This window comes from Enterococcus sp. AZ095a, from assembly GCF_050546735.1.
Lineage (GTDB): Bacteria > Bacillota > Bacilli > Lactobacillales > Enterococcaceae > Enterococcus_D > Enterococcus_D entomosocium.
This window is the reverse complement of sequence record NZ_CP172953.1, coordinates 173,015-230,685: the sequence shown is the minus strand read 5'-3', so window position 1 is coordinate 230,685 and position 57,671 is coordinate 173,015. Positions and strand designations below refer to the sequence as shown.

General features: G+C 43.6%; 57 protein-coding genes (1 of these 57 cut by a window edge). 11 read left to right on the top strand and 46 right to left on the bottom strand.

Going from position 1 to position 57,671, the window contains the following annotated elements; genetic code table 11:
- The first annotated feature begins 362 nt into the window (after positions 1-362).
- Positions 363-1,310, top strand: a complete 948-nt coding sequence (locus IGJ26_RS01085; protein ID WP_430599801.1) for an HNH endonuclease — start codon at positions 363-365, stop codon at positions 1,308-1,310.
- Between the two features lie 170 nt (positions 1,311-1,480).
- On the opposite strand, the gene IGJ26_RS01080 is transcribed toward IGJ26_RS01085, so the two are convergent.
- From IGJ26_RS01080 to IGJ26_RS00965, 24 genes are all read right to left on the bottom strand, one after another.
- Positions 1,481-1,969, bottom strand: a complete 489-nt coding sequence (locus IGJ26_RS01080) for a GNAT family N-acetyltransferase (protein ID WP_194199351.1) — start codon at positions 1,967-1,969, stop codon at positions 1,481-1,483.
- 267 nt (positions 1,970-2,236) lie between these two features.
- Positions 2,237-3,232 carry a tagatose-bisphosphate aldolase gene (gene lacD, locus IGJ26_RS01075; protein ID WP_429960330.1) on the bottom strand — a complete coding sequence of 332 codons (996 nt, stop codon included), beginning with the start codon at positions 3,230-3,232 and terminating at the stop codon, positions 2,237-2,239.
- 185 nt (positions 3,233-3,417) lie between these two features.
- Entirely contained in the window at positions 3,418-4,587 is a 1,170-nt protein-coding gene (locus IGJ26_RS01070; protein ID WP_429960329.1) for an SIS domain-containing protein, read from the bottom strand.
- A 179-nt stretch (positions 4,588-4,766) separates the two neighbouring features.
- On the bottom strand, positions 4,767-5,501 hold the full coding sequence (locus tag IGJ26_RS01065; RefSeq protein WP_005226773.1) for a GntR family transcriptional regulator: 735 nt from the start codon (positions 5,499-5,501) through the stop codon (positions 4,767-4,769).
- 214 nt (positions 5,502-5,715) lie between these two features.
- Positions 5,716-6,744 (bottom strand): PTS system mannose/fructose/sorbose family transporter subunit IID, encoded by a 1,029-nt coding sequence (locus IGJ26_RS01060; protein WP_429960328.1) that lies wholly within the window; start codon positions 6,742-6,744, stop codon positions 5,716-5,718.
- Positions 6,734-7,540: a PTS mannose/fructose/sorbose/N-acetylgalactosamine transporter subunit IIC gene (locus IGJ26_RS01055; protein WP_005232623.1), complete on the bottom strand. Its 807-nt coding sequence runs from the start codon at positions 7,538-7,540 to the stop codon at positions 6,734-6,736. The genes IGJ26_RS01060 and IGJ26_RS01055 overlap by 11 nt, the downstream gene beginning before the upstream one ends.
- 26 nt (positions 7,541-7,566) lie before the next feature.
- Positions 7,567-8,049 carry a PTS N-acetylgalactosamine transporter subunit IIB gene (gene agaV, locus IGJ26_RS01050; RefSeq protein WP_005232625.1) on the bottom strand — a complete coding sequence of 161 codons (483 nt, stop codon included), beginning with the start codon at positions 8,047-8,049 and terminating at the stop codon, positions 7,567-7,569.
- A 19-nt stretch (positions 8,050-8,068) separates the two neighbouring features.
- Positions 8,069-8,344, bottom strand: coding sequence for a preprotein translocase subunit YajC (gene yajC / locus IGJ26_RS01045; protein WP_008376459.1), 276 nt, complete (start codon positions 8,342-8,344; stop codon positions 8,069-8,071).
- Between the two features lie 2 nt (positions 8,345-8,346).
- Complete coding sequence (locus tag IGJ26_RS01040) at positions 8,347-8,778, bottom strand: PTS sugar transporter subunit IIA (RefSeq protein ID WP_429960327.1); 432 nt, start codon at positions 8,776-8,778, stop codon at positions 8,347-8,349.
- 456 nt (positions 8,779-9,234) lie between these two features.
- Positions 9,235-9,987 (bottom strand): DeoR/GlpR family DNA-binding transcription regulator, encoded by a 753-nt coding sequence (locus IGJ26_RS01035; protein WP_005226765.1) that lies wholly within the window; start codon positions 9,985-9,987, stop codon positions 9,235-9,237.
- A 159-nt stretch (positions 9,988-10,146) separates the two neighbouring features.
- Positions 10,147-10,587, bottom strand: coding sequence for a ribose 5-phosphate isomerase B (rpiB, locus tag IGJ26_RS01030; protein WP_430599800.1), 441 nt, complete (start codon positions 10,585-10,587; stop codon positions 10,147-10,149).
- A complete protein-coding gene (locus tag IGJ26_RS01025) occupies positions 10,584-11,246 on the bottom strand; it encodes a ribulose-phosphate 3-epimerase (RefSeq protein WP_429960326.1) in 663 nt (220 codons plus the stop codon). Before IGJ26_RS01025 ends, rpiB begins: the two co-directional genes overlap by 4 nt.
- Positions 11,247-11,273: 27 nt before the next feature.
- On the bottom strand, positions 11,274-11,738 hold the full coding sequence (locus tag IGJ26_RS01020; RefSeq protein WP_422705479.1) for a PTS sugar transporter subunit IIA: 465 nt from the start codon (positions 11,736-11,738) through the stop codon (positions 11,274-11,276).
- A 14-nt stretch (positions 11,739-11,752) separates the two neighbouring features.
- A complete protein-coding gene (locus IGJ26_RS01015; RefSeq protein ID WP_429960325.1) occupies positions 11,753-13,126 on the bottom strand; it encodes a PTS transporter subunit EIIC in 1,374 nt (457 codons plus the stop codon).
- A gap of 14 nt (positions 13,127-13,140) precedes the next feature.
- The gene (locus IGJ26_RS01010; protein WP_061053596.1) at positions 13,141-14,085 is read right to left on the bottom strand and encodes a sugar phosphate isomerase/epimerase family protein; all 945 of its coding nucleotides are present in this window, start codon (positions 14,083-14,085) and stop codon (positions 13,141-13,143) included.
- A gap of 421 nt (positions 14,086-14,506) precedes the next feature.
- Positions 14,507-15,103 carry an alpha/beta hydrolase gene (locus IGJ26_RS01005; RefSeq protein WP_086298975.1) on the bottom strand — a complete coding sequence of 199 codons (597 nt, stop codon included), beginning with the start codon at positions 15,101-15,103 and terminating at the stop codon, positions 14,507-14,509.
- Between the two features lie 13 nt (positions 15,104-15,116).
- Positions 15,117-15,725, bottom strand: coding sequence for a flavin reductase family protein (locus IGJ26_RS01000; protein ID WP_086298974.1), 609 nt, complete (start codon positions 15,723-15,725; stop codon positions 15,117-15,119).
- A gap of 17 nt (positions 15,726-15,742) precedes the next feature.
- On the bottom strand, positions 15,743-16,636 hold the full coding sequence (locus tag IGJ26_RS00995; RefSeq protein ID WP_429960324.1) for a VOC family protein: 894 nt from the start codon (positions 16,634-16,636) through the stop codon (positions 15,743-15,745).
- 13 nt (positions 16,637-16,649) lie between these two features.
- Positions 16,650-17,612: a ring-cleaving dioxygenase gene (locus IGJ26_RS00990; protein ID WP_061053593.1), complete on the bottom strand. Its 963-nt coding sequence runs from the start codon at positions 17,610-17,612 to the stop codon at positions 16,650-16,652.
- Positions 17,613-17,622: 10 nt separating this feature from the next.
- Complete coding sequence (locus IGJ26_RS00985) at positions 17,623-18,051, bottom strand: MarR family winged helix-turn-helix transcriptional regulator (RefSeq protein ID WP_005232643.1); 429 nt, start codon at positions 18,049-18,051, stop codon at positions 17,623-17,625.
- 299 nt (positions 18,052-18,350) lie between these two features.
- Positions 18,351-19,415 (bottom strand): bifunctional transcriptional activator/DNA repair enzyme AdaA, encoded by a 1,065-nt coding sequence (locus IGJ26_RS00980; RefSeq protein ID WP_194199359.1) that lies wholly within the window; start codon positions 19,413-19,415, stop codon positions 18,351-18,353.
- A 296-nt stretch (positions 19,416-19,711) separates the two neighbouring features.
- Positions 19,712-20,224: a glycosyl-4,4'-diaponeurosporenoate acyltransferase gene (locus tag IGJ26_RS00975; RefSeq protein ID WP_429960323.1), complete on the bottom strand. Its 513-nt coding sequence runs from the start codon at positions 20,222-20,224 to the stop codon at positions 19,712-19,714.
- Between the two features lie 12 nt (positions 20,225-20,236).
- Positions 20,237-21,343 carry a glycosyltransferase gene (locus IGJ26_RS00970; protein WP_429960322.1) on the bottom strand — a complete coding sequence of 369 codons (1,107 nt, stop codon included), beginning with the start codon at positions 21,341-21,343 and terminating at the stop codon, positions 20,237-20,239.
- An 11-nt stretch (positions 21,344-21,354) separates the two neighbouring features.
- A complete protein-coding gene (locus IGJ26_RS00965) occupies positions 21,355-22,842 on the bottom strand; it encodes a phytoene desaturase family protein (RefSeq protein ID WP_194199362.1) in 1,488 nt (495 codons plus the stop codon).
- A gap of 553 nt (positions 22,843-23,395) precedes the next feature.
- Here IGJ26_RS00965 and IGJ26_RS00960 point away from each other — a divergent pair.
- Positions 23,396-23,773 (top strand): DUF7006 family protein, encoded by a 378-nt coding sequence (locus IGJ26_RS00960; RefSeq protein WP_005232663.1) that lies wholly within the window; start codon positions 23,396-23,398, stop codon positions 23,771-23,773.
- Positions 23,774-24,005: 232 nt separating this feature from the next.
- Here the strand turns inward: IGJ26_RS00960 and IGJ26_RS00955 are convergent, their stop codons facing one another.
- The 3 genes from IGJ26_RS00955 to IGJ26_RS00945 all read right to left on the bottom strand — a co-directional run bounded on the left by IGJ26_RS00955 (position 24,006) and on the right by IGJ26_RS00945 (position 28,218).
- Positions 24,006-25,499 carry a helix-turn-helix domain-containing protein gene (locus IGJ26_RS00955; RefSeq protein WP_223347152.1) on the bottom strand — a complete coding sequence of 498 codons (1,494 nt, stop codon included), beginning with the start codon at positions 25,497-25,499 and terminating at the stop codon, positions 24,006-24,008.
- A 289-nt stretch (positions 25,500-25,788) separates the two neighbouring features.
- Complete coding sequence (locus IGJ26_RS00950) at positions 25,789-26,193, bottom strand: hypothetical protein (RefSeq protein WP_061053586.1); 405 nt, start codon at positions 26,191-26,193, stop codon at positions 25,789-25,791.
- 495 nt (positions 26,194-26,688) lie between these two features.
- Complete coding sequence (locus IGJ26_RS00945; RefSeq protein ID WP_016619569.1) at positions 26,689-28,218, bottom strand: peptidoglycan DD-metalloendopeptidase family protein; 1,530 nt, start codon at positions 28,216-28,218, stop codon at positions 26,689-26,691.
- Positions 28,219-28,809: 591 nt separating this feature from the next.
- On the opposite strand from IGJ26_RS00945, the gene IGJ26_RS00940 reads away from it, so the two are divergent.
- The gene (locus IGJ26_RS00940; protein WP_077453056.1) at positions 28,810-30,303 is read left to right on the top strand and encodes a helix-turn-helix domain-containing protein; all 1,494 of its coding nucleotides are present in this window, start codon (positions 28,810-28,812) and stop codon (positions 30,301-30,303) included.
- Positions 30,304-30,486: 183 nt separating this feature from the next.
- Here the strand turns inward: IGJ26_RS00940 and IGJ26_RS00935 are convergent, their stop codons facing one another.
- The 5 genes from IGJ26_RS00935 to IGJ26_RS00915 form a co-directional block, all read right to left on the bottom strand.
- The gene (locus IGJ26_RS00935) at positions 30,487-30,750 is read right to left on the bottom strand and encodes a hypothetical protein (RefSeq protein ID WP_077453058.1); all 264 of its coding nucleotides are present in this window, start codon (positions 30,748-30,750) and stop codon (positions 30,487-30,489) included.
- A 16-nt stretch (positions 30,751-30,766) separates the two neighbouring features.
- Positions 30,767-32,197 (bottom strand): catalase, encoded by a 1,431-nt coding sequence (locus IGJ26_RS00930; RefSeq protein ID WP_430599798.1) that lies wholly within the window; start codon positions 32,195-32,197, stop codon positions 30,767-30,769.
- A gap of 302 nt (positions 32,198-32,499) precedes the next feature.
- Positions 32,500-33,216 (bottom strand): acetolactate decarboxylase, encoded by a 717-nt coding sequence (gene budA / locus IGJ26_RS00925; protein WP_005232672.1) that lies wholly within the window; start codon positions 33,214-33,216, stop codon positions 32,500-32,502.
- An 18-nt stretch (positions 33,217-33,234) separates the two neighbouring features.
- The gene (alsS, locus tag IGJ26_RS00920) at positions 33,235-34,887 is read right to left on the bottom strand and encodes an acetolactate synthase AlsS (protein WP_005232673.1); all 1,653 of its coding nucleotides are present in this window, start codon (positions 34,885-34,887) and stop codon (positions 33,235-33,237) included.
- A 253-nt stretch (positions 34,888-35,140) separates the two neighbouring features.
- Complete coding sequence (locus IGJ26_RS00915) at positions 35,141-36,100, bottom strand: alpha/beta hydrolase (protein WP_430599797.1); 960 nt, start codon at positions 36,098-36,100, stop codon at positions 35,141-35,143.
- Between the two features lie 218 nt (positions 36,101-36,318).
- On the opposite strand from IGJ26_RS00915, the gene IGJ26_RS00910 reads away from it, so the two are divergent.
- Complete coding sequence (locus tag IGJ26_RS00910) at positions 36,319-37,248, top strand: methyl-accepting chemotaxis protein (RefSeq protein WP_430599796.1); 930 nt, start codon at positions 36,319-36,321, stop codon at positions 37,246-37,248.
- Between the two features lie 89 nt (positions 37,249-37,337).
- Here IGJ26_RS00910 and IGJ26_RS00905 read toward each other — a convergent pair whose 3' ends face one another.
- From IGJ26_RS00905 to IGJ26_RS00895, 3 genes are read right to left on the bottom strand one after another with little or no spacing between them, the layout of a single operon-like run.
- On the bottom strand, positions 37,338-38,090 hold the full coding sequence (locus IGJ26_RS00905) for a hypothetical protein (protein WP_430599795.1): 753 nt from the start codon (positions 38,088-38,090) through the stop codon (positions 37,338-37,340).
- Between the two features lie 4 nt (positions 38,091-38,094).
- Positions 38,095-39,480, bottom strand: a complete 1,386-nt coding sequence (locus IGJ26_RS00900) for a hypothetical protein (protein WP_430599794.1) — start codon at positions 39,478-39,480, stop codon at positions 38,095-38,097.
- A 49-nt stretch (positions 39,481-39,529) separates the two neighbouring features.
- On the bottom strand, positions 39,530-40,834 hold the full coding sequence (locus IGJ26_RS00895; protein WP_430599793.1) for a hypothetical protein: 1,305 nt from the start codon (positions 40,832-40,834) through the stop codon (positions 39,530-39,532).
- 426 nt (positions 40,835-41,260) lie between these two features.
- On the opposite strand from IGJ26_RS00895, the gene IGJ26_RS00890 reads away from it, so the two are divergent.
- Complete coding sequence (locus IGJ26_RS00890; protein WP_430599792.1) at positions 41,261-42,397, top strand: serine protease; 1,137 nt, start codon at positions 41,261-41,263, stop codon at positions 42,395-42,397.
- Positions 42,398-42,503: 106 nt separating this feature from the next.
- On the opposite strand, the gene IGJ26_RS00885 is transcribed toward IGJ26_RS00890, so the two are convergent.
- The 4 genes from IGJ26_RS00885 to IGJ26_RS00870 all read right to left on the bottom strand — a co-directional run bounded on the left by IGJ26_RS00885 (position 42,504) and on the right by IGJ26_RS00870 (position 45,794).
- Positions 42,504-43,004 carry a hypothetical protein gene (locus IGJ26_RS00885; protein ID WP_420680824.1) on the bottom strand — a complete coding sequence of 167 codons (501 nt, stop codon included), beginning with the start codon at positions 43,002-43,004 and terminating at the stop codon, positions 42,504-42,506.
- Between the two features lie 243 nt (positions 43,005-43,247).
- Complete coding sequence (locus IGJ26_RS00880) at positions 43,248-43,676, bottom strand: DUF1761 domain-containing protein (RefSeq protein ID WP_008376507.1); 429 nt, start codon at positions 43,674-43,676, stop codon at positions 43,248-43,250.
- 106 nt (positions 43,677-43,782) lie between these two features.
- Positions 43,783-45,129 carry an amino acid permease gene (locus IGJ26_RS00875; protein WP_008376509.1) on the bottom strand — a complete coding sequence of 449 codons (1,347 nt, stop codon included), beginning with the start codon at positions 45,127-45,129 and terminating at the stop codon, positions 43,783-43,785.
- Between the two features lie 296 nt (positions 45,130-45,425).
- Positions 45,426-45,794 carry a YxeA family protein gene (locus IGJ26_RS00870; protein ID WP_016611572.1) on the bottom strand — a complete coding sequence of 123 codons (369 nt, stop codon included), beginning with the start codon at positions 45,792-45,794 and terminating at the stop codon, positions 45,426-45,428.
- Between the two features lie 321 nt (positions 45,795-46,115).
- Between IGJ26_RS00870 and IGJ26_RS00865 the strand changes: the two genes are divergently transcribed.
- The 6 genes from IGJ26_RS00865 to IGJ26_RS00840 all read left to right on the top strand — a co-directional run bounded on the left by IGJ26_RS00865 (position 46,116) and on the right by IGJ26_RS00840 (position 52,135).
- On the top strand, positions 46,116-46,667 hold the full coding sequence (locus IGJ26_RS00865; RefSeq protein ID WP_005232691.1) for a GNAT family N-acetyltransferase: 552 nt from the start codon (positions 46,116-46,118) through the stop codon (positions 46,665-46,667).
- 75 nt (positions 46,668-46,742) lie between these two features.
- Positions 46,743-47,669 carry an ROK family protein gene (locus tag IGJ26_RS00860; protein ID WP_005232693.1) on the top strand — a complete coding sequence of 309 codons (927 nt, stop codon included), beginning with the start codon at positions 46,743-46,745 and terminating at the stop codon, positions 47,667-47,669.
- Between the two features lie 57 nt (positions 47,670-47,726).
- Positions 47,727-48,485: a MurR/RpiR family transcriptional regulator gene (locus tag IGJ26_RS00855; RefSeq protein ID WP_005232695.1), complete on the top strand. Its 759-nt coding sequence runs from the start codon at positions 47,727-47,729 to the stop codon at positions 48,483-48,485.
- Between the two features lie 159 nt (positions 48,486-48,644).
- Positions 48,645-49,955, top strand: a complete 1,311-nt coding sequence (locus IGJ26_RS00850) for a PTS sugar transporter subunit IIC (RefSeq protein WP_008376519.1) — start codon at positions 48,645-48,647, stop codon at positions 49,953-49,955.
- Positions 49,956-49,987: 32 nt separating this feature from the next.
- Positions 49,988-51,427: a 6-phospho-beta-glucosidase gene (locus IGJ26_RS00845; protein WP_429960320.1), complete on the top strand. Its 1,440-nt coding sequence runs from the start codon at positions 49,988-49,990 to the stop codon at positions 51,425-51,427.
- 204 nt (positions 51,428-51,631) lie between these two features.
- Entirely contained in the window at positions 51,632-52,135 is a 504-nt protein-coding gene (locus IGJ26_RS00840; RefSeq protein WP_061053577.1) for a GNAT family N-acetyltransferase, read from the top strand.
- 43 nt (positions 52,136-52,178) lie between these two features.
- Here IGJ26_RS00840 and araD read toward each other — a convergent pair whose 3' ends face one another.
- The 7 genes in view from araD to ulaG are tightly spaced (at most 60 nt apart) and all read right to left on the bottom strand, a layout consistent with a single transcriptional unit that may run on beyond the window.
- The gene (gene araD, locus IGJ26_RS00835; protein WP_016619555.1) at positions 52,179-52,865 is read right to left on the bottom strand and encodes an L-ribulose-5-phosphate 4-epimerase AraD; all 687 of its coding nucleotides are present in this window, start codon (positions 52,863-52,865) and stop codon (positions 52,179-52,181) included.
- A complete protein-coding gene (locus IGJ26_RS00830) occupies positions 52,837-53,736 on the bottom strand; it encodes an L-ribulose-5-phosphate 3-epimerase (RefSeq protein ID WP_016619554.1) in 900 nt (299 codons plus the stop codon). The genes araD and IGJ26_RS00830 overlap by 29 nt, the downstream gene beginning before the upstream one ends.
- 6 nt (positions 53,737-53,742) lie before the next feature.
- Complete coding sequence (locus IGJ26_RS00825) at positions 53,743-54,381, bottom strand: 3-keto-L-gulonate-6-phosphate decarboxylase UlaD (protein WP_008376529.1); 639 nt, start codon at positions 54,379-54,381, stop codon at positions 53,743-53,745.
- A gap of 60 nt (positions 54,382-54,441) precedes the next feature.
- Complete coding sequence (locus IGJ26_RS00820; protein ID WP_008376531.1) at positions 54,442-54,735, bottom strand: PTS sugar transporter subunit IIB; 294 nt, start codon at positions 54,733-54,735, stop codon at positions 54,442-54,444.
- A gap of 23 nt (positions 54,736-54,758) precedes the next feature.
- Positions 54,759-56,225, bottom strand: coding sequence for a PTS ascorbate transporter subunit IIC (locus IGJ26_RS00815; RefSeq protein WP_008376533.1), 1,467 nt, complete (start codon positions 56,223-56,225; stop codon positions 54,759-54,761).
- Positions 56,226-56,699, bottom strand: coding sequence for a PTS sugar transporter subunit IIA (locus tag IGJ26_RS00810; RefSeq protein ID WP_008376535.1), 474 nt, complete (start codon positions 56,697-56,699; stop codon positions 56,226-56,228).
- Between the two features lie 47 nt (positions 56,700-56,746).
- Positions 56,747-57,671 carry the 3' portion of an L-ascorbate 6-phosphate lactonase gene (gene ulaG, locus IGJ26_RS00805; protein ID WP_005232716.1) on the bottom strand. 140 nt of this gene lie beyond the right edge of the window, so only the last 925 of its 1,065 coding nucleotides appear in the window; its start codon lies off the right edge, out of view — the gene reads right to left on this strand; its stop codon occupies positions 56,747-56,749.

Here is a 57,671-nt window from a genome sequence, read left to right as displayed (position 1 = left end):
GAAAAGCTTTTGAGGGATTTTTGACTTAACCTGTTAACAAAAAAAGAGGAATTGAAGCTATGGGAAAGTGATTGGAGAAATGGCGAAAGTTAACTTAGATAAAATGAGGAATTTATTATAAATCAACATTGATTTCGTGACTTTTTTTCATAAAAAATTTCCCTGAAATTATACTATAGATATCCATCACATGATAAACATTTCTTACATTTTTTCAGTTCGAATATTTCTAAGTATTGATAATATACTAAAGACAAAAAACTTTGATTCAAATAGACATGACGAAAGAAGAATGATTGTCTATAATAAAATAGAATTCGTTATTTGAATAAATACCCATAGTAGCAGAAAGGAGTGCGCAGATGGCCGTATATATTGAATTGTCTAATCCCATCCATGGAGGAGAAGGTTGGGAGCTAGGAGAGGTTTTATGGAGTCCCGTTGCTTCATCATGGAACACAATTATGAGGAAACCCAAAGAGGGGGATATGATTTTACATTCTATCAAAGACAAAAAACGAAATATCAATCATAGATTATGGGGATGTTCTCAAGTTGCTGGTTCCTATAAAATCTTATCAAGTCCGCCACCGATCCCAGCTAATTGGGATGGATATGAGGAATACTATCAGATCCCCTTAAAGCACTACACAGAATTTCAAGACAAAGTTTTTTTACAGGAAGTTATCGATCAGAACAAAGACGCATTAAAAGCGATAACGCCTCAAAAATCTTTTTATACGGAAACAGGTGTGCGAATGCAACCCGCACAGAAATACTTGGCGTCTGTTAGTAATGAGCTATTAGAAATCTTAACTCCTTATATAAAAAAAACGGTCTACTATAACGAAAACAAGCAGAGATCAGAAAATATTGTACGTGAAGGGGATTCAGAAGAACTTCTTAGTGTGGGAAGTGGTGGGCAGGTTGCCCGGATTCAAACAACTATCGATAGGATTGTTAGGGACACGTCTCTTGTTAAAAAAATGAAGCAAAAATACAATAATCAATGCCAAATTTGCGGTAAATCCATTTCATTGTCCAAACAAAAATATTACTCCGAAGGACATCATTTAAAAAAACTTGGGGGTATTCATCAAGGGCCAGATATTGAGAGTAACATTATTATACTTTGTCCCAACCACCATGTTGAATTTGATTATGGGGCAATTGCAATAGACGTTCACTCACAAAAAATTATTCATACAGACCCGCACAATCCTTTTCATAATAAGGAATTAGCATATAAAAGAGGAGATTTAAATAAAGAATTTTTAACATACCATTTAAAAAATATATTTATAGGATAAGCCCCATAAATGGAGTGTTTAAAATAGGATTTTATTCCTTTGCTGAAAATCTAAATTCTTTTTTATAATTCAATTTAGTTAAGTATCTTTGATATAACGTTTAATAATTCTCTTTAGGGTAACTATTGGACGTTATTTACTTTTATCCTAGCTGCTTCTATTTTAGGTATCTATTTCATCTTTTTCTCAAAGCAGACCACACTTACCTCCTGATCACTGACTGTTGTCACGGCTTTTCGTGTCTCTTTAAATCCTTGACTCTCCCAGAAAGATCTACCGGCTGTGTTTTCTTCAATAACAGCGAGAGAAACGAGAGAAATCCCTTTTAAGCGCCAGTCTTGTTCTACTTGCTGATAAATAGCTTGCCCGTGTCCCTGACGTCTTTCGCCAACCAGCAGCAAGCCAATATACACAGTGCCCTCTTGCGGATAATCAACAAGATAATCCATAACAGCAATTGGTTTTTGATCATAATAAATGATAGAAAATATCTTTTGCTCTTGAGCCACGGATGGCGGTAGAACAGTCATGTCTCGCATGAGTTGTTCAATGGAAGGTGTCTCTTTCGTTAAAGCAAAATAGGCCTGGTTTTTCTGATAAATGCTATAGGCAGCTTGTTGGTTTTCTGACGTGACGGAATGAAACGTATACTCGTTCATAAGGAACTCCTTTATTTGTAGGTTTATTGAACCTTATTTCGACCAAAAGTGAAGCAGGTGGATTTGATGGCTTTTACTGCTAGTTTATCCTATTCAAGTCCCATCGTAAATTACTCTCGAAACCTCTTCCTATTTACGTTTCATTCATACGATGATAACCGAACTTGTCAAGGTATAAAAAGACACCCTAAAGCCTTAAGTAAGAAGCCTACCACTTCTTCTCAAAAGTCCTTAAGATGTCTGATTATTGGCTATTTCTCTTGTCAACTATTCTTCGACCGTGACTTTGTCCCACCAAGAAGTGGCGGTCTTTTGGATCACTTCATTCAAGTCTTCGATGTGCTGTTTTCCGGTACTTGCTAGCCATTCTTTGGCAGCTTCTATTCCTTGTTTTACAAAGGGATCAACACCGTCTTTCCACGTTGCCCGGCCGCACAAGACGCCATTGAAGGTTGAACCGGCTTCTTTGGCAAAAACCAGTGTTTCTTGGAATAAGCTGGCTGATACGCCTGCACTGAGAAAAATAAACGGCAGATGCGTCGCATCGCTTTGCGCTTTGAAATACGCTGCGGCTTCTTCCTTGGTATGCACGGCTTCTTCCTTGGCAAAATCTGCCACATAATTCATGTTGACTGGTACTTCCACCTTTAACACATCGACTTTGTACTGTGGTTTTGAAAATTCCTTCATCAATCCGATGACTTTTTCTGGTTTGCGTTGCGCATATGCTTTTGAGTCGACTTCAGGCAACTTAGCATCATAGGAAAGAACTTCTAAAAAGAAGGGCAGATCAGCGGCTTGGCATTCGCTGCCGAGTCGTTCCACAAAGACGTGTTTCAACTGATTGATCTGGGCATCTTCATCTACATCATAGTAAAGCAAAAATTTGATGGCATCGGCGCCTGCTGCTTTTAATCGCTCAACTGACCATTTCCCTAATAAATCAGGCAAACGTCCCGGTGTAGTCGCATCATAGCCGGTTTTTTCATACGCCAGCAAAAGCCCCGCCTCTGGATCACGGCTTTGCGCAGCTGCTAACCCATATTCTGGATCTAATAAAATAGAAGATGCGTAAGGGGTCAATTCTTGTGAGACTAGCGTTTTAAACTGGCTGATTTTTTCTGCGTCAGCCTCCACGCCAAGTGCTGCCATCATTTTTTTCAAGGCACCACGTTGGTCGATTGCTAAAGCCGCGATTACTCCTTCTTTCGTTGACAGGCGATCCATTGCCGCTTTTTTAGCTTTCGTTATGGTTGCTTTCATTAAAATTCCTCCTTTTTTGTCCATGCCAAAGAATCAACCGCTCTCACTTTTTTCAGTGTTGGCGAAACGGTTGTCAGCACGTATAAAAATGTCTATTGATGAAGTCGTTCGACTGATTGACCACCGCACGTATCGACTTCGTACACGAAAAGATACGTGCTCGTGGTGGTCTTTCTCAGTCATCGTTAGTTGTTATACGGATGAATCGTCACGCCTTTGACCACCCGATTGACGGTACGCGTTGGCGAAGGGGTATCCGGTGTATTACCGACTTTGATCGATGCCAACAGTGCGATCGTTTGCGCAAAAACAATGTCTGCTAAGGCAAGATAGCCATCTGGCAGTGAAGTGTCATCTGGAAAGAAAAAGTTTGTTCCTGAAAAATTCACAGCGGCCGGCTGTCCGATAACAGTCACTGCGGCGGCGATGCCATCACTCTTTAATTCTTCCAACATATCAAGATCATACTGCCGCGTATAGGACGTATTGCTGACAAAGACAAAGACGAGGGTTTGATCATCTACGAATGATTTCGGTCCATGACGGAAGCCCATCGAAGAATCGAACACGGTGGCGATTTTTCCAGCAGTCAGTTCCAATACTTTTAGCTGTGCTTCCCTGGTCAACCCCGACAACGTGCCTGACCCAAGATAAACGATCCGCTTAAAGGAACGGTCCGTCAGTACTTGGAGTTCTGTTTCTCTGTCGATCACTTCTTGCCCCAATCGGCTAAGGGTTTCAACATAATGTCTCTTTTCTGTCAGAGGCGTCTGGTCAAAAATCAGCAGTGCGGAAAGAGCCATACAAGAAAAACTGCCCGTCATTGCAAAGCCAGCATCATTTGACCGCTCAGGCATCAATAACAGATAGCTCGTTTCATCAGCGGCAGCTTGTTGTGCCAAAGATCCGTCGGCTGCACAAGTGATCGCCAAATGATAGCTGTCGGCAACGAATTGATCGACGATTTTGACCGCTGCTAAACTTTCTGGTGAATTGCCGCTTCTAGCAAAAGAAACGAGCAGTGTTGGTTCATCCGCAAATAAAACTTGTTCTGGAGCAGCGACAATATCCGTCGTAGCAATACTTTCAAAAAGATAATCCACCGTTGCGCCGTTCTTATTCAAGTAAGGAACGATCGTATCTCCAACATATTGAGATGTCCCCGCTCCCGTGAAGACCACGCGGATTCGCTTGTCCGTCTTTTGCTTGATAGTACGTAAGAAAGCCGCGATCGCCTCTTGCTTTTCTTGATAGATCGTCAAGGTTTCTTGCCACAGTTCTGGCTGTTGTTTGATTTCTCTTGTTGTAATCTCCGCACCTAATTCTGCTAATTCCTTTGTTGACAGTTGAAACATCTTTCTTCCTCCTAGCTACTGTTTTTCCAGTATGTATTCCCAGTGACGGTGCGAGGAGCGCTTGTCTTGGATGAATGCTTAGCGATCACCCAAAGGGCAAACTTCCTCGACCTCACTGGTTTTGAATACATGCCTTTTCTTTGCTCGAGTGGATCATTTCAGACTGTCTAGGAAATGCGCTACTCGTCGTTACGCAAGTGGCGGACTTTGTATCTAAATTGGTCTGCTCGAGCAACACTCAAGGTGTATTCGATCACTTCATTTTCAATATTGAACGTGCTGCGTACCAGGTTCAACACCGGCGCACCTTCGTGGATTTTTAGCAATGCCGCATCTTTCGCACTGGCAATGCTGGCAAAAAATTCTTCGTCCGCGAGGCGGATCACTTGATGAAAGTCTTCATGGAAGATATCGTACAATGGTTTTTGCTCGATCATCTCACTCGTTAAATGCATGAAGCGTTTGACGGGCAGATAAGAACGCTCGATCATCATCGGTTGGCCATCAGCAAGACGCAATCGTTTTAACTTGTAGATCGGCTCGCCGATGGAAACTTGCAACTGAGTGGCAAAATATTTTGTCGCTTCCATTTTTTTGAATGCCAATACTCTAGTTTCTGGTTGTTTCCCTAGTGCTTTCATCTGTTCGGTAAAACTATACGAACCTGATAAATTGGTTGCCTGCTTGCGGATATCCGAGACAAAGGTGCCTTTGCCATGTTGGCGATAAATATAGCCTAATTTTTCTAACTCCTGTAGAGCCAAGCGAACGGTGGTCCGACTTAACCCGTAGCGCTTTGACAGTTCTCTTTCTGAGGGAAGCATCGTGTCTGCTTCCATTTCATTTTCGATTTTTTCAATCAGTAAATTTAACAATTGATCGTATAATGGTTGTCGATTTTTATTGATATTCATAAGCCCCTCCAAACTGGTTACTACCACATAACGAGTGTACTATTTCCCGATAGGCGTGTCAAACAATCGTCTACAGGGGCTCTGTTTCCTGAGCTTGCATCTCTTCACGTAGGAAAATGAACCAATTGCCAGCACGAGCTAAGCTAAAAAGTCAGCTTTTGCTTGCTTAGCAAAACTCCTCCTACGGTTTGCGCCGTTTCTTCTGCTAGCTTGCTTATTGCGGCCAAATGGATGGATACAGACCAAAGCCAGAACCGATCAAGCCGATCACTAGCAGCAAAGCGATACATTTCAACGGCGTCCAGCCGCGTTTTGATAAGAAGAAATACAGCATCAGTGTGATGGTCAATGGAATCACTTGCGGCAAGATCCCATCGAGGATTTTTTGAATATCGATCGTCACAGGCACTTCGTTGACTTTGTTAAACGTCAATTCATATTTGCCGTTAGCCAATTCGTTGACCGCCGCATTTTCTTGCAGTGTGTCGGTCAATTGTCCATTCTCATCCGTGGTATACAGCATGTCTTCGTAAGCGGCAATGGCTGCTTGATCATCCACGATCGTCGTCGCTTGTGTCACTTCATTGGTAGTACCGTTAGGGATCTGAATATCCAAAGACGTCGCCCCATACACGCAGGTCAAGGAACCGACAACAAAAATCCCTAAAATACTCGCTGCTCGGGTGAACTCTTTGGCATTTTCCGTTAAGATCCCAATCGCATCTGTCCCTAAACGATAGGACCAATGCATCAAGAAGAACCGTAAACCAAATTGGGCCGCATTGAATACCAGTAAGAAAATAAACGGTGCAGCGATGTTGCCGTTGATCGCCATATTGGCTGTGATACCAGCTGTTATCGGTACCAGAGTGAACCAGAATAACGCGTCACCGATCCCGCCTAGCGGTCCCATCGCGGCGACTCGCACTGCCCGAATCATGGGAATATCGGCTTTGTTTTGTTCCATCGATAGAATGATCCCCATCACAAAGTTCACGAGGAATGGATGAGTATTGAAAAACTCTAGGTTATGGCTCATTGAAGCAGCCATGTCCTTTTCATTTTTGTGGATCTTTTTCAATCCCGGTAAAATACTGAATAACCAGCCTCCTGCTTGCATTCGCTCATAGTTGAAAGAGGCTTGTAGAAATAAGGAACGCCAGACCATATTGTTCAAGGTCTTTTTATCCAGTTGTTCTGCGGGCGCTTGTTCGCTATAAGAATCGGGAATATTATATGCCATCTTCATCGCCTCCGAAATCATAGGTATTGGCTGTTGCTACTTTAAATTTGGACTGGATTTGATAATCCCAAAAGGCTAATGCAAAACCGATAAAGGCTAGAATGATCAAGGCTGGTCCTTGCAAGGAAGGTGCCGCCATTACGATCGTGGCTAAACCAAACCCCATAAAGAAGAAGCCCCACATTTCTTTGGAAACCATCACTTTTAGTAAAATCGCAAAACCGACATACCGCATCATGCCCCCAGCTGCGCCGAGCCCACCCATCAACCATTGAGGGATCGCTGCGACCGCCTGATTCCCGAAGGCAGCACCGCCGATAAAGAATAAGACCACAATCAAGCCGAAGATCGTTCCAAGACCCACCATCGCTAAATAATTGATCCGGTCAATGCCCTTCGTATTGGCATCATGGGCGTAACTGTCAGCTTTTGACATCACTGGCGACATTAGTGAGAAGATAATCGTCACCCCATATTGCCCCAGCAAAGAAAACGGAATCGCCGTAGCGACGGCCACTGTCGGTTCCAGCTGCAGCGTGATCGCTAAGATTGCTGCCATAATTCCGCCAATCACCGCATTTGGCGGTTGCGCGCCGCCCACCGGCATATTGCCGATCGTCATTAACTGATAGGTTCCGCCAACGATCAAGCCGGTTTGAAGATCTCCAAGAATAAGTCCGATAACCATCCCGGTAACAATGGGCTGGTACAATGATTCTAAAAAACTAAATTGATCGATTGCGGCAATGAATGTAACTATGAAGACTAAAATGATTTGAAAAATCGTGTAATCCATTTTCTTTCTCCTTCCTTATCTCTGCATCACTGAAATAATTTCTTTTCATCTTCAACAGGTGTCGTTGGAACCCGCTGAATCACTAATTGCACCCCCATTTCCTTCAGTTTTTTAAAGGCATCGACATCTGCTTCATCGACGGCAACTGTCGTAGCAACCTGTCTTTTCCCTTCTGACATATGCATATTCCCAATGTTGAGTTTCTTGATTGGCACCCCACCTTCAGCTAATTTCAACGCATCTTGAGGATTTTCAACCACCATAAAAATCTTTTGTTTTGGCGATGCTTTATGAATGATCTCGATGGTTTTTTGAATCGAGAAATACCTAGTTTGGACGCCAGCTGGCGCCGCCATATCCATCAACCCTTGTCTGACTTTGTCTTTGGCGACCTTATCATTTGCCACTAAAATTAGATTTGCCCCCAACGTACCGTTCCATTGGGTGGCAACTTGCCCATGAATCAACCGATTGTCGATTCGCGTCAACAAAATATTTGGTTCTCCCATAAATATGTCCTCCTTCTATTTACTGCATGATTTCTGCAACCGCACTGCGTTCTACTTCGATCACCGTTCCCGATTTCACCCTTAGATCGACCGTCTCTTTCCCAAGTGCTTGAATCTCCCCAATAATGCCGCCGTATAATTTGATTTTCTGCCCCTTTTTCAAGGACTGCTGCAATTCAGCGAAATAGCCTTTTTGCTTTTTCAGATGTTTCCCATTCAAGAAAGATGAGACCGCCAAAAAGAGAAAGAGAAAAACAAGCACCACGATTGAGGCTGCTAAGATCATTTCCCACATCGTTAAATCCCTTCTTCCTCATTGGTTTCCTCATGGCCTTTGATCTTTCCGTGAAAAATACCGCTCTTGCCAATCTCTGCCAGTTCTTGACAAAAACGCTCTGGATCAGTTGCCGTATATCTAGTCAACGAACCTTCCACTAGCAGCAGTAGATTGATGCCGCCGATGACCTCGACTTGCGGGTCCTCATTGGCAACGGTCATCGCAACATTAAAAGGGGTCCCGCCTACAAGGTCTGCACAAATCACGACCCCATCACAGGTTTCCTTTAATTGATCGATTGCTCCTTGCAACTCTTTTTCAAAGTCAGCTAACGGATTTTCCTCTAAAAACGACACTGCTAGAAACTGTTCTTGCGGCCCTGCAATCATCGCAAGCGCATTTTCCATCCCTTGCGCAAATCCTCCATGACCTGTTAAAACCAAACCAAGCATCTTATGTCCTCCCCTTACTCTCAACTGGTAGTAACCACATATCCAATATAAACGCTTTCATTTTGTCTGTCAACAATTTTTTGTTTTTATATAAAAATGTCTTTGTTATCTTTAAATACGAAAAATGGCGCCAAAACAATGATTATCAATTAATAACCCAATTGATAAAGGTATTGAAATCCATCAAAGGAACGACCTTAACGTTATTTTTAACAAGTACGTTCACTGGTTTTTGAGTCTTGGTATCTAAAGAACCACAAGTCACTCACTATTCACCGATACAACAATCAACGTTGTTAAATAAAGGAACTATCAACAAATTTGCTTCCTTACTAAAAAAACCAGCTAGGTATAATCCCTAACTGGTTTTGATCATCACCAAACTCATTTTCCATTATGCGTTTTATTAAATTGTATCTCCAACATTGCCAATACCACTCAGATGCCATCCTGTTTTTAGTTCGGATAGATGATTTGCGTCAGTTCTCCAATCTTATCGTTATAAGCATCAGAAATAATGACAACGTCTTCTGTACTAAAAGCTTTTACCGCGGCGACTTGTCCATATTTCGAACTGTCACACAATAAATAGGCGGTTTTGGCATTATTTAGAATTTCACGCTTTTTGTTCGCCTCTACCAAGTTGGGCGTGCTTACACCTTTTTCAGCATCAATACCATTAGCACCTAAAAAAGCCGTTTGAAAGTTAAACGTTTGTAAATTTGCATCCGTCAATGGACCATTCAAGGATGAAATAACGGGATTGTATCGGCCACCAAGAAGTAAAATCTCGGCAGGAGTTTCTTGTTGAATTGTAAAGACACTCGTATTGGTAGTAATAATCGTGATTTTTTTATTAATGATTTTATGCAGTAACGCTGTACAAGTCGAACCAGAATCTAGGTAGATCACATCACCATCGTGAACCAACTCAGCAGCCAAAGTAGCGATCGCTTCTTTCTCTTGGGAATACAAAGCAGCCTTAGCTGCAATCGGCATTTCGGAAGCCGTTGAACAAATCTTCACTGCGCCACCAGCCAACAATTCAACTCTTCCTGATTTTTCTAATTCTTTTAAATCCCGCCTCAATGTTGAGATAGAAACAGTAGGCAAAATGCTTTGCAATTGCTCTATTTTTAACAGTTCATCTTGAGCCAAAGCTTCTAAAATTTTTTCTTGTCTTTCATATGGAATCATAGCAACCTCCATTAATTGGTCAACTTCACTTTTTTTCAAATTATACCATACTTTTTCTCTCGGTATGAGCAAGGACTTTCATTGTTCGTCAATTTGATCTCGATTATGGGATAAATTTCTCGTTAACAAAAAAAGACGAGGATTCGCTAATGCGAATCCTCTAACCTTTGATCATTCTACTTCTAACTGACCAATCATTGCTACCCGTTTTTGGTGACGACCACCTTCAAACTCAGCAGCCAGCCATTCCTTAGTAATCATTTTCGCTAGTTCGACGCCCACGACGCGCGAACCAAACGCCAATACGTTGGTATTGTTATGCTCTTTTGAGAGCTTAGCACTATAGGGTTCGCTGCACACCACGGCTCGGATGCCCTTGATTTTGTTGGCAGCAATTGAGATACCAACGCCTGTGCCACAAATCAAGATTCCCAAATCACACTTTTGGGTTACCACCGCTTCTGCAACAGTCGCCGCATAATTGGGATAGTCAACGCGTTTATCACTTTCTGTCCCAAAATCCTGTACCGTGTGCCCTAACGCCTCCAAATAGGTGATGATATCAGTTTTTAATTCAAACCCAACATGATCACAACCGATTGCTAGTTTCATGCTTGATCCTCCTCTTTATATATTGAGATCAGTTCTTGATACGATTCTTCTTTTCCAAAAAGAGCGGAGGTCCCTAAAACAAACCCATCAACACCTAAGGCGCTTAAGCGAGTCATTACGGCAGGCGAAATCGCTCCATCTGCCATTAATTGGTAGAAATAACGTTCCTTTACTGCAGCAAGCTGCTTTATTTTTCCTTCCACATGTGTCAAATACGCTTGACCTGAAAAACCGGGATCAACAGTCATTACCATCACGTAATCGATCAATGGCAGCAGTTCTTCAATCATTGCAAAACTTGTTCCAGGATTGATGGCGATTCCGGCTTGTTTTCCCTTTTGCTTAATTTTGTTGATAGTTCTTGTAGGATGGCGATCTGCTTCCGGATGAAAATAAATGATATCTACACCTATATCCGCAAATTTCTCTACATACGCTCCCGGAGCTTCAATCATCAAGTGGACATCAACTAAGGTTTCTGACCATTTGCAAATAGCTTCGATATCTTGAAGTCCCATACCAAAATTTGGAACAAATCGTCCGTCCATAACATCAAGATGAAAAATATCGATTTTCGCCGCTTGTAAAGCGGCAACCTCGTCCTTTAGCATTGAAAAATCAGCACACATCATAGATGGACACAAGATTTTTTTCTTCAAAACACTACCTCCTGTCAGCAAATTCTCTCACTCATTAATAACGCCAATCGCTTGTCCACAACGCCCTTGCTTCTCTGTAATCACTAAGGTTCGCTGTGCGGAATTAGTGAAAACAACGATTACATCCGTTTCTTTGCCCTGTGATGCCAGAAACGGAAAATCAACGTTTGCCAGCACACTCTCGGCAGTAACTTTGTCACCTTCAGAAACTCTGGTATCGAACCCTGCGCCATTTAGCTCCACAGTATCGATCCCAATATGGACTAGAACTTCTAAGCCATTTTTGGCTTTTAACGAAATCGCATGTTTTGTAGGAAACACAGAGACCACTGTTCCTTCAATCGGTGCTGTAACAAGATCATCTGTTGGTACCACAGCAAACCCATCGCCTAATAGTTTGGTTGAAAACATCTCGTCCTTCACTTGTTCAATACTTTTCACCACGCCATTAGCTGGTGCATAAATAACATTTTTCTTCTTAAATAACCCCATATTCCCCCTGCTTTCTACGCCAATGTCTCGTCTCGATTGGTAAATACAAATGCTAAGACTGCTGAAACCACCATTGAAATCAGTAAGCCGATCATCGCTTGTATGAAATTCGAGGAAGTTGAGCCTACAAAGGCGGGAAAAGTGGTGACACTACCAAAGACAAAGGCATTCGTTACAACTTGCATCAACCCTAAATAGGCACCACCCACAGCACCACCAATAATTTGCGCTAAGAAAAGTTTTTTATTTTTTACAAGTAAGCCGAACAAAGTAGCTTCGATAATCGCTGATAATGCGATCGTGACTAAGCCAGTTAAAGCAAAGCTTCGCAGTTTTTTATCTTTCGCTTTAAAGTAAACGCCAATCGTTGTACCTATCACGGCGAAGTTACATGCAAAAGTAAAAGGAACGATGTAATCAAAGCCATAGGTTGAAACGTTATTAATCATGATTGGATTGACTGCCCAGTGAATGCCCAAACTTACGAGAACACTCCAACCACCACCAACTAAGATTCCAGTTAGCACACTACTACGCTCGATCAACCAATTCACCACATTAGCGACTGCTTCGCCACTATAGACCCCGATTGGTCCAATAACGATCACTGTCAATGGAACCATAATCGCTAGTGAGACTAAAGGAACGACCACCAATTTTAAAGTCTCCGGTATGTGTTTGTCTAAGAATTTGTAGAGATATGAAAAAGCCCAAATCGAAAGGATGATTGGTACGACAGTCGAATTGTAGTTCATCAAAACGACTGGAATCCCAAAGAACTCCGTCGTTGCACCGTTGCCTGCTCCTCCCATCAATGCAATAAAATCAGGATTGATTAACGCAGCCCCGATCAATGCAGAGATATACGGACTGGCACCAAACCACCGCGCTGAAGTAAACGCTAACAATACGGGCAAGAAATAAAATACACTCATAGAAGCAACAAATAAAATCGAATAAGTGCCGCTGTCTTCACTGATCAACCCGAGCTGAACAAACAAAATCAGTAGTCCTCTTAAAATACCTGAGCCCGCCAAAACTGGGAGTAGTGGCGCAAAAATAGCAGATACGGCAGAAAAAACATTGCTGATAATACTGCCAGAAGCTTGTTCTTCTGTGGTAGGGCTACCAGCACTTTCGTTACCTTTAACTAACGGCTCAAACTCATCGTAGAGCTTCCCGACTTCTGTCCCAATCAAAAGCTGGTATTGGCCCGCCTTATTAATGACATTGATCACTCCGTCGATATTCTCGACGGCTTGATCATCCGCTTTTGCGGTGTCATGTAACGTTAGACGCAACCGGGTGGCACAATGTGTCATATTGCGAACATTATCCGCTCCGCCTATTTTTTCTAAAATATTTTTTGCCATCACTTTGTAATCCATCTTCCCCACTCCTTTTATTTTGATTGATTTGTTGGTGACAAAAATTCAAGCAGCAACTGATTGGCTGCGACTGCATCGTTTTGATCGATCACAGCTTGAATCGCAGCCAAGCCTACGTTATCGATCATTTGATCCATTTGTTTGATCATTTTCATGTTTTGTTCGCACTCTTTTGAGGCATGTTCAATTACAGGGAACGTATCAAAATAAATCACACCGTCATAGTTATGCTTTTTGACATAATACAAGAATTCTAATGTTTTGAAGGGTGTTGCTGAACCGATCATCAATCCATCGTCGTTTAACCCATACCCATCATTCAGATGCACCCCGTATAATAACCCTTTTCCAGCGAACAGATCCGCAGCAAAAGCAGGGTTTTCGTGTTTCATTAGCATGTGGCAATAATCAAGGGTCACACCTACATTTTTGCGGTTGATCTCATTAAGCATCATTCCAGTGACACCCATACTATCAATGAACGCATAGGCTCTTGGTTGAAATGGTTTATACTCGATACTGATTTTCAAATCTGGTGCGTAGTCAGCAATTTCAATAAAGGCATCCCGGATCTGATTCCAAACCTTTTGGTAATTGATTTGAAAACTATAGTCAAAGCCATCAAACCCGAGCCAAATGGTTACGACTTCTCCACCTGCTGCACGACAATAATCAGCAGCTTCTTTGCATAATGTCAAGGCATGCTGCGCAACCTGTGGGTCAGCATTGCCTAATTCACCGTTGATAAACTCTTCTCTGAATCGCAATGCAACACCATTCAATTTCAAATCAGCTTGTCCCAATCTCTCTTTCATTTCAGAGGCAGTCGTCCCACCGACGTGCTCCGGATAATTTAAATCTACGTAATCAAGCCCCAATTCTTTGAATGCGCCAAATACATTGTCTAAATCATTTTCGTAAATTGATAAAAATGAATTGATTCTCGTTGCTAATTTCATCTTCATTCTCCTTAGCCATTTATTATAGACTCAGAATAGCACAAAATTTTTCCATTAACAACCACTTTGTTTCATATTATTTCAAATTAATTCATAAAGAAGCATTGTTTTTATTAGAAGAAATACTTCAAAAAATTGATTTTTAAGCATTTATTTTGTTAAAACTTCATTTTGGAACCATTTGAAATAAATTGATTTTTTATGGATCATTTTAAAAAAGTTGTCTTGATTCACTGATTATGCTGATTTGACTCTATTTGTTTCAGAAAAAGGATCATTTGGCAAATCCTTAGTGGGCTGCTATTGAACTAGGCGTCCCTAGTGATATATCTCCTTTCACTCCTTCGAATTGTTTTCACGTGAAACAAAAAAACCTAACCAACCAGCAGGATCGCTGTTTGATTAGGAAATGGGCACTGCTTTATTGTTTGGTCAACCACGTGCGCGAGTGTTCAACTTCTTCATACGTTAACTGATGACTCGGGGTCCAAACGGTTGAAAGGACTGCACCCCGTGAGGTAAAGATCTCTTGGACGTAAGCACTGTCAGCTAGGGAAACGATCGGGTCGTTTCTGCCAAAACTCATAAACACATGAGTGTCAGGCAAGGAATTCGTCGGTATATTATCGACTGGATACATGGCGTGGTAGAGGATCGCTTTTTTGAAGTGGTCACTATCATTTAGTAATAAGCGAATGGCAATGTTGGCGCCATTGGAATAACCCACCAGTACCACTTGCGCTAACGAAAAGTTGTATTCTTTGGCGGCTTGCCGAATAAAATCGGCTAATTCGTCGCCGCGAAGTGCTAAGTCGGCTTCATCATACACCCCTTCAGCTAGGCGTTTGAAGTAACGGGGCATGCCGTTTTCTAAGACATTGCCGCGAATACCTAATAGTGATGCTTGGGGATCAAGGGCTTTGCCTACTTCTAGCAGCGACTGTTCGTCGCCACCGGTGCCGTGGAGCAGCACCAAAACTGGTGCGTCAGCTGCTCCTTGTTGATAGATTGCTTTCATCGAAGTTCCTCCTTTAACTTGGTCGTTTGATATCGAAAATCTCCCCAATCGTTGCGTAAGAATTTCCCGCTAGCCGGCTGACTGCTTGTAAGGCACGGGGATCGATCTTGCCATCTTGATAGACATCCTCTGCAATCTGGTAGCCGACGACTTCCAACAATAAGAGATCGGCAGTGGTCTGCTGGTCTTTTTTGATGGGTACGTGTTGATGCAGAATCGTTTCTAAGCGTACATTGGCTTCTTTCAAGCCAGGAACGGCAATTGTTTTCGATGTCGTTGTGGTAAATCCAGAAACCGTCAACTCGCTTTGGTCTGCGGGCAATAATGCCGCGGTTTTATTGGCCTCTTGGACATTTGTTTGATCCAAAATATGCACGACGGCTTCTTTTGTCGCCAACAGATTGCGGGCGGTGTCTTTCAGTTCCCCCTCTTTACGCTGGATAGCCAACGAGAGGATCACGGGTTCTGAGCTGACGATGTTAAAAAAACTGAATGGGGCGATGTTGACGATACCATCGGGTGATTGCGTACTGACCACTGCCACTGGCCGTGGAATGATGGAGCCGATCAGTAGTTTATAATTTTCTCGTTGGGTCAAATCCTTGGGATCTAAATAGTGCATACAGCGTCTCCTTTTTTCTAAACCGATAAGTCTGGCAAGCGATCCTCGATCTCTGCACGACGGCTTTCAAATTGGGCTGGCAGCATCAACTGCTGTCCTAACGTTTCCAACGGTTCATCAACGAAAAAGCCCGGGGTTTCTGTTGCGATCTCAAAGACGATATTGCCCCTTTCTTGGAAATAGACGGCTTTGAAATAGTTGCGGTCTTTGATTTCAGTGACTCCGTATCTTTGATCGTACAAGTATTCTTGCCACTCTTTTTGCACTGCTTCCGTTGGCACGGACCACGCGATGTGATGGACGGTGCCGACACCCCAGCGCCCTGCTGGCATTGCTTCATGGGGCACGACGATCTCATGAGCGAGGGTACCTGCGGTATGGAGATGCGTGCTTTTATTTGTTTGATTAAAAATGTCCAGACCTAGATCATCTGCCAACGTTTGAATGGTCGCTTCTGGTTGTGCCGAAAGCAAGACGGCCCCATGAAAGCCTAAAATCGCTGGTGTTTCTGCCGATTCTTTGGCTTCGACTAACGCCAAAGACAGGTCATGCTGATCATGAAGTTCTAAAGTTGGCCGATCAAACAATGTACTTTCTTGGACAGTTACTTGATGTTTCGCCAGATGTTCTTGCCAATAGGCACTGCTGCCTTTAGGAATACGAAACGCGATCGTGCCGACTTGTCCGCTTCCTACTCGCCCAGGATGGGCATTTGCCCATGGAAAGAAGGTGATGATGGTCCCATTTTCTAATGCTTGATTGCTGTAATAAAGATGATACGTGTACGGATCATCAAAATTGACGGTTTGTTTGACGAGGCGCAACCCCAACACGTCGCGGTAAAAGGCAACGTTCGTTTGCGGATCGCCTACGATGGCTGAAATATGGTGGATCTGTTGAATGGGTTGCATACTGTGTGCCTCCTTAGGCGCGTTTTGTATTGAAGGGTTTGATGACTCCTTCGATGTATTCACGACGATTTTCTAAAAATGGTGCCAATGATAAGGACTCACCCAATGTTTCGTATGGCTCATCCCCCATGAACCCTGGTTCATCTGTTGCTAGTTCAAAAAGAATATGGCCGATGCGCACATACAAGGATTCAAAATAGTAGCGATCCACATAGCCGGAGTTGGCCAATCCCAAGTTATCAAAGATTTCTTGCCAAACTGCTAATGAGTCGTGGTGAGCTAAGCGAAAAGCGACATGATGCACTTCGCCATCGCCTTGTTGCGCTTGCGGGCTCGTGGTATCTTCCACTAAAACGACTTGAGCGCCATTGCCGCCTTCACCAACTTCTAGCAAATAGCGATTATCTACTTGATCAATGGTTTTGAAATCAAAAACGGATTCCAGCAGCCCTTTGAAATCTGCCAAGTAAGAAACAGACATTTCGACAGGACCTAAGCCATAAATCGCAAATTCAGTAGGAACCGGTCCTTTTTTCCAAGGAGTACCAGCTTTCACGCCAGTATTGTGTTCATCAGAGATCAATTGATAGGCTTGCGTATCAAAATCCCAAAAACGCATCACTTTTTTCCCAAATTCGGTGGTGATTGCTTCGTGTTTTACCTCAAATTCATCAAAGCGTGCGGCATAATAATCAAGGGCAGCATCACTGGGTACTCGGAAACTGGTGCGGGTGATCGAGTTGGTTCCTTTGCTGCCGCGAGCGGTATTGGGAAAATCAAAGAACGTCATGGTCGTTCCCGGTGACCCTAAATCATCCGCAAAGTAGGTATGGTACGTATAAATGTCATCTTGATTGACGGTTTTTTTCACTAAACGCATCCCTAACACATCTGTAAAGAAATGGTAATTCCGTTCCACATCACTTGTCATGGCCGTCACATGGTGTACCCCTAATAATTGATCTTGTTTTCTCATTTTCTTTTCCTCATTTCTGATCGTAAGTTATTTTTCGTAAAATTGTTTTTAATTGTTGCAATTCTTCACTGCTGAGTTCGGAAAAACTCGCCGCAATCTTTTGTGCATGACTGGGAAAAATTTTCTCCATCAATGCCCTGCCTGCTTCCGTAATCCTGACGTAAGTTACTCGTTGATCTTCTTGGCTAGGTTCCCGGCGCACGCAGCCTTTTTTGACTAATTGATCGACTACATAGGTTGTCGAGCTGCTGGCGATCAAAATTTTTTCCTTGATGGCTTGCGTCGTATGGGTGCCTTTATGGTAAAGCAATTCCAGTACAGAAAACTCTGTGATATTTAAGCCATAACAACGAACATCTTTTTTTGCCACTTGTTCCAAACGACTCGCCGTACGCAGCAAACCGATGTACGCTTTGAGCGCTTCTTCTTGATGCGCCATTTTCCTCACCTCTTTATTTCGAATTCGAGATAATCATAACTTACTTTTTGTAAGTTGTAAAAAGATATGCTTTGGTTGTTTAAGAAAATCATTCAATGCTTATTTTTATAGAGGTTAAGAACGGTTAGACACTAACGAAGGTCTCACCTTTTCTCTATGTCCCCTTCAAATCTAATAAAAAACGAAACTCATGAAAGGTTCCATGAGTTCCGCTAAATATATATTTTACTGAAGAGGATTCGATCCATTCCATGTACTGATCGATGAAGCGCTGATTCCCACGCATAGTTATCTCTTTTTCAAATCTTTACAGTCGGCTGGACCTGCTTTTCCAAAGCCAGCAACCACTTTTTGCGTTCGACACCGCCGCCATAGCCGCCGATGCTGCCATCGCTATTGATGACGCGGTGGCATGGAACGATCAACGCCAATTGATTTTTTCCGTTGGCATTGGCAACAGCTCGGGTGGCTTTTTCATTGCCGATTCGCTGTGCCAATTGTTTGTAAGAGTATGTTTCTCCGATCTTCATCGCCAACAGCTGCTGCCAGACGGCTTTTTGAAAATCAGAGCCGATCAATGCGATGGGTACCGTGAAGGCAGTTCGATTCCCTTCAAAATATTCCGTCAATTCTTGCTTGAGTTGCTGAATGATTGCTGTTTGCTGGGGAATAATCACTGCATTCAAACGGCTTCTCAAAACAGCGATCTCCGTTTCTAGCCCTCTGCGATCCACGAATTCTAACAAGTAAAGCTGCTGCTGGTCGCTGATTGCCAGCATCGATCCCAGCTTGGTCTCAAGCCAAGCAGAAGAAAGAATCGTTTTTTCACGGCTGTTGGAAGGCAATTCCCCCATAATCCGGGAAAACGCATCTCGAAAGCCGTTGCCAGAATCGAAGCCGGCTTCTAATTGTGCTTGGATCAGCGGTTCTCCTTCACGAATCTGCTTGAACGCTAACCCTAAACGGCGTGCACGGGAATATTCGATAAAGGTCATGCCAAAATATTTTTTAAATTGTCGACGTGCAGTATTGGGATGGATCGCTAGCACTTCAAAATCTTTGTCGGTCCACTTTTTCTCCGGGTTGCTCTCCACCGCTTCCACAAGGCTTTTCACGTCAGGGGATAAGTGGCTAGGTGAGCTGAGCGGGCGACATCGTTTGCAGGGACGATACGCCGCCAGCAACGCTTCTTGTGCCGTCTGAAAAAACTCGCAGTTTTTCTTGAGCGGTTTTTTCGCTGGACAGGTAGGACGGCAAAAGACGCCGGTGGTTTTTACTCCAACGTAAAAAATCCCTTCATATTGGGAATTTTTTTCAATCAGCATGTCGTAATAGTGGTCCCGTTGACGGCTATCTTCAATCATCTTGCGCATCCCTCCTTCTTTTCTATACTTACAAAAATACTTTGTGCTTGTCCAAACACACGACCAACCAATGCAGCAGCCTGCAAAGGCAGGTCGAAAATTTGCCCACATCCTTCTGATGACATACGATCACCCTTTCCTCTGAATGACCTTAGTGTACAAAGAATGGTCTTGACGCATCCCATAAAAATTAACACCAATTTTTTAAAAAGGATCGAAGGCAGTTATCCTCCGATCCTTTTGATTTCCCGTTTGCCTATTTTTCGGCGAATCTTAAAAGCAACGCCTACATGAACCTAGACCGTCGCCTTCTGCTTGACTTGCAGGGCACTTTTTTTCAGCAAGACTCGCTCCAAACGGGGGCGATTGTAGCGTTGGATCATGATGAATGGGCAGTTTGCCAATAACGCATAGGCGATCATCACCCAGCCCGCCCACGTAGGATTCCAGAGGAAAAAGAACGGTGCTGGAACCATCAGCAGCCAATGGGTCAGCTCTGCTCGGCGTGTTTCGATGACGAATTTTTCCAGATAGTCCTTTTGTTGCTGAGCCAAGCGAGATTTGTCAAAGCTTTTTTTGGCAATCACAGTGCCGTCGGGCAATTTGTCTTTCCACTGACGAATACGAAATACCTCCGCCCAGATTCTGCCGCCTTTTTCAAAGGCAAAAGAACGGAACCAGTTGGCATGACGTTCAAAAAAAGCATCACTGACTTTGCGCAAGCCAAACGAGATGCCTAGATGAAACAGCAGCCAAGCCAAGCTGTCTGTAATGAGCAAGAGCAGTGGAGATAAGGTGATCAGCGGCATGTGCATCGCCTCCTATAAATTGATTTTTCGTCCTTTCCAGGTCACGGATTTCAACAAATGGGTTTGGATCCATGACCAACCAAATAAGCCTAGGAAAAAAAGAAAGTAACATGGGAAAAAAAGCAGCAAGACTCGGTTGAAGTTGCCGACACGGCGAGCAAAGCACAGAGTTTGTCCAAAATAAGCAGCATAAAAAAGCAGTCCTAGCCAAAGCGGTTCCATCAGAAACGGTGGCGCCAGTACCCCAATGCCGCCGCTGATCCACAAGATGACACCCGCCATGATCAAAGGGTGAGTGAATTGCGAAGCAGTGGCAAAGTCCTTCGTCCAGCCTTGAACAAGTTGACGAACACCAGCTGGATACATCCGAAAGGCCAACAGGTCTTTTCCACCATACAAGGTTATCGGCAAGCGTTTTTTCTTAAAGCGTCTCGCTAATGCTAGATCATCTAAGATTCCTTGTGGCATGTCCTGATGCCCATTGGCTTGAAGGTACGATGTTTTGCTGCACAAGATACACGGACCAAAGGCGCCGCCGGCTGAGAGTTTTTCGCCTACGATAGAAAAGCGGTTCAACCCGACAGGTAAGATGACATTAAAGACGGCAGATAGTTGTTCATACAGGCGCTTCGTTTGATGATAGGGCTGCACCGAGAGCAGGCCTTGTCCCGATCGCTCCTCATACGCAGCGAAAAGGCGCTCTAAGCCATCTTCTGCTAGAAAGAAGGTATCGGCATCCAAAAATAATAGATACTTGCCCACCGCTTGTGAGGCGCCTAACCAGCAAGCCGCCGCTTTCCCAGCAGAATCAGCAGCGGTTTGCAAGACCGTCGCACCGAAGCGCTTGGCACAGGCGATCGTCTCGTCTTCCGATCCGTCATCAACCACCAAAATCTCCACAGGATAAAGGGTTTGCTGCTGCAAGGATGCCAACAATTGCGGCAAATTTTCTGCTTCATTGCGGGCGGGGATGATGATCGACAATTCTGCCCTCTCCTTCAAGTCTTTGGATGCGGCTGTCTCCTTGCGGGTGGGTATCGTCGGCAGGCGGAAAAAAATCAGCCAGCCTGCCAGCCAAGCAGCGCAAATACCAGCGAGCAGCAGGTACACAGTCATCATCCTTTCTTGTCTTAGTGTTCTCTTTTGGTGATCATCTCACTGACTTGCTGGCCACTAAGGGTCACCATCGGCATGCCGGCACCGGGATTGACCGTACCGCCAACGAAGTACAGATTTTCGTAGCGTTCGCTGTGTTTCGGGTGTTTAAAGCCATGATTTTTCTTGCGATTAGAGACTGTGCCGTAGATGGCGCCGCGATGTGACAAATAATTCTTTTGGATGTCTTCGGGTGTCCAGCGGTCTTCATACACGATGTGCTTGCGTAGATCCGTTAAGCCCATGTTTTCCAGCTTGATCAAGATCCGTTCACGAAAGGCATCGTATTCCGCTTCCGTAAAGGGTTTATCCTGCAAATAAGGGATATGGGGCAGGATTTTGATGTTCTCATGCCCTGCCACTGTTTGCGAAGGATCGGTTTTGTTGGCATTGACCAAATAGATCGTTGGGTCTTCCGGCAGCTGATGCTGATGGAAATTTTGATCAAAGTTTTCTTTTGAGGCATTGGAAAAGAAAAAGTTGTGGTGCGCCAGTTGCGGATAGGAGGTTTTGACCCCTAAGTGCAAGACAAAGCCAGAACTTGCTGGTTCAAATTTTTCTTCCAGTTTTCGAGTAAAGGTCGGCGCTTCTTCTAACAGCTCTTCATAAGCCGGGATCACTTCCATGTTGGAAACAAAATAGTCGGCTTCGATCAACGTACCATCATCCAAACGAGCGGCACGGATTTGTTCTTGTTCAACGATCAATTTTTCCACTTTATGTCCCGTATGGAAGGTCACACCGATCTCTTTTGCTAAGCGAACGATGCCTTCGGCTAACCGATGCATCCCGCCTGGCACGTACCAGACACCTTGGGCATGCTGCATGTAGATCATCATGTTCAAGACGGCTGGGGCGTCATAAGGAGACGAGCCGACATACTTGATAAAATAGCTCAGCATGTCTTGCAGCTGCGGATTGCTGACACGTTTTTGAATGGCATCATGCATGGAAGAGAAATAATCAAAGCCTTTCAGCGCTTTGATCACGCCGTGATACTTCAAGATTTCTTTCGTGGTATCTAAGCCTTTCTCGAAATAGCCTTTTTCCGTGATATCATAAATCTTTTGCGCATAGTCCAAAAAGTCTTGGTACTCTGCCATGTCTTTTTCCGACAAGTGGGGGTTTTCCTTTGCCATGCGGGCAAGATCGCCATAGAGATCAATCTTGGTGCCGTCGGGGAAAAAGGAGCGCCATTCCAATGGCAATCGGCGAATCGCAACATAATCCGCCATATCGCGATTGCTGCCAGTAAATAATTTTTCAAAAATCTGCGGCATCGTCAAAATCGAAGGACCTAAGTCAAAGCCGAAGCCGTTTGTTTCCAGTCGGTTCAATTTGCCACCTAAATGGTGATTTTTTTCATATAATGATACATCAAAGCCATTTTGGGCTAATGAGACCGCCGCTGATAGACCACCAAGTCCGCCGCCGATCACTACAACTGTTTTTTTCTCATTCATTGAGTCGCTCCTCGTTTGCTTTAATAAACGTCCCTATTTAGCCAATTCTTTTCACCGAAACAGACGGTTGCGTCTCACTGCAACTGCGTGTCTTCGCACTATTTTGGCATTGGCCACTTGAATCAAAGGATCGTTTTTCTAGATAATTCTATAGTATCACACCTTTGAAAAAATGACGGGGATGAGCCTACCGGTCAACTGATGCTGTTTTTTCTCAACCATGATTTCAGCGAATGAAAAAACAACCTGCTGGAAAAGAAAGGAAACCCAGTCATTTCGTCCATTCCGAAAATATTCTTTTTATAACAACAATTATCAGAATAGTTGAACATTTTTGACGTTAATACCAGCGAAAACAAATCTTCGTATGGTTACGAAAAAACGCGTTTGAGCCAATTTGGAATATCCTGTACATTGAATGTAGCGAAAGTCCTTCCCCCAATCATTAAAAAAAAACAAAAGGGCCTTCTCAGTAAGACATTGCTTAACAGTGACTCTTTTTGATAATGACAAGTATTGTCACCTTTTCCTAACACTTATAAGGAGTATTGATATGAACTTAAAAACGATCCAATCAGCCGAAGAATATGTAAACTTTTTTGACGTAGAATTTATCCACTCTCCCTGTTCTTATACACACCCAAAAATCTTTAATTTTTATCTCTCTTTGCGCCAACGATTCTTGGCGATCTATGAACAAGACGAGGGTACTTTTTTCGAAAAAATGTCGTTGCTCTTAGATATCGACGCACAGCTGCAAATACTAAAAGAACTTTATGTTTTAAAAATTTCTTCTCTAAACGAGTATACGGAAGAAGAGATCATTCAGCTGACGGTCAAAGACAAAACCTGTTTCTATCGGGAATTGACCGGTCTTCAGCTAAACCAAAAGGCGCCTTGGAGTTTGATTTACTTAAGTGAAGCCCAATGATTTCGCCCACATTGATCGATTGAATTGAAAACCGCTGGTTCCAAAGGCTTGCATCCGTACCTGATGCACTCCCCACTTCCCCTCCCCACACTCCTGCACAGTTGCGGAGAGTCAAGCCATTAAAAAAGAAAGCATCTTTCCTTCTCACTGTCTAAGCAGTGAAGGAAAAATGCTTTCTTTTCATGTAAAAGGCCCTTTCTAGCAACTCTTTAGGTCAAAACAAAATGGGAAACTAGAAGAGGTCTTTTAGGGCAAATTGGCGGGTGACGTTAGGATTGATCCGTTCAAGCAGCCGATTCCAGTCAGAAGAAGAAGGGATCGTTTTGAAGACGATACATTCAACGATATCTCGAAATTCGGTCGCATGCTCGGCATAGTTCGTCACTAGCAGATCAATGGTATTTTGTTCTAAATACTGAGCATTGACTTCCCCTGAATCAGGATAAAAGACTTGATGGGATCGGCTAAAATAGCGGTTGGACCAGCCCTCAATGTACTGAACGATATTGTTATTTCCTTCAAAGATAAAGGCGATATTTTTTCGGGGAAACCAATGACGTTCTCGAACAGATTCGATAAAAATCACTAAGTTTGCACAAAAATCCGTCAGATACTCCACAGAATAAAGGGTGTGGTACTCGCAACTACTTTCTAAAAACTCTCGGTAAGCAGCAAACTCCTTAGAAAAAGTTTTCTTAATAAACGCATTCACATCATAAATATTACGATTGGCCGAAGTGGATAAGCACTCCTTCAATTTGGCAGAAGTAAAAAAGGATTCGATCAGAATCTGATCTTCCTTAGGCTTTTTCGACGATACATTCAACATCTGATAAAACTCGTTGGTCAACGTGCGAATCTCGGTCCAATGATTATAAGAAAGACAAAACTTTTGTTCGACGATCACATTTTGCAGTTTTTTCTTTGTGATAATACTAACAAACAAAAAGATAAGTTCATCGTTCGTCAATCGACATTGAAAGTACTTTTCAATAATGCCATTGATTCGCTGAAAGTGCATCAGCTGAATACTGTGTCGCAAGGCGTGGTACAATTCGTCGTTGATTTGCACAGTTTTGCCTTGCATAAATCGCTCAAGCGAAATATAGAGTAGATACGTATATTGTGAAAACGAAACAGTGTGATAACTATTTTTGTCAAACATCCTGCCGATTTCCGTTACTGCCTGTTGGACCGCAGCTGGCGGAAAGACAGTATGGGGTGTGCTATCCGTTTCATAGAAAAAGGTACAGAAGAAATTGCGGATATCTGCTTCTTGTCCAACGATATTCAGGGGATCTAGTGCTAGTTGGAGATCAAAGCGTGCCAGTTGTTCATGAATGCGCTGCAAGTATTTTGATAAGGTACTCTTGGATAAAAACAAGCAGTCCGCCCACTCATCGATCGTCTTTAACTCTCCAATAAAAATATTTTCCAATAAAATAAAGAGCGGTTCATTCGCTAAAAGCGAAGCTTTTTTCTTTTCATACTGTGAATAATCAAATAGTTCAAACGAATAGCCTTGATTGGTGGAAGTGATCAGGATCAACCCACAGAAATAATCATTAATCTGACTGATGTCTTTGCCAATCGTCCTTGTAGTACTACTTGTTACTTCAGCCAAATGGCTGGCACTGCAAATTTCATTTTTTTCAAATTCACTTAGAATCTGCAGCCATCGGACGGTCGATTTGCTTGTGACAAAACTCAATTGAAAATTTTTCAAACATAAGCTCCTTACTAAGAATTTCTTTTTTGCGGCTAATTTACGCATGAAAGGCGCCTAAGCAGTCTCATTATATCGGTTTTCATCCTACATAAAAAATCGGTTTTTTCATAGACTGATGAAAAAAAGCGTTGTGTCCAGACTACTGTCTTATAACAATTATTTTATCGGCTATTAAAAATAGTGCAAGGATTTCGCTTTTGCTTTCATCAGATTCTGCTTAAGAAATAAGAAAATTCTTTGTATCATTTGCTTCATTTTGAAAAAAAGCTGCTATGTTGAAAATCACCTATGTTTTCTTTATTTGTCTAAATGTGTCTGTCATGATGTTTAAAAGCTGTTCATATTGCGTTTCTTGACTTACTTTTTTCATCTGCACGTTAAAGTCCTGTTCAATAAATTGTTTGGGTATCAACTGATCCATTTCTATTTTTGAAAGCCTCTCGGTACATTCCGCTAACAGTTGGTAATCCTTTACGAGTGTTTGCGGCAGCTTGTATGTTTGTGTAAAAAAGGAATAGCTCGCATTCTTTTGAATCGTTAGTGCCACCTGCTTTTGAATCAAATAGTGTAATTTTTCTAATTGCTTATCTGTGACGGATCGTTCACCGTTTTGTTCAAATAATTGACAGTAATAGTCTAAAAATTCGCTATTGGCCATCACTGCCTCAAAATCCGTTTTATTTATTCTCATAAAATGTTCCCCTCTTTTTTTATTTTATGCATCACTGTGTAAAACATTCTTTTCGTTTAACAGAAAAAAAGAGCAGCTCATTTATCTCTTCTACTTTTTTATGGTTAATCATTTCTTGTTAGTTCTTTTCAACGATCAATACTGATTAGAAAAAAAGGAGTAGACTTATAATTGATGCACTTCCTGATTATTCGCTCCCCTACTTCGTTAGCAAGTTTTTATTCGTAGGGGTAACAACTGTAACGATTTTGCTTCTCCGCTCATCATCAATAGCATTCGAACCTACCATTTGTGCTGCTGGTTGACCGATCTGCTCACGCCAGTTTATGGGTTAGCAACTGTTACGGTTATGTGAAAATTATAAAGAATCTATGCACGATTTTTTTAAACATTTTTTCGGTTTTCATGAAAAAAAATTAAAATCGTTGCTCCCAAAAAATTGCTGGAAAAAGACAAAAAAAGAAAGTATCCACGATACTCTCTTTTCGGCAATCCTTATTTTGTTAAAAAAGCGATTGGATCGACCAATTTCGCTTGGCTCAAGCTAGGCGATGCACTGACTTCAAAGTGCAGGTGTGCGCCTGTGCTATTGCCCGTACTACCCATGAGCGCAATCGTTTCTCCTTGTTCCACTTGTTGACCAACCTTCACAAGGTTCTGTTGATTGTGAGCATAGAGTGTCGTCATCCCGTCCTCATGGAGAATCGCTACATAATTCCCCCAAGAAGGATGAACCTCTGAACGGATGACCGTTCCAGATTGACTCGCCATGATGGGTGTCCCAAACGCTGCGGCAAAGTCAACGCCCCGATGAAAGCTTCCCCAACGTGGGCCAAAAGTAGAAGTGACAACGGCTTTTTCAACAGGAAAAAGATACGTCTCACTTGCGGTCACATCAGGTTTTTTCTGATCATAACGGGTCAACGCATAGGCTTCGATCAATGCGGTCAGCTTTTGATCATACGCGGTATCAGTGGCATACCGACCAGTCAAATAATGGGCAGCTTCTTGATAAGAAGCCGCTTCTGATTTCCATACACCTTTATAAAAATCAGACTGCTGTCCGACCCCTTCTTTCAACAAACGAGCATAGTCCATCAATGACTCTTTGTACCCAGTATATTGGCGGAACGTTGCCGTGATTGTGTAGTGATTTCCCGAACCATCATCTTCTTGTGTCCGAAAGGCAACACCCTGTCCGTGATAGGTTCCTTTGATACCAAAGAGATTGAAGTACGGCGCCTGACTCAGTCTGCTTTGCCCGCCACCTGATTCTAAAATAGCCTGTGCAATCATGACAGAAGCGTACAAATCATTTTTCAAGCCAATTTCCCGAGCATCTTCGCCGATTTCTTGGATAAAATCCCACACTTCTTTTACTGGTGTGACTGTCAAGCTCGTTTCGCTACCTTGCTGCGTTATAGGATCGGATTGACTTGGCCCGCTTGGTGCTTGGGTACTTGGTGGCATGATTGGTGACACAGCCGCCGGTGTTTCTTGACTTGCTCCCCTATTTTCTTCTGGTGTCGGTTGCGTTTTTACAGGTTCTGACGGTTGGGGCTTCTCCGGCTGCGTCTCAGGTTTGGGCGCTTCAGGCTGTGTTGGTTTTTCTGGTTTCGGTGCTGGGGTTGGTTCTTCTGGCTGAGAAGGCTCTGGCTTACTCGGTAGTTCTGGCTCTGGTTTCGGCTCTGGGTTCGGCTCTGGTTTCGGTTCTGGCGTCGGTTGGGGATCTGGGGTTGGTTCTTCGGTTTGCTCTGTTCCCTCCGGCGCTGTCTCAGATCCTTCTGGTACACTTTCTACAGGTGCCGATCCTTGCTCCGAATCGGACACTTGTCCTTCCCCTGCTGGAGCAGTTTCTTCAACCGTCCCTGCTGTGCTGCTACTGTCACTTTCTTGTGCAGCTGTTTCTGATGTTTGGGCAACGATCGTACCTTCCGATGCAACAACCGCAGCTGAAACTGGCACACCAGCTAAAAGTTGTCCGCAAACCAAAAGAAGCGCTACCCCTTTTTGCGAATGCTTCATAGGCGATTTCCTTTCTCTCCTTTTTTCACTTAACAACCTCTATCAAAAAAACATGTTGTCATCCAAATAGTAAATAAATATCAATTCTCTTTTATTATACTACGCTTCGTTTTTTCGACTCAAGCAAATGACTCCCGTGCTTGTCAAAGAGAACGAGTTGTTGGAAGAATGGGTCTACTGGTAAAGGATCACGTTTTGCATCCAATTCGTTATCGAGTCTGGGTTGCAGCTTTTACTTTCTGTTGCCTAAGATCCTCTGGCGTCATCAGAAAAAAACACAGTTGTTCAAATGGGCAACTGCCAGTTGAAAAACTGTGTTTTTATCGTCTTTTCTTGCTTCATTAGCTTTTTATCTAGCGTTTGGAGCCTTTCTATTAGCGCTTCGTTTTCTCAAGTTTATGTATGATTTTTGGCAATTGGTTTCTCAGGTCCTTGCTATACTTACCGTGAACGATTGATATTCCCGGAGATGTTCTGCTGGTAGTCAGAGTCTTCAAGGCACTGTGGCAAGAACGCCTAACAGTTGAACGTTTCATTCTCTGTGTAAATGATTATGCTATAATTATTTAAACTTATTTTTCGGAGGCTGACATGAAAACATTTCAATTAAAATTCATGCGAAATCGTACGTTGATTCGCTGGCTGCAATTGTTGAATGAATTTGAGAAAAGTCCCTCCCGTACACTGGGAGAACTCGCTGAAGTGACCGAGAGCAGTACGCGTACGTTGATTACTGACATTGCTAGCTTGCGAGAGTATTTTAAAGGGGCTATGGCGATCCATACAGCAAAAATCGGGTATCTTTTTGAAGAAATCGATCATGATAGGTATCGAAAGCAAAAGCAAGAATTGATAAAAGATGAACCGATTTTCCAGATTTTAGAAAGTATTTTTTATGATGAGCAGCAAACCCTCTTTAATTGGAGCTTAACGCTTAATATTTCTGAACAAGCGCTGATCAGCTACTTCCGGAAAATACAGCCATTTTTATCCCCTTTCGGTTTAAAAATCAAAACGGATCCCGTCTCTTTGGCAGGTTCGGAGATCGATATACGAAAATTTTTCTGTCTTTTTTACTACGAGTCTGACATTAATGTCCACACGTTATTTCCCTCGATCCATGTACAAGATGCAGTGATGGAAATCACTGACCTTTTGGAAACGAAGGCCTTACAGAGCTCTTCGTTTTCTTATTTTGCGTATATCCTTTATATTAGCGTGGAGCGCAGCAAACGCGGTTTACTTGCTGCCCCCTCTCCAGAACTAAGCGAGTTAGTTAAAAAAAATGGTTTACTTTCAAATTATGAGGACCTTAAAAAGATTATCCAGCGTTATTTTACCTTTGAGTTTCCTCAAGAAGAAGCAATCTATCTTTTGACTTGCATCATTTGTCGTCGCAAACTCAACACCGATCTAGAAACAAGCAAAGTGTTTTGTCTTAACTATAACCACTGGCCCGCGATCAAACAAATCACTGCTGATTTCTATGCCCAAAATCGCGGCAACAGCTTTGATGAACAAAAAGATTTGCTTTGGTTAGAGTCATTCTTCACTATTTTCAAGCTTCGTGAGTTGTTATCGCCAACGATGAACGTCAACATCGATGATTTGAATGCTTTCGTCAAAGAAAAATTTGCGGCTGAATATAAAAGAAATCGCCAGTTTTTGCTCTCACATCCTCTTGTGAAAACACTCTATTCTTTCGACCATTTGGATGATTTTTGTGCAAGTCTCACCTTCCACATGGAAGCCATCATTGAAGAGAATTGGGGCACACGGAGAACTATAGCTGTTATTTTTGAAGGTAACGAGTATGTTTGTGAGTACGCCGAAAGTATTATCCGAAAATATCTTGGCGTTTATCATGAAATGTACTACCCTGATTCAAACGAACTCTCCCACGAGTATTTAAAAGAAAAAAACATTAATTTTCTCATTACTAACTACTCCGAATACGCCACTGAATACTTACTGGATGTTGAAAGTGTCTTATTAAAATCAATACCCGACGCTGCCGATTGGAATTATCTTTTGAATCGAATCAATCCGAGAATTTTGCGGTTGGTCGTTCTTGATAATACGTAGTAATTCCAATCATTCACGCCGCTTCTCCAAAGAAAGAGAATTGATATTTCCTTGTCGCCTTTAAACGAACGCCTGACTAATCCTCCCATATAAAGCTGTTCTTTTTTAGTGGAAGCAGCTTTATATGGGACTTTTCCAATGAATCAAGTACGCTTTTTCCTTCTACGCCGCTACTATCAGCAATCATTGCTCTTTGGATTGATCTGCACTTAAAAATGTCCGTTTCGTAAAAGCCAGTGCGCCTACGAGGGTCATGAGTACGATGATTGGATGAGAAGATGCAGACAAGATCCCCAAAATCGCCGTCAACAGCGTGCCCGTATAACTCAAACCGATTGCCCATTGCTGAAGCCTTGAAAGCTCTCGCAGCTGCCCTTTAAAGGCCACCCCCAGCATCATTGCTCCGACAAAAGATAAAAGACCAAAAACTACATGTAAAAGTAACATTCTTTTTCCTCCTTTCTTAAATGTTCACATCGATCGCTTCAGCGATTCGTCTGCCGTATTCTGGGTCCGCACGGTAAAAATGCAAGACCTGCCGTTCTTTGATCTGTTGATTTTGAACCTGTCCCAAACTTCCCGCAATCGTTTGAATTAAACGTGTTCGTTCTTCTTCTGAGAGCAAACAATAAAAATCACCTGCTTGGCTATAATAGTCTTCATCGTAAGCAAAGGAACCGATCTCTCCTTCTAACGAATAGTGGATGCCCTTGGCATGCGGGTTTTCTTTGATGCCATCGAAACTGTTCGGTTCATAATTGATCCCTGAAGAATTCGTTTTGGTATTCATGAAACCATCCTGTTGGTGATTATGGACGGGCGCTTTTGGCGCATTGATCGGCAACTGGCTGCTATTGGGTCCAACTCGATAACGATGCGCATCACCGTAAGCAAACAGCCGACCTTGCAATAGTTTGTCCGGAGAAAAATCAATCCCTGGAACGATATTGCCCGGTGAAAAAGTGACTTGCTCGACTTCGTTGAAATAGTTCTCTGGATTGCGATTCAAAGTCATTCGTCCCACTTCAATGAGCGGATAGTCTTTTTGTGAGACTGTTTTGGTCACATCAAAAAGATTGACGGCAGCTGACCAACCTTCTTCAAAGGGAATGATTTGAACATAGAGTGTCCAAGAAGGATACTCCTTTGCCTCAATCGCTTTATATAGATCTTCAATATGATAATCAGGATTGCTTCCCGCAAGTTCTGCTGCGAGTGCCGCACTCATGTTCATAATGCCTTGATCCGTCCGAAAATGATATTTCACCCAAAAGCGTTCTCCCTCTGCGTTGAGCCAAGCGAATGTATGGCTCCCATACCCATGCATATGACGAAAGGTTGCCGGTAAGCCCCGATCCCCCATCAACAGGCTGACTTGATGGAGGGATTCCGGTGAATGAGACCAAAAATCCCATACCGCCTCTGGATTTTTCAAGTGCGTTCGCGGGTCTCTTTTTTGGGTATGGATAAAATCAGGAAACTTCAACGGATCACGAATAAAGAAAATCGGGGTATTATTGCCCACGAGATCATAATTCCCCGCTTCCGTGTAAAATTTAACCGCAAACCCCCGAGGATCGCGCAACGTATCCGCAGACCCTAGTTCTCCGGCAACCGTTGAAAAGCGAATAAACATCTCCGTTTCTTTCCCGATGGCTGAAAGAAACGCCGCTTTCGTGTACATCGTTACGTCGTTTGTTACTCGGAAGACCCCATGAGCCCCCGCACCTTTCGCATGAACGACCCGTTCGGGAATCCGCTCACGATTAAAATGTGCCAGTTTTTCTAGCAAATGGACATCTTGAATCAACACTGGGCCACGGCGCCCCGCTGTCAAAGAATTCTGGTTATCCGCTACACTGGCTCCTTGCGCAGTCGTCAACTTTTTTTTCATATCTTTCCTCTTTTCTCTATAAAATCAGTCAAGTGCAATTACTCTCAACAAAATACTTCTAATTAGTACAAAAATTATCATTATTCTTAAAATATATCAATTTATTTGCTCGTAAATAAGAATTAATTTAGATTTTTGACCATTCCCCAACTTTTCTATCGAAGTATCCAGGTTTTGCAGCAAGCCTCATGAATAGAAGGAAGCACAAAAAAGCAGTGAAGCGTTGGCTTCACTGCTGCTTTGCGTTCAATTCGATCCGAGACCACTCTACTGGCGATCAATTATTTTTTGCTGCCTGCTGCTTATTCGGCAGCTTCAATATCCTTGGCGATTTTTGCGACATCGATCTCCCGCTGCAAGTAGTCTTGGTTGTCGATAGGAAAATGCTGACGAAATTCGGCTAGTTCCATCAATTCGACTTCACCAGCTGCCACTTCAAAGTCTAAGACATGACCAGCAAATGTGCGATCATCACTAATAAAATGCAAATGGAAACCGGCGGCCGCAGCACCGTGGAACAACAACGGGGTAAAGAACCCGACGATCGTGCCGCTGATATCTTCTGCTTGAAATTCCGGCTGATGCTGGATGATCTCAATGAATTTTGGGTACGGTTTTTCTTGCTTTGGGGCAACGCGGACGTGCATCTTGGTAAATACCCCATGAATCTTGACAGCGGAAAACAAATTCGGACTGACTTCTGTCAGGACGTGGTTTTTCACTTCTTCATCGGTCATTTCTTGGCTGACCTGCAGGTGCTTCGCCGCAGAAAAATCAACGACTGCCGCATAGGGGGTTCCTTCATTTCCTTGGAGCACTTGTACCTTGCCCGACTCGTCTACATGGTAGATTTCACCATCTAAAATAATCACTTCACCATTGGAACCAGCCAAAGTACCAATCCCAAAATTGCCATATTCAAGCATTTTTCCGATTTGCTCCGTGCCATCCATTAAATCCTGCATCAACCCACCTAGGGTGCCATGCTGATATAAATAACTTTTGTTTTTCACTTTCATCTTGATGCTCCTTTGGTCTTAATAAAATTGATCAGGTAGGATCGTTTTGCCAAGATCGGCATTGTCTGAATAATCCACAGGGATATCAATGATCACTGGACCATCCGTTGCAAAGCCTTCTTCGATGGCTGCCATCAATTCTTGTTTGGTGGTTGCCCGTAAGCCTTTGGCACCAAACGCTTCGGCATATTTCACGAAATCAACTGGTCCAAAATCAACCCCAGAAGCACGATCATATTTCATTTCTTCTTGGAATTTCACCATATTGTAGGTACCGTCATTCCAAATCAAGTGAATGATGTTTTGTTTCAAACGGACGGCTGTTTCTAACTCTTGGGCAGAAAACAAGAAGCCACCATCGCCAGATACAGAGATCACTTGAGTATTTGGTCGCACGAGCGCTGCCGCGATCGCCCATGGCAAAGCGACCCCTAAAGTCTGCATGCCATTACTAAAGAGCAGATGCCGTGGCTCATAACTGCGGAAATGACGGGCCATCCAAATGTAGTGGCTGCCGACATCCACCGTCACCGTCATGTCATCGGTCACTTCTTGTTGCAAAGCATCAATGATTTCCAGGGGATGCAAGGTATTGTTGCTGCCTTCGACATCCGCTGGTTTTTCATTGAGTTTGGTTTGCAGCGTCGTTAAATAGTTTTGAGCGTCTTCGGTCAAGTGATACTGATCGATGGCTTTTGATAGTTGTTCAATAATTTTCGCGATACTGCCCATCAGTTCAACTTCTGGCTGCATAAATGGATCGATCTCCATCGGTACTTCATCGATGACGATCACGCGGGCATCTTTTTCCGCATTCCAGTTGCGAGCTTCGTATTCGATCGGGTCGTACCCCACAGCGATCACTAAGTCGCTGCGTTTCAACAGCATATCACCAGGCTGATTGCGGAACAAGCCGACGCGGCCAAAGAAATGCTCTTCTAATTCACGAGAAATGATCCCAGCGCCTTGGAAGGTCTCTACGACAGGCAACCCAGTTTTTGCAACTAAATGACGAATCGCTTGTGTTTCTTTCACGCCTGAAGCCCGCATTCCTAAGAGTAGGACAGGCAGCTTGGCTTCTTTGATCCGATCGACGAGTGCCTGGATATCTTCTGCATCGGCACTGCCTAATTTAGGCGAAGATAGTGGTTTGATCGCTGCCCCTTGAACGGTTCCGTCCGTCACATCTTGAGGAATGGATAAAAAGCTCGCCCCTTTTTTCGCTGTTTTTGCGATGCGAAAGGCGTTGGCAATACTTTCAGAAAGGGTTTCAGGATCTTGGACTTCACTGCTGAATTTCGTGATCGGCGCAAACAATGCCGCATTATTCATGCTTTGGTGGGTCAATTTTGAAAGGTCAGAACGCTTCACTTGGCCTGCTAGTGCCAGGACGGGATCACCTTCGGCAGTTGCCGTGACCAACCCAGTCGCTAAATTACTGGCCCCTGGTCCACTTGTCGCAATGACGACTCCTGGCTCTCCTGTCAGGCGACCGATTGCTTGTGCCATAAATGCCGCGTTTTGTTCATGTCGTGCCAAAATCAACTCTGGTCCCCGATCACTCAACACGTCAAATACGCCATCGATTTTTGCACCGGGAATCCCAAAGATATAAGGCACCCGATGATTTTCTAAACTTTCAACAATGATTTCTGATCCTTTTGCACTCACTGTATTACCTCTTTTCAAAAACTGTATTAATCACAATACATATAATAGCACTTTCTATTTATTTATCAACGAAAAACACTTATTAATATCTGTACTATAAAAACGTAGTTTTTTAGAGAGCGTTTGCATCTGCTTCAGACCGCAGGTGTATGTCTTTCCATTTTTCCGACAAAAAAAGGAGTGGATCGCTCCACCCCATAAATCCTTTACTGTATCAGAACACCTCTAAAAAGAAGCTTCTTTTGTCGGTTTTTTATTCTGCTGGGACATTTTTTTCCGTCAGCCAACCGACAGCCAGTGTCATGGCAGCTCGTGCAGCTTGGGTCTGATCCATCGCATTGACCATCACAAAATCATGGATGATTCCTTGCAGACGTGCTTGGGTAACTTCCACGCCAGCTGCTCGTAAACGCTGCGCATAGGCTTCCCCTTCATCCCGCAAGACATCTGCTTCCCCCGTAATGATCAACGCTGGTGGCAGATCGGCTAACTCCTCTTTGGTCGCTCGTAAAGGAGAAGCGGTAATTTGATTCCGCTGTGTTTCATCCGTCGTGTATTGATCCCAGAACCATTGCATCCCTTCTTTGGTCAGAAAATAGTTTTCGCCAAATGCTTCATACGAAGGCGTATCAAAGCGGGCATCTGTCACAGGATAGAACAATAATTGCTGTGCGATCGGAATGCCACCACGGGCTTTCGTTAACAAGGTCATAACAGTCGCCATGTTCCCACCTACGGAATCGCCAGCCACGGTCAAACGGGTAAGGTCTAAGCCTTTGACATCGACAAATCCCGGTAATTGCTGCAAGACCGCATAATTTTGTTCGATCGCCGTTGGGTATTTTGCTTCTGGCGAACGACTGTATTCAGGAAAAATGACGATCGAGTTGGTTCGTACCGCCAATTCACGGATCAATTTATCATGAGTTGCGGCACTGCCGAAGACCCAGCCAGCGCCATGGAGATAATAAATAACAGGGAGAATCGCATGATTTCCTTCGGGACGAACAAAACGAACATTGATGGCCCCCCACTCGCCTGTATCTACGGTCTGATCTTCTATCTCAACCGCCAGTTTATTGACGGGTGACTCTTGGACTTGTTCCAATAGTGCGCGCCCTTCTTCTGGCGGTAATTCATAGATCCGTGGGTGCGGTGCATTTGCCTCACTAAATTCAACGGCTGCTTTTTCCAACGAAATTCTATCTGTCATACGATTCTCTCCTTTTGTTTGAAATCGTTCGTGTTGATCTTAAGGGTACCACCAAGTCATTCTGATGCAAAGAATCTTGCTTTCTTCTGTTTCCAAGCATTTTGTTCGACAAAAAAGGTGGTTTTTGCACTCTTAACTGCCTTGCCTTCATGACCGATAACTGTAAGACACTCGCTGTGTAAACTTCCCAAAAAACTGAAAGGCGTAGGTAAGTACGTATGAAATTCACATTAGATGAAACACAAAATAACCGTCTGCTCGCTGCTATTTTTCAAGAACTCGCTGTCATAGTCTTTGATCCGCAAAAAGAAGTTGTTTTCGCCAATGCCAACATGACTGATATCCTAGGGTACAGCCAAGAAGAAATCATTGGCTTGCCGCATCGGACCTTTTGTTTTGACCATTATGCTGCCAGTACGGATTACCAAGCTTTTTGGAATCAACTGCTGTACTCAAAGCAACGGTTTCAAGACAAAATCATCCGAAAAAACAAACAAGGAGAAAAACTGATTTTAGAAGGAATCTACTTCCCCGTCCTCGATGAGCAGCAAGAAGTCGTCAACGTCGTCAAAATCGCTTTTGACATTACCCAAAGAGAACAAGCCTTAGCGGTCACTATCAAAAAAGTGCAAGAAAGTGCTGCTTCCCTGACACGACTTTCTGCCAACGGGCATCAGCAAGTCGATCATTTGTCAGAGAACTTGGCGCAAGTCAAACGGCTGTCTGATCAAAATCAAGCAACGACCCATGCCTTAGAAATGGATAGCCAACAGGTGACAGCGGTGCTGCATGACATCGACCGCATTGCACAACAAACCAAACTGCTATCCTTCAACGCTTCCATCGAAACAGCACGGATCGGCGAACAAGCAGCTGGCTTTCGGGTAGTTGCCGATGAAATGCAAAAATTAGCCGAACAGACCAAGCAGTTGACCCAAACCATTGCCGCAACCATGCAAGCCATCAACCAACAAGCCTTAGTCGTGTTAGATAGTACCGAGTCGACGACTATGAAAATCAGTGATTCGCAAAAAAGTCTCGCTGCCGTTTTGCATTCTTACGACACGCTGCGAACGACGGCCAGTCTTTTAAACGATGAAGCCGAGTATTTAACAGGGACCAACAATGCTGAGTTGGAAACCACATGAAGTGAAAGAGAGCGCCGCTGTTTGCGACGCTCTCTTTGTTTTTTTGACCAATAAATTGATTCCCTATTTGATTTCATCGATACTCAGCACTAGCCAGTCTCCCACTCTTGCAACAACTGCTGTAATTCTTGCAAAAATGATTGGGTCGCAAAGCCCAATGCTTGAAGAGGAACACGATATTCCTGTTGAATCACCAAAAAGCTACTAAACATTTTATGCTGGACCTCAAAACCGAGGTTTTTCCAAACACTCCAGGAAAAACTGACTATTCGTTTTTCTTTCTTTTCGTACGTGCACAAATACACTCGTTCAACGCCAAAAAGCAGTCCCGCATTCGCTTTCTTGCCAGTCATCTTTGACGTTAGCAACGCAAGAGGGGTCTCCGTTTCAGGCACTTGAAAACTAGCGAGGACTTGTCTTTGCCATTGCCTTGGTAGCACTTGTCTTTCTCCAGAAAAATAGAATAAAAAATTTTGTTTTTGAAAAAAGGCAGTCAAACGATTTTGCCGCTGGTTGCGCTGATGGATGGGCGCCCTTTGAATCGGAGACGCCTGGTTTCCTGACGTTGGTTTTGGCTGCTCTTGTCCAGCGAAAACGCCGGCTGTTGGTGCATTTCCCCTAAGAGCAGCAGACGACAAACTGATTTTCTTCAAGAGAGCAGCCAGCTGGGTCAGCGCAAGCTGTTTGTCCGTCAGGGGACTGGACTGGGCAATTTTGGCGTGGTCAAAGGGCAATTTGATGACCATTTTGCCGCGGCAATACAGACAGACTGCCGTGCCGACACCCCAGTTTACTTCTAGTTCCCCTAAACAATGGGGACATTGAATGGGAATGATATCCATGAGATCATCCTTTCGTTTTGATGCATCGATCAGAGCTATTCGTTGTAAAAATACGGATCGTATTCCAGCTGACAAACGCCAGCAGCATGACAAAAGACAAGCCGTAGAAGCCAAAATACCAAACCAATATTGCTAAGAAGAGAATCAATGCGAATTCATACGCCATATTTTCCAGACCACTGTAAAATACTGTCTTTCGGACGAGTTTCTTTTTTCGGGCTTCAAATGTCTGCAAAATAGCTATTTGATTTGCCTGTGGCTGACTGAGTGCTTGATTCAGATCCTTTTTAAACTTTTTATGTTCTTTAAAGAAGTTGATTTTTTGCGTAATCAAAAAAAATGAAACTACTAGCCAAATGACAAAAAGCACGATCGATGTGCCAATCAAACTAAAGGCAACGGCAGGCATTAAAAATCCACCAAAAATAAAATTTAAAAGGGTCCCTGAAATTATTCCGAATGAAAAAAAGGTATAGCAGAACTGCCATAGGACACTGCTGGTCTTCGAAAAACTTTTTTTCACTTGCACCAGCTGTTCACATTCAGGGAGCTGGGTTGGAAAAAGGCGTTCAGCATCGGTGCCATCAGCCACGAAAGAATAGGTTTGGTTTCCGTATTTGAATTCGCCAATGTAATAAGGAAAATACAGTTTTTCCGTATCACATTGTTTCGGAAAAAGAGTCAGTTGAACCTCATTGGCAACATCTGCTCCCACCAAATGGTCTTTGGCTTTTGCTTCAAAGACTTCCATTAGATGGGTATCAGCAAGTGCCGCTTCTCTGGAAATATCAAAGGGCAGCACCTGAACGCCTTGGCTAAGTGCCGAAAACTGCTGCATATCCGTGCAATAGGCGGCTCCTTTTTGAAGATGCAGCGGCAGCTTACCATTGATACTGTAATCCGCTTCTTTTTGGGTATCTGTAGGGAAATATTCATTGAAAATTGTTGTATTCCCGCTGTTATGTAAAGAAATGTCGGCAGTAATGCGCCCACTCCCCCTCTGCTGTTCCTCGTGGACATAGCTCCCTCTCACTTGAGCATCATAAGCAATTTGAAAATAATACATCGGGATAAATACACGTTTTAGATGAACCATCTCTAGCTCAAAAAAGATACTTTCCGAGATGGTGTCTTGCCATGCTAGTCTATTTTTCAACGCCGCTTCACATGCCTTTTCATCATAGGCAAACGGATAAAATCCTTCTTTGACGGTCCCTTGAATGCGTGACAACTCTTTCAGCGAGACGACTTGTTTTGTTTGTTCCTGGTTTTTTTGTTCCGGTTTGATCAACAGCTCATTTAAACAATACTGACAGACTGCTTTCCCTGAGTCCCAATCAACTTCTAGACGTCCCAGACAGCTGGGACATTGGATTTGGGTGATTTTCATTTTTTCTCCTTTTTTATGAATCGTTTTTTCTTTTCAACAAGATGGTTTATCAAAGAAACCGAAGAATGTTCCAAATAAGGGTAACGACCACGACCACATAAGCGAGCGTATCGAGCCATTCATAAAATCTTCTGATTCTTACAAGCTTCTTTCTACGCTTCTCGTAGTTTGCTAAAAAAGCTGTCCCAGCCGTTTTCTTACCTAATAATTCTCTTTGGCACTCATCTCTAAATTTTGGGGCTGTTTTGAGGTACTGTTCTTTTAGAAAGTGCAACACTATCCCCGATACTACCCAATAAACTGCAGTTGGCAGGGAACTCATGACAATCCCCCCTATGACAGCTCTGAACACTCTTCCTAGAGGGATCCATTCAGAAATGAATAGCGCCAAGATCATCAGGATCACACCTAACGTAAAAAAGAGTACGGAGGACCAGCCAAAAACCTTACGAGCTTTTGAAAAATTCGCAACCGTTTGATAGGTAGCTTGGCACTGTGGGATAATCGGCAGCTTCATTCGGTCAGGATCTTTGCCGTCGATCGCAAATTCAAAGGATTGCTCTTGGTACTTGAAGGTGCCCATATACAGGGGAAAGTAGAGCTTTTCTGTAGCACAGCTGATCAGGGAAAGATCTAGGTGCAGCTCTTTTAGCTGATCGGCAGATTTTTTCTTCTGGATCACCGCATTCGCATGGGCTCTCAATTCCGCTTGTTTTTCAGAACCAAAGAGCGCCTGCTCTTGCTCAATATCAAAGGGAAAAGCATGAATAGCATGTGCTGAGACTAGCTGTTGAAATTCCTTTTGATCGGTACTAAAGTGCGGTTTTCTTTTCATTTCATCGTTGACCTCGAAGCTCTGAGGAATTTCTTGCTCGATCACCTCCGAACTGCCGCATTGATAGAGTATGACCGTCTCATCTGGATGGTCGCCTCGCTTCTTTTCCCACGTGGTCGTATGCGAGCCGTCCCAAGCAATGGAATGGGTATCGTAGCCAAAGGCCCCCTCCCAGTGCATCGTATAGGTCACCTGAAATTCATAAATCGGAATAAAATATCGTTTTACCTCGCTGACTTCAAGATGAACGACAATGTCCTCAGGAACTGATTCCTGTTGGATCAGCCATTTTTTCAAGGCATTTGCTACCTCGTCTTCATTAAAGGTAAACGAATAAAACCCTTCTTTGACTTCTTGAAAAACTACGGGAGCTTGTTCATTCGAAGCTTCTTGCGTTTGTTTTGGTGGCGAATGTAGGACTGACTTAGTTAAGCAATACTGGCAGACTGCTTTTCCTGTCTCCCAGTCAACGGTTAACTGACCCAAGCAGCTGGGACATTGGATTTGTGTGATTTTCATTGCTTCTCCTTTTGCACATACTGATTTTCTTATCAATGAAGTGGCTTGGTTGCAAGTGAGGGGGAATATCTTTTTTAAGGTGTTAGTTGGGGGAAGCAGCGAAGGAAAGCTGCTTGTTTGCAGGTAGTTGCTCGCTCTCATCCGTTTGTTCGAAACATTTTTTCCAGTGATGAAGCAAACAAGTGTATTTGTACCAAGAGCTGTTTAACCAAAAAAACAACCGCAAACGAAAAAACAACCCTTTATATATCATTTTATAATAAAAAATATCTTAAATCTATTTAATATTGATAAAAATAATTGCTGATTTGCTAGTTGAGCTTCTTCCGTACGCTCAGCAACCCTTACTAGTCGGTTATTGATGGCGGATACGTTAGTAAAAATGTTATAATTAAAATATTCACAAGAAAGGAATTGGAAAGAGTTATGGGGATGTTTATTTTTGTTATTGGTTTTTTGACAATGGTTGTAAGCGGAATCTTTTTTGTTCTTAGTTTGATCAAGAAAAAGCCGCTTCGCAACAAAATCGTTATTTTTATGGGTGGTTTTCTCTTATTGATCGGCGGGGTATTATTGACTCCTGCAACAACACCGGAGCTTCACGTAGATGAAGCAGAACTGGTTACGAATGAGCAAGGTGAAGCAGCGATCACTGGGCAAACCAATCCAGAAGCGCAACTGACGATCAACGGGGTGGAGGTTTCACTGGCGGACGAAACATTTTCTTACACCGTGCAACTTGAAGATGAAGAGGAACAGGAATTTACCCTCCAAGCCTCAATGGGTGGAAGCACCAAAGAAGAAGTCGTCACCGTCAAACCTTCTCGCGCATTTCTAGCGAGTTTGCAAGCTGAAAAACAAGAACAAGCAGCACTGGAAAAAGCCGAGACGGCACTGGCGCTTGCCGAAACCCAGCCAAACCAAAAGAATTACGACGAAGCTGTGACGCTGATTCATGCTTTGAGTAAAACCTACGAAGATTTCGCTACCCGGCTAACCGTGGTGGAAGAACATCTTGCCATCGGCAAAGCCCTCGATACTGCTGAAGCTTCCCTTGAGCGCAGTGATTTCGATCAGGCAAAAGAATTAGTCGCACAAGCGGTTTTGAACAAGGAAACGTTTGAAAGTCGGTTATCCACTGTAGAAACCAAGATTTCTGAGAAAGAAGCAGAAGCCCTCGTTGCAGAAGCTGTCCAAGCGGTGGAAGCGGCAGAGGCAGAGCCGACAAAAGATGCCCTTGCTCGTGCAGAAGATGCTGTCGCTCGTCTCAAGATCCCCGATGAGGAATTAGCTACTCGAACGAAAACAGTGGCGCAAACGATCACTGCCAACGAACAAGCAGCCGCACAAGCTAAGGCGGAGGAAGAACGGCAGGCAGCCGCCGCTGTGCCAGAACAAAGCCAGCCAGCCGCTGCTAGCAATCAAGCCCAAACATCAGTCCTTGTTACACCAACGGGTTCCAAGTACCATACGAGAAAATGCGGCAACGGTACCTACACGCCTGCAACTTTAGCAGAAGCGCAAAGCCGCGGACTTACTCCTTGTGCAAAATGTTTTCCGTAATAGTCACTAAATTTTGCAACGAAAAAAGACAAACCTCATTTTTGTCTAAGGTTTGTCTACAGTCTGAAGCGGTTGTCTCGTCGGAGGCAGCCGTTTTTTTCACTTGCTAATTTTCCTCATAAGAAAACTCGTACTCGTTTTGTTCGTCATCGATCAGACGCTTGTCATTGTTGTCCGCCATTTTGAATACTTTCTCAAAATCATCGCCAGTCATGCGCACTTCCTTTTTCTCTTGATCAATGATCACTTGGGCATTTGTCACTTCAAAGGTGAGCATAGTGCCGATGTCTGCCACAGTCAGTGCTTTGCTTTTGGGGAACTCTGCTTGTAGTGTTTCGTTGATCTGCGCTAATTGCGTCTCTTGTTCTTCTACCAAGTCCGCAGGTTCCTGATTCGGATCGACCAAAAAACTCAGCGTTTTATTGACGGTGAGCTTTCCATCTTCCAAAACGTACAAGGCATTTTGTTGATGACTGTTGCTATTGGTCAATACTTGATTTGCAGCTGCAGAGTCAACCCCTGAGCGGCTGCAGCTTGCCAAAAAAAATAGCACCGCCAAACAAACGGTAGCAAACATTCTTCTACCTAACTTGCTTTTCGTTTTCATTTTTCCCCTCCTCGTTTTCCATAAGTTTCCTTCTTTCATGATTTTTCGAAAACCCGTGGGTTTGTGTTTCCTGTCAAATTGAGTTATTTTCAGTATAGCATAAACAATTTGCTTTTATAGCTTTTTTTTATAGTGAGATTAATTTCACGCACAAAAAAACCAACCTTGTCGAGACAAGATCGGCTTTCTTTAGGATTGATTCGTTGAGATCTTTGAACGTTCTCGCTGGGATATGATCGCTGCCTATTGTCCAATTAGTCCGACAACAAGCCCTAAAACGATCACTCCTAGAAACCCATTCACAAGGTGCAGCCCAACTAATTTACGGGACTGTCCCGAGTAAACAGCCATCACGAAGGTGGCGACCCCATACACCCCTAGCCACAATAAGCAAGCGACTTGCAAGGAGGTCATCAGCCAACCATCATGATCGAATGTGGCAAACCAATAGACGACTTGATAGGTCGCTGCCGATAAGAGAATCCCACCAACAATCGTGCCGCCAAAGGTAAAGAGCATGTCACCGGTCGTCATCTGCTGACCGTCCATCTTCTCTGCCATTCCTGATTCTTTCGCCCAAAACTTGCCCCACTTATGCATCGGGTTGTAAAGCAGACTTTCCACCACAACCCAGCTGAGGGTGCCGAAAATCAATGTCCAAAAATTAACCATTTTCGTATTCTCCTTTACTTTATTTTTAGCCATGTTCCTGAGAAGCGAAAAAATAGCCAAGCGGGCTGTTCCTTCTCCATCAGTTTATGCCTTAAGGGAGGGTTCTTCAACTTTTTCCACTGGTGTCCCCTATTTTTCGATGGTTCCAATAAAAACTAAGAAAAATGATCGTATACAGCAATGCGGTGAAACCTGTAACCGCTAATGGGTTAGTGATCAAGATTCCGGCAAACAGCAAAAGCAACGCAAGGATCGCCCCACCCAAAAAAATCGTATAGCCCATTTTCTTCTGCTTGCGTACCAAAACAAACGCCGCCACACTGATCAACAACCAAATCAGTAATACAGTATACGACAGGGAGCCTGCCAGATAATTGAAGAGTTTGTCGCCTAAAAAGTAAGAAAGAACGACTCCAAGATATAAAGTACCGCTGCAAAACATGATCGCTCGTTGGGGCACGCTGTTTTTATTCAGCATCGTGAAGCGGCTTTTTTTCTGGCCATTGTTGCTTAACCGGAAAAACAACGTTCTTGAAGAAGCATAGACCCCAGAATTGATGGAGGAAAACAAGGCCAAAATGATCACTAAATTAACGATGTCGGAAGCAAAAGGCACATGGATTTTTTGAAACACCATTACAAAGGGACTGACATTTGGATCTGCTAATTGATTCCACGGATAAATGATCAGTAAAAGAAACATGGGAATGATGTAAAAAGCGGCAATCCGAGTCATTACTCCTTTGATTGCTTGAGGGATCGCTTTTTTTGGATTTTCTGCTTCACTAATCGTGATGGCTACTAACTCAGAACCGCCATACGAATAGATTACGACCAATAAAGAATTGATAAATCCTTTGAGACCGTGAGGGGCAAAACCACCATAGTCTGTCATTTGTCTCATCGTCGGTAAAAAGCCCAGATCAAAGACTTGCGTGGCAACCAGATAGAGACCCACCAAGATCAGCACAATCACCACACTGATTTTGGCCCACGAAAGCCAGTATTCCGTTTCTGCAAACAAGCGGACCGAAAACAAATTGATGATGGTCGTGAGTAGTGCCAAAATCAAAACAAAGATCCAAGCTGGAATATTGGGAAACCACAGCTGCAAAAAGCTTGCGGCAGCAACTGCTTCGGCGATGATGTTGATCATCCACATTGACCAGTAGATCCAATCAATGAAATCAGCTGTATGCAAGCCAAGATACGGCTGGACTAAGCCCGAAAGGCCATGTTGTTTTTGGTCAGATAAAACCAACTGTCCCAGTCCTGTCATGACGACAAATAAGATCAGCCCACAAAAAATAAACGCTAGCAAGACCGCAGGCCCCGCTAACTGGATCGCTTCCCCACTGCCTTTGAATAGGCCGGCACCGATTGCGCCACCTAGTGCCAACATAGTGATGTGTCTGGTTTTCATCTGTTTTTTTAATTGATTTTTTTCTGTCATACGTTCCTCCTCGAAAACCGTTGATCCTTCATACACAGTGATTCTCTCACTGTTGCTATTTTTAATTATATGAATGATTTTTTTTAACTACCTCATAGAGAATACCAGACGTTTCTGCTATTGCAACTAAGAATTGAAAAAATTATCTATTTTTTCTGAAAATTCTATCATCCTCTAATCTTTTTCACCCAAATCAAATCTTGGCGAACTTTTCTTTAGGTGAAGGTACTAAAAAAAGCCATCTCCCAACTTGTGGGAAATGACTTTCTGTCCGTTTCTTCAAGCAGGCTCGATGATCAATGGGTCGTAACCAACTCGTCTTTGATAGCGTCAGGGAGATCCTGCTCGGTCACCTCTTGATACGACTCCACATGTTTGCCCTTTGCATCAAGCTCTAGGTAGGCATTTTCTTTTAATTTTTGTGGTGCCCAAAACGTGATTTTTATTTTTTGTCCATCTTCATTGATTCCTTCTTGCGTATATTCATAGGCATCATGTTCTTGCGGCACGCCATACTCATTGGATGTTTTGACATAAACCTTTTTCTCCGGTACGAAAGGATTGAAACGATCCACCAGCTGAACCAGTTCGCTGGAATCATCTTTCGTAAAATAAGACCATGTAACCAATGTGACGGTCCCGATCGTTAACACGAGCAGGATCATACTAATTGCTTTTTTCAAGTGATTGTCCTCCGTTTTTTCTATCTACCTTCAGTATAAAAAAACAAGCGATAAATATAATCAAACTTAAGACGTATTTTTCCGTCGGTCATTGTGACTAAGGTATCAATAGAATATTTTCTGCTTTTTCCACCTAAATGTATAGACAAACAACTAAGTTACTCCTACAAAAACGTCCCTTCTCACAGGAAGACCAGACTGTTTAATAAGTATCGTGATTTTTCATTCTTTGTAGTAAACTAAACTGCAACAACTTACTTTTAAATACTCATGATTGAAAACTATAGAAAACCGAGGTGTCCCATGCTAGAAATCAAACTGATCGATCAAGAACACCAAGCTGATATCCGCTTGAAAAACGAACCCTTCTCCTTATGGGGGAAAATGCTGCCGTCTTATAATGAGGGCAACTGGCAGTACACGATCTGTAAATTTGCACCTGAAGACATTCAGACGATGCGTTTCCCAGATGAAAATTATTGCTATGATGAAATGAGCCGAAACAGTCTGTTTATCGGTGCTTATGATGATGGAAAATGCATTGGCTTAGCGATCGTTCAAGACGCTTTTTTCAAGTATCTGTACCTCTATGACTTAAAGGTCAACACAGACTACCGCAAGCAAGGAATCGGTCAACTGTTGATCCAACAGGCACTGAAAGCGGCCCTTGCCAAAGACTATCGCGGCATCTATACACAAGCGCAGGACAACAATCCTTCTGCCTGTCTGTTTTACTTGCGAGCAGGCTTTCGTATCGGAGGCCTGGATACGGAGGTGTACAAAGGAACCAATCAGGAAGGCAAAAGTGACATTTTGTTTTATTTGGATGCAGCGGAAACGGCTGTCAAAAAATAGCTGAAAAAAGAAAAAAATTCCTCCTGCCAGATGGTACACTTAAGGCAACAATGTTTTGAAAGGTGAGGAAGAAGAATGTACGTAGGATTTGATATTGGCGGAACAAGTATTAAATATGGGGTTTTAGATGAAACCGGAGTGATCCTTGAAAAATCAGCGATCCCCACTAGCTATGAGCCAGCCCAGTTTTATCAGGATCTACTCACGATCATCGAAGATGCCCAGAGCCGCCACACGATTGATGGCATTGGGATCAGTGCCCCAGGGATCGTTCAAAAAGACGGGTTTATGTTAACGGCTGGAGCCATCAAATCGTTATATGGTGAAAATTTTAAAGCAGTCTTGGAAGCGCGTACAGGATTGCCGGTGGCGGTGGAAAATGATGCCAATGCAGCAGCGATTGCTGAAAAATGGATCGGGAATGCGCAAGAGGTAGCCAACTATTTGTGTCTTGTCCTAGGCACTGGTGTAGGCGGTGGGATCGTGATCAATAATCAAGTCTACCGAGGTGCTCATGGCATGGCTGGTGAATTTGGCTGGATGGTGATTGATCAGCTGCCAGAAGAAGGCAATATCGAGGAAAGTTCCATCAATAAAAAAACTGCCGTCGTGGGCGGCTTGATTCGCCTCTACAATTTATCTGGCGCAGCAGTTCCTGGCTTTGAACCCACCCAAGACGCCAAAGAGATTTTTGACCGCGCGCAGCAAGGCGAAGCGTTGGCGCTGAAGCTGACGGACCAATTTCTAACGGATTTATCTGTAGGACTGATCAATTTGATTAGCTGTTTTGACCCAGAATTGGTATTGATCGGCGGCGGTATCAGCGCCAATCCTTATTTCTGGGAACGCCTGCAGGCTCGCTTGACGATCACGGAAACACGGCATGAAGCGATTAATTATTTGCGCGGACAAACCATCGCGCCTGTTCGTCCAGCGAAGCTAAAAAACGATGCCGGCTTGATCGGCGCAGTCTATCAGATCCACCAACAGCTGCACCGTTAAAAGTTCGGATATGCTATACTGGTGTAAATTGATTATCTAGGACAGCGAGGAACCAGCATGGCGCTTTTTGAACAATTAAACTTGAACAAGCTCTCTGCGGTAGAACAAGAAATCTACCGTTTTATCGTCAATCACTTAGAAAAGATCCCATATATGCGTGTGCGCGACATTGCCGATGATGCTCATGTCTCTTCGACTTCGGTCTTTCGTTTTATTCAAAAAGTCGGCTTTCAGTCGTTTCCAGAATTTCGCTTCTATATCAAAAATCATTTAGAAAAAGCCCATTTTGACGCGCATCCTGAACACTTAGGTTTAGAAGCGCGCATCAAAGGCTTGAATATGCAGATCTTCCACCCTGATGCGGAATACCAAATACGAAAACTTGCCGAAGCGATGCGGGATGCCGATTTGATCTTATTTATGGGGATGGGGGCATCCGGTGCGATCGCGCAATACGTTGCCCGCAAGCTAGCCAGTCTCGGTTACTTTAGTATCAGCATTGATGAGCTGACCTACCCAATCAAAAGCTTTTTGCGAAAAGATCAAAAAAATGTTTTGGTTTTTCTGAGTGTCTCTGGTGAAACCAAAGAACTGATCGAAGTCATTACCGGTTTAGACAATCAAGCGATCGTGCAGAAATACTGCATTACCCCTAATCGGGAAAGTACGTTGGCACGCCTGTGCGATTATTCGATCGAGTATGCGATCAAAGAGGAACGCAAAGACATCTTTCTTGATTTGACTAGTCAATTGCCTTCAGTAGCGATTTTAGAAACACTGATCGGCTATTTACAAGATTATCGTTCCAACCCTTGATGGTTCAGTTTACTGAACCATCTTTTTTTGTAACACTGTGTTCCGGATGCGGAATTTTTTTCATTTCTTGAGAGATATGTACGGAATCCGTATCCGCTTACTTTTAGCCGCTTTCATTCGCTATAATGATGGCATCAATTAAGGAAAGGTGTTATTATTATGCAAAAATTCAATGACCTGTTAGACCGCTCGTTGGTACCAATCGCAACAAAGTTGAACAATCAACGCCACGTAGCAGCGATCCGGGATGCATTCATGCTGATTTTCCCACTGACCATCGCTTCTTCTCTCGTTATTTTGGTCAACAATATTTTATTTTCCAATGAAAGTTTCATCGTGCAATTATTTCAACTGAATCGGCTTTTTCCTAATCTGGAAAGCGCCCAGCAAGTCCTAGCTTCCGTGGCGAACGGGACCATCAACATCATGAGTTTATTCATTGCGTTTCTTGTTGCCCAACTTTTAGCCAAGCATTTCCAAGCAGATGCTACGTTAGTTGGTTTGACAAGTGTCGCTGCCTTTATGATCTTGTACCCGACCTCGTTTGCAGTAGATGATGTCAATGTGATCTCTACACAATATTTAGGCGCCCAAGGGTTGTTCGTAGCTATGATCGTGGCTTGTTTGGTCGGTGAATTCTTACCCAAGCTTTTCAAGGTCAAACGATTGCAGATCAAAATGCCTGAAATGGTACCACCAGCTGTTTCCCGTTCCTTTTCTGGCATGATTCCGATCGTGATCATCGTGGCAGTCACTGCTTTGATCAATTTCTTAGTTTTAATGATTGCACCGGAAGGCATCAATGAACTGATTTACAACGGGATCCAAAGTCCATTGCGGGATCTGGGGGGCAATGTCGTCGGTGTCTTGATCTTGGCATTCTTGCAAACTACGTTGTTTGCGATCGGGATCCATGGACCAAACACATTGAATGCGGTTCGTTCAGCGATTTTTACCGAACAAGATCTAGCTAACCTAGACTTTATCAACCAGGGCGGCTCCTTGTGGGACGTTCCTTACAAAGAAACCTGGGGCGTTTTAAATGATATGTTCGCAAATATGGGCGGAACTGGTATGACATTGGGCTTGATCATTGCGATCTTCATCGCTTCAAAACGTCCAGAACAACGTGAGATCGCTAAGATGTCCTTAGTTCCAGGAATTTTCCAAATCAATGAACCGATGATCTTCGGTCTACCGATCGTCTTGAATCCAATCATGATCATTCCGTTTATTTTGACACCAATGGTCAATATTTTGGTGGGTTATTTTGTCACTGTTGTCTGGCCGATCATGCCGACCCCAGCGATTGGGGTACCATGGACGACCCCAGGAATCATTAATCTCTTTTTAGGAACTGGAGGAAATGCGATCGCTGCGGTTGTCGGTGTCGTTTGTCTTGCGATTTCGGTCTTGATCTATTTGCCTTTCGTGATCGCCTCTAACCGTTCCCAGAAAGTAGAATTATAAGCAAACGAATGAGTCGAGGAGGAATGAAATTTATGTCCGCAAAAATGCCGAAAGATTTTTTATGGGGCGGCGCGATCGCTGCCCATCAAGCGGAAGGCGCTTGGAATGTTGCTGGCCGTGGAATGAGTACCGCCGATGTCATGACGGCCGGTGGCAACGGTATTCCCCGTAAAATCACCAAAGGAGTCATTGAAGGGGAATATTACCCGAACCATGAAGCCATTGACTTTTATCACCGTTACAAAGAAGATATCCAGTTATTCAAAGAACTGGGCTTGAAATGTCTACGGACATCGATTTCTTGGAGCCGGATCTATCCAACTGGAACAGAAGAAGAACCAAATGAAGCCGGTCTCCAATACTACGATGATCTTTTCGACGAATTGCAGGCAAATGGCATCGAACCCGTCATCACTTTGTCTCACTTTGAAATGCCTTATGCCCTCTATGAAGAATTTGGTGGGTTTGCTAACAAAGAAGTGATTCCCCTCTTTGTCAAATTCGCTAAGACTGTTTTTCAACGGTATCATGAAAAAGTGACGTATTGGATGACTTTCAATGAGATCAATAATCAAGCAGATGGGCAAGAGCCGCTGCACGTTTGGACCAATTCTGCCATGATCATCGAGGATGACAGTCAAAAAGAAGCACTCGTCTTTCAAGCGGGCGTCAATGAGTTGATTGCCAGCGCGGCAGCCGTGATCGAAGGCAAAAAAATCAATCCAGAGTTTCAGATTGGTTGTATGATGGCCTATGTCCCGGTCTACCCCTACTCTTGTGCGCCAGCTGATTTGATGGCATCCGTCAAAGCCAATGAACGGCGCTATTTTTACAGCGACGTCCACGTACGAGGCAAGATCCCAACCTATGTGCAAAAATATTGGGCAAAAAAAGGCATCACGATTGAGATCACGCCCGAGGAACAAGCGCTATTAAAAGCAGGAACCGTTGATTATATTGGGTTCAGCTATTACATGTCAGGAACGATCTCAACCCTTGATGAAGTGGCTGGCACACCAACTGAGGATATCCCGGGAGCAAAAATCGTGAGTAATCCTTATATCAGTGCTTCTGATTGGGGCTGGCCTATCGATCCAGTCGGGTTGCGCTATGTGTTAAATACGATCTATCAACGCTATGACTTGCCGCTATTTATCGTAGAAAATGGCTTTGGTGCTTACGATCAATTAACCAATGAACAGCAAATCCATGATGACTACCGCATCACTTACCTGAAAGAGCATATCGAACAGATGGAAAAAGCGGTGGTTGAAGATGGTGTACCGCTATTAGGTTATACGCCTTGGGGGATCATTGATATCGTCAGCTTCGGCAGCGGCGAAATGGAGAAACGCTATGGCATGATCTATGTCGACAAAGACAATACCGGCAAAGGAACCTTGAATCGTTTGAAAAAAGATTCCTTTGCGTGGTACCAGCAAGTAATCGCCTCTAATGGTGAAACGCTCTAATTACTGCTTCCATGACTAACACAAAAACCGCCCCCTCGTTTCGCCATCCTCCTTTTTACATTAGGAGCCTGGCAACGAGGGGGCGGTTTTCTTATTAAAGAGGTGCGCCATTGCGAGGATGCTTTTCTTATCATCACTAAACACTACCTCGATGCTGTGGTACACTATAGCTATTCATTTACTTTTACGTTAAGGAGGAACTGCATGAAGCCGATATTTCGTCCGATCCAATCTCAAGATGATGCGCCATTAGCTGCTATCATTCGCAAAAGCTTGACCGACCACCAGTTGGCGGTTCCAGGAACTGCCTATTTTGATCCCGAGTTAGACCACTTAAGTGAATTTTATGCAGCAGATCCTGCTAGCCGCCATTATTTTGTCGTCACCGATGAATCGGGTACCCTTTTAGGCGGCGGTGGTCTTGCCGCTTATGATTCAGAAGGGCAAATCGCCGAGCTGCAAAAATTTTATCTTAGTGATGCCGCCAAAGGGCAGCGTCTCAGCTATCCCCTGCTGGCGAAGATCGAGGCCAAAGCTTTTGAACTAGGCTATCGGCAACTCTATTTAGAATCCCATCATTCTTTAGAAGCTGCCTTGCATGTCTATCAAAAAGCCGGCTATCGCGCATTGTCCCAGCCACTATTGGCGGCACAGCATACCACGATGGATCGCTTTTATGTGAAAACACTCGTTGAAGAAAACGAATAGAACAGCAGCCATTCCTTGATCGCTAGGAATGGCTGCTTTTACGTTATCCTTGTCCATAATAAGCATGTTCGCCATGCTTGCGGAAATAATGTTTATCCAGCAAATAATCAGCGATCGGTGTTCGCTCTAAGGTCAAAGCTTCGGTACCTAGTGCCATTTCTGCAACCTCTTCTAAAACAATACTATTGCTGACCGCTTGTTCCGCAGATTGCCCCCAAGTAAAAGGACCGTGTCCCGCTGTGAGGACAGCTGGGCATGCAAGCGGATCTAATCCCCGCTTTTCAAACGTCTCGACAATGACTTTGCCGGTTTCTTTTTCATAGTCTGCCGTTACCTCAGAGGCCCGTAATGGTCGTGTACAAGGGACACTACCATAAAAAGTATCCGCATGCGTCGTTCCATATGCAGGAATGTCTCGCTGTGCTTGCGCCCATTTTACCGCATTTGTCGAATGCGTATGGACGATCGCCTTGACGCCTTCGAAGTGCTTGTACAATAGCGCATGGGTTTTGATATCCGAGGAAGGCTTCAACGTCTTCGCCTCTTTCGGTGTTCCCGTTAAGTCGCAAACCACCATTGAATCAACCGTCATCGTCTGATAATCAACACCACTTGGTTTAATGACGATGATCCCTAAATCTCGATCAATCTCACTGACATTTCCCCAAGTCAGCTTTACTAGCCCTTCCTCAGGCAGTCTCTTATTGGCTTGATAAACTCGCTCTTTCATCAATTGAAGCTGATTGATCAAGGTAACCGACCTCCTTTAGTTTTGGTAATAAATATGCTTTGGCTTGTTCAATCTCCCCAATCGGGTCAGCGCTCGTCTCACTCCACATCTCGATGACAAAAGAACCGTTATAATTCAACCGCTTCAGCGTGCGTAAGCAGCCATCAAAATCAACACACCCAGTGCCAAACGGTACTTCTTTAAACTTTCCTCGAAACTTATCTGAGACCGCCAATGTATCTTTCAAATGAATCTGGGTAATCTCGCAAATGCCTTTTTCTAATTCATAACCGACATCATTTTCTGGCCAGGCCGACAGGTTCCCGACATCTGGATAGACTTGTAGATAGGGTGAAGGGATCTGCTCCTTGATCCGTAAATATTTTGAGATAGAATTCAGAAACGGATCATCCATGATCTCTAGTGACAAAACGACCCCCTTTTCAGACGCCCTGGCGACGGCTTCTTTTAGATTGGCAATGAACCATTCTCGGCTACAAAGACTTTTTTCCTCATAATACACATCGTATCCGGCTAATTGGATGCAGCGAATACCCAAATCTGAAGCCAAGTCGATGGCTTTTTCCATCAGATGCATCGCGTGCTTGCGCTTTTTTTCATCGATCGAACCAAAGGGAAACCGCCGATGTCCACTGAGACATAAAGACAAGATTTTGATCCCCGAGTCATAGATTGCCTCGACGATCTCTTTGCGCTGTGCTTGGTTCCACTCTAGGCGTGCCAAGCGTTCATCGGATTCATCGATGGACATTTCAATGAAGTCGAAACCTCGGTCTTTGACAAACTGCAATCGTTCCGGCCAAGAAAGGGCTTTGGGTGTTGCTTTTTCATATAGACCGATCAAACTCATAGAAAACTACCCCCAAATCCGTAAAATCTCTTGCTTGAAATCAACTGCTGCTTGTTGCGGATCGTCAGCGGCAGTGATGCCTCGTCCTGTGATAAAGGTATACACATCAATGCCGGCAAACAGAGCCAACGTCTCGACGCTCAATCCTCCCGTGACTGACACTCGAAACCCCATATCGATCAATTTACGGACTTTCGTTAAATCTTTTTCTCCCCATGTTTCACCAGCTAACAATGCGTCACGACTTTGATGATAGATGGCTTGTGAGATGCCGGCATCTAGCCACTGCTGTGCTTGCTGGTAGGTCCAGTCACCATATAATTCTACTTGGATCTCAGCAATTTCTTTTGCTGCTGCCTTCATTGTTGGGATCGTTGCTGCACAAATCACGGTCATATAATCCGCGCCAGCTTGCTGGCAGTTTTTGGCGACCGTCCCACCGGCATCGGCACATTTTGTGTCTGCTACGATCAACTTCTCCGGATACATTGCTCGGAAACAGCGTAATACCTGTTCTCCTTCTTGCAACAATAAAATAGTCCCTGCTTCAATAATATCAACCACATCGCCGACTTTTTTGATATCTGCCAGTGCACTAGCTAAATCGGAGTGATCGCAAGCAATCTGTAGTTTTGGTATGCTCATGAAATTCCCCTCTCTTTTGTTTGACCAACCTTTTTGTTTTGCCACATCCTGTTACGCTGACTACTCCTTTGAAAGACCCGCTTCTCTGACCCGCTCAATGATTTCTTTTGGAGACATCACATTTCTGACCCCGATTACTGTTACGCCCTTTTCTTTTGCTTTATCGAACATATTGACAAAGTTCATTGGCGTAAAGACCACATCGTAATTCTTGGCGGTGCTTTTGCCTTCGGAAATCGCGCAGTGGTGGATAGAGGTGATTGTGATCCCTTCAGACTTCAAAGCTTTTTCAACACTCCGCATCATCATCAAACTTGTTCCTGATCCATTTGCACAAGATACTAATACTCTCATCTTTTTTTCCTCCTAAGAATTTATTATTTTTGTTTTTCTACATACGCATCGTAATCATCTACGATCAAGAAATATCCTTCTGGATCTCTGCGGTACTGCAATTGCGGAATCACTAATAAGATCACCACCACAAGAACCACACCAATGATGCCTAAGAATTTCATCAATACTGTAAAGAATGGCCAGACGGTCGCCCAGTCGAACATACCAAGATAGCCGCCATATTGGGACAATCCTACCCAAGTAGCGATCAAGGCCGAACCACCGATCTGAATGATGCCTGATAAGAATGGGAAAAGACAAGCCGCCTTGATACCTCCACGGTTGTTGGCAAAAACGGCAATCGCTGCATTATCAAAGAACAGTGGGATAAACCCGGCAATCACGATCGTTGGTGACCGGAACAAAATCAGTAAAGCAATCATTAAAAATTGTCCTAATGCACCGAATAAAAAGCCCACCGTCACAGCATTTGGTGAACCAAAGGCAAAGGTTGCGGCGATATCGATCCCCGGAACAGCACCTGGTAAAATCGTATTTGAGATTCCTTGAAATGACTCGGTCAATTCGGAAACGAAGGTGCGCACACCTAATTGAAGAATTGCTAAGTAGACGGCAAACATCAGTGATGTTTGTAAAATATAAAATAAGAAACTTTGTCCTTCTGCCATAAATCCTGCTGTTATTAAATAATCTTGTCCAAGTGTCACTAAAATGATACCGAAGAAAAAGAGCATCAGGATCGAAGTCGATACCATATTTTCATTGAAGACCGATAAAAAACCCGGTAGTTCGACATCTTCTAATTTCCGGTTGGATTTGTTCTTTTTGAACCGTTCCGCAAGTCTCGCAAAGAAATAAACACCAAACATCTGTTGATGGGCAATCGCAAAACCAGCACCTTCCGTCAAATCTTGACAGATGCCCACGGTCAAATTGGAACCAACCGCCCAATAGCAGCCTAAGATCAAGCCCATGACAAGTAAGACTTCGATCCGACCCAAGTCTGGAAAACAAAATAGCAGCAACCAAAAGGCCGTTGCGGCTTGCTGTACTTGCACATTTCCAGTAGTGAAGACGGCCCGCAGCTTCGTATATTTTTTAAAGCGAACGAGTAAGATATTAAAAACAAAGGCAATCAATAATAAGAGCATCGTGTCACCAAAGGTGCGTCCGAATCGTTCTTCAATGCCGGCGGTGATCGCATTTTGACCAAAATACGGGTCAGTGACCATCGCATCTAATTCAAAACGCTCCTTAAGCCCCACCAAGATCGGACGGAAATTATTGACCAATCCACCAGAGCCAATCGTCAAAATCAAGTAACCAACGGTGGCTTTTAAGAAACCTGCGACACATTCAACAAACGGCCGTTTCAATAGTAAGTAACCGATCAGTACAATAAAACCGATCAAAAAAGCTGGCTGCATCAAAATATTCTGAGCAAAGTAATCCCAGCATCTCAATAAGAAATCTCCTATCACTTCCATCTAATCCCTGCTTTCTTTTTGGTCATATTTCTCCATCACCACTTCAAAATCTGCCATCGTTTTTACACCTAATAGATCTTCTACCAGCCCCTCTTCCATCAACATCTCTGATAAACCAGCGATATTGTTCATATGTGCTTCAGCGTTTTTGGCAGCGAGCATAAAGAACAACTGCGCCTCCTTGTCCGGATTATCTTCCTGAAACGAGACGGGCGCTGGAAAAATCGTCAGCCCGATCCCTGTTCCTAAGACGCCTTTGCTTTCTGCTGAAGAATGGGGCATGGCTACTTTGGGAATGATCACAATATAAGGACCGTATTGATGGACATCCCGAATGACATCTTCAATGTACTGATCCGTAATCAACGCCTTTTGCTTTAATCCTTCGCCACTCGCCCAGATAGCAGCTTCCCAGTCTTCGGGCTGTTCCTGGTTGATTGCAACCAACTCATTTTCATAAAAATAACGCAGCATTACCTTTGCTCCTTTCAAATTTGGCTTTTGCAGCATCCCCCCTTCTTTTATAAGAAAGAAGGGAATGGCGTATCATTGTCGACCGAAAAAACATCTTTGAAGCCACGATAGAAATTAAATTCAAGATCATCTTTATTCGTTGGGTAGGTGAATTTGCCGCCAACTTGCCAAATATACGGTTTAAACTCATAGTTCAAACGATCTTTTTTAAACTTCCAAATCTCGGTGATCTCTTTTGGATCAGCCATAAAATTGGACCAGATATCATAATGTACGGGAATCACCACTTTGGCATTGAGGGATTCGGCCATCCGCAACATATCGACTGATGTAACTTTGTCGGTGATGCCCCGCGGGTTTTCGCCATATGCACCTAAGCAAACATCGATCTTGTACTGATTCCCATGTTTAGCAAATACATTCGAATAATGAGAATCTCCTGCATGATAAATCGCCCCACCGGAAGTCTCAAACAAGTAATTGACTGCGATACGATCCATGTCCTGGGGCATTTTTCCTTTCAAGCTGGTATCCGGATCTTCACAAGTAATCAGAGCGGTTCGATCGAATGCTTCTAAAGCGACGATTTTCACCTGCCCAATGGTTACTTCATCCCCCGGTTTGACCACGATGGTTTTTTCTTCTGGTATTCCCCATTTCAACCAAGTTGCAACGACTTCATGGGGACCGACGAATTTTGCTTCTGGACAATTTTGATGGACTGCGGCTGCGGTATTGATGTCTAAATGATCGGAATGGATGTGGGTCACCACTAACGCATCCACTCCTTTGATTGCAAATGGATCGATCACAAAGGGCTGAGTCCGTAGGTTAGGCTGCATTTCTTGTACACCACTCATTCGCATCATTTGATGGCCTTTTTTCATTTGCCCATTCCCATGACTGCGCTTGCCAGTGCCACACCAAAGGTCGCATAAAATATTGGTTCCTTCCGCACTCTTCAGCCAAATA

Bases quoted from the DNA above. Each gene is read 5' to 3' on its own strand.
- IGJ26_RS01085 (WP_430599801.1), top strand. From the start codon at position 363: ATGGCCGTATATATTGAATTGTCTAATCCCATCCATGGAGGAGAAGGT.
- IGJ26_RS01080 (WP_194199351.1), bottom strand. From the start codon at position 1,969: ATGAACGAGTATACGTTTCATTCCGTCACGTCAGAAAACCAACAAGCT.
- lacD (WP_429960330.1), bottom strand. From the start codon at position 3,232: ATGAAAGCAACCATAACGAAAGCTAAAAAAGCGGCAATGGATCGCCTG.
- IGJ26_RS01070 (WP_429960329.1), bottom strand. From the start codon at position 4,587: ATGTTTCAACTGTCAACAAAGGAATTAGCAGAATTAGGTGCGGAGATT.
- IGJ26_RS01065 (WP_005226773.1), bottom strand. From the start codon at position 5,501: ATGAATATCAATAAAAATCGACAACCATTATACGATCAATTGTTAAAT.
- IGJ26_RS01060 (WP_429960328.1), bottom strand. From the start codon at position 6,744: ATGGCATATAATATTCCCGATTCTTATAGCGAACAAGCGCCCGCAGAA.
- IGJ26_RS01055 (WP_005232623.1), bottom strand. From the start codon at position 7,540: ATGGATTACACGATTTTTCAAATCATTTTAGTCTTCATAGTTACATTC.
- agaV (WP_005232625.1), bottom strand. From the start codon at position 8,049: ATGGGAGAACCAAATATTTTGTTGACGCGAATCGACAATCGGTTGATT.
- yajC (WP_008376459.1), bottom strand. From the start codon at position 8,344: ATGTGGGAAATGATCTTAGCAGCCTCAATCGTGGTGCTTGTTTTTCTC.
- IGJ26_RS01040 (WP_429960327.1), bottom strand. From the start codon at position 8,778: ATGCTTGGTTTGGTTTTAACAGGTCATGGAGGATTTGCGCAAGGGATG.
- IGJ26_RS01035 (WP_005226765.1), bottom strand. From the start codon at position 9,987: ATGGAGGTTGCTATGATTCCATATGAAAGACAAGAAAAAATTTTAGAA.
- rpiB (WP_430599800.1), bottom strand. From the start codon at position 10,587: ATGAAACTAGCAATCGGTTGTGATCATGTTGGGTTTGAATTAAAAACT.
- IGJ26_RS01020 (WP_422705479.1), bottom strand. From the start codon at position 11,738: ATGGGGTTATTTAAGAAGAAAAATGTTATTTATGCACCAGCTAATGGC.
- IGJ26_RS01015 (WP_429960325.1), bottom strand. From the start codon at position 13,126: ATGGATTACAAAGTGATGGCAAAAAATATTTTAGAAAAAATAGGCGGA.
- IGJ26_RS01010 (WP_061053596.1), bottom strand. From the start codon at position 14,085: ATGAAATTAGCAACGAGAATCAATTCATTTTTATCAATTTACGAAAAT.
- IGJ26_RS01005 (WP_086298975.1), bottom strand. From the start codon at position 15,103: ATGAAAGCAATCTATCAACAAGGAGCAGCTGACGCACCAGTTTTGGTG.
- IGJ26_RS01000 (WP_086298974.1), bottom strand. From the start codon at position 15,725: ATGCACTATTTAGATCCCAAGGATTTGACCCAACGAGAAAATTATAAA.
- IGJ26_RS00995 (WP_429960324.1), bottom strand. From the start codon at position 16,636: ATGCAACCCATTCAACAGATCCACCATATTTCAGCCATCGTAGGCGAT.
- IGJ26_RS00990 (WP_061053593.1), bottom strand. From the start codon at position 17,612: ATGAGAAAACAAGATCAATTATTAGGGGTACACCATGTGACGGCCATG.
- IGJ26_RS00985 (WP_005232643.1), bottom strand. From the start codon at position 18,051: ATGGCGCATCAAGAAGAAGCGCTCAAAGCGTACATCGGTTTGCTGCGT.
- IGJ26_RS00980 (WP_194199359.1), bottom strand. From the start codon at position 19,415: ATGATTGAAGATAGCCGTCAACGGGACCACTATTACGACATGCTGATT.
- IGJ26_RS00975 (WP_429960323.1), bottom strand. From the start codon at position 20,224: ATGCCGCTGATCACCTTATCTCCACTGCTCTTGCTCATTACAGACAGC.
- IGJ26_RS00970 (WP_429960322.1), bottom strand. From the start codon at position 21,343: ATGATGACTGTGTACCTGCTGCTCGCTGGTATTTGCGCTGCTTGGCTG.
- IGJ26_RS00965 (WP_194199362.1), bottom strand. From the start codon at position 22,842: ATGAATGAGAAAAAAACAGTTGTAGTGATCGGCGGCGGACTTGGTGGT.
- IGJ26_RS00960 (WP_005232663.1), top strand. From the start codon at position 23,396: ATGAACTTAAAAACGATCCAATCAGCCGAAGAATATGTAAACTTTTTT.
- IGJ26_RS00950 (WP_061053586.1), bottom strand. From the start codon at position 26,193: ATGAGAATAAATAAAACGGATTTTGAGGCAGTGATGGCCAATAGCGAA.
- IGJ26_RS00945 (WP_016619569.1), bottom strand. From the start codon at position 28,218: ATGAAGCATTCGCAAAAAGGGGTAGCGCTTCTTTTGGTTTGCGGACAA.
- IGJ26_RS00940 (WP_077453056.1), top strand. From the start codon at position 28,810: ATGAAAACATTTCAATTAAAATTCATGCGAAATCGTACGTTGATTCGC.
- IGJ26_RS00935 (WP_077453058.1), bottom strand. From the start codon at position 30,750: ATGTTACTTTTACATGTAGTTTTTGGTCTTTTATCTTTTGTCGGAGCA.
- IGJ26_RS00930 (WP_430599798.1), bottom strand. From the start codon at position 32,197: ATGAAAAAAAAGTTGACGACTGCGCAAGGAGCCAGTGTAGCGGATAAC.
- budA (WP_005232672.1), bottom strand. From the start codon at position 33,216: ATGAAAGTGAAAAACAAAAGTTATTTATATCAGCATGGCACCCTAGGT.
- IGJ26_RS00915 (WP_430599797.1), bottom strand. From the start codon at position 36,100: ATGACAGATAGAATTTCGTTGGAAAAAGCAGCCGTTGAATTTAGTGAG.
- IGJ26_RS00910 (WP_430599796.1), top strand. From the start codon at position 36,319: ATGAAATTCACATTAGATGAAACACAAAATAACCGTCTGCTCGCTGCT.
- IGJ26_RS00905 (WP_430599795.1), bottom strand. From the start codon at position 38,090: ATGGATATCATTCCCATTCAATGTCCCCATTGTTTAGGGGAACTAGAA.
- IGJ26_RS00900 (WP_430599794.1), bottom strand. From the start codon at position 39,480: ATGAAAATCACCCAAATCCAATGTCCCAGCTGTCTGGGACGTCTAGAA.
- IGJ26_RS00895 (WP_430599793.1), bottom strand. From the start codon at position 40,834: ATGAAAATCACACAAATCCAATGTCCCAGCTGCTTGGGTCAGTTAACC.
- IGJ26_RS00890 (WP_430599792.1), top strand. From the start codon at position 41,261: ATGGGGATGTTTATTTTTGTTATTGGTTTTTTGACAATGGTTGTAAGC.
- IGJ26_RS00885 (WP_420680824.1), bottom strand. From the start codon at position 43,004: ATGAAAACGAAAAGCAAGTTAGGTAGAAGAATGTTTGCTACCGTTTGT.
- IGJ26_RS00880 (WP_008376507.1), bottom strand. From the start codon at position 43,676: ATGGTTAATTTTTGGACATTGATTTTCGGCACCCTCAGCTGGGTTGTG.
- IGJ26_RS00875 (WP_008376509.1), bottom strand. From the start codon at position 45,129: ATGACAGAAAAAAATCAATTAAAAAAACAGATGAAAACCAGACACATC.
- IGJ26_RS00870 (WP_016611572.1), bottom strand. From the start codon at position 45,794: ATGATCCTGCTCGTGTTAACGATCGGGACCGTCACATTGGTTACATGG.
- IGJ26_RS00865 (WP_005232691.1), top strand. From the start codon at position 46,116: ATGCTAGAAATCAAACTGATCGATCAAGAACACCAAGCTGATATCCGC.
- IGJ26_RS00860 (WP_005232693.1), top strand. From the start codon at position 46,743: ATGTACGTAGGATTTGATATTGGCGGAACAAGTATTAAATATGGGGTT.
- IGJ26_RS00855 (WP_005232695.1), top strand. From the start codon at position 47,727: ATGGCGCTTTTTGAACAATTAAACTTGAACAAGCTCTCTGCGGTAGAA.
- IGJ26_RS00850 (WP_008376519.1), top strand. From the start codon at position 48,645: ATGCAAAAATTCAATGACCTGTTAGACCGCTCGTTGGTACCAATCGCA.
- IGJ26_RS00845 (WP_429960320.1), top strand. From the start codon at position 49,988: ATGTCCGCAAAAATGCCGAAAGATTTTTTATGGGGCGGCGCGATCGCT.
- IGJ26_RS00840 (WP_061053577.1), top strand. From the start codon at position 51,632: ATGAAGCCGATATTTCGTCCGATCCAATCTCAAGATGATGCGCCATTA.
- araD (WP_016619555.1), bottom strand. From the start codon at position 52,865: ATGAAAGAGCGAGTTTATCAAGCCAATAAGAGACTGCCTGAGGAAGGG.
- IGJ26_RS00830 (WP_016619554.1), bottom strand. From the start codon at position 53,736: ATGAGTTTGATCGGTCTATATGAAAAAGCAACACCCAAAGCCCTTTCT.
- IGJ26_RS00825 (WP_008376529.1), bottom strand. From the start codon at position 54,381: ATGAGCATACCAAAACTACAGATTGCTTGCGATCACTCCGATTTAGCT.
- IGJ26_RS00820 (WP_008376531.1), bottom strand. From the start codon at position 54,735: ATGAGAGTATTAGTATCTTGTGCAAATGGATCAGGAACAAGTTTGATG.
- IGJ26_RS00815 (WP_008376533.1), bottom strand. From the start codon at position 56,225: ATGGAAGTGATAGGAGATTTCTTATTGAGATGCTGGGATTACTTTGCT.
- IGJ26_RS00810 (WP_008376535.1), bottom strand. From the start codon at position 56,699: ATGCTGCGTTATTTTTATGAAAATGAGTTGGTTGCAATCAACCAGGAA.